The 56,423-nt window shown below is 56.0% G+C and carries 56 protein-coding genes (2 of these 56 running past the window's edge); 38 read left to right on the top strand and 18 right to left on the bottom strand.

The genetic code is table 11. From position 1 onward, the window contains the following. Both AAER43_RS04640 and AAER43_RS04645 read left to right on the top strand, forming a co-directional pair. Positions 1–1,548, top strand: partial view of an autotransporter outer membrane beta-barrel domain-containing protein gene (locus tag AAER43_RS04640; RefSeq protein WP_231069996.1) — the 3' portion only. It extends 1,227 nt beyond the left edge of the window; the window shows 1,548 of its 2,775 coding nt (coding positions 1,228–2,775); its start codon lies off the left edge, out of view; its stop codon occupies positions 1,546–1,548. A 92-nt stretch (positions 1,549–1,640) separates the two neighbouring features. Next, positions 1,641–2,264, top strand: a complete 624-nt coding sequence (locus AAER43_RS04645; protein WP_023332210.1) for a helix-turn-helix domain-containing protein — start codon at positions 1,641–1,643, stop codon at positions 2,262–2,264. 2 nt (positions 2,265–2,266) lie between these two features. On the opposite strand, the gene ampH is transcribed toward AAER43_RS04645, so the two are convergent. Then, positions 2,267–3,427, bottom strand: coding sequence for a D-alanyl-D-alanine-carboxypeptidase/endopeptidase AmpH (gene ampH, locus AAER43_RS04650; RefSeq protein WP_050862465.1), 1,161 nt, complete (start codon positions 3,425–3,427; stop codon positions 2,267–2,269). A 204-nt stretch (positions 3,428–3,631) separates the two neighbouring features. On the opposite strand from ampH, the gene AAER43_RS04655 reads away from it, so the two are divergent. The 3 genes from AAER43_RS04655 to AAER43_RS04665 all read left to right on the top strand — a co-directional run bounded on the left by AAER43_RS04655 (position 3,632) and on the right by AAER43_RS04665 (position 6,613). Further along, a complete protein-coding gene (locus AAER43_RS04655) occupies positions 3,632–4,165 on the top strand; it encodes an isochorismatase family protein (protein ID WP_014882722.1) in 534 nt (177 codons plus the stop codon). A 115-nt stretch (positions 4,166–4,280) separates the two neighbouring features. After that, complete coding sequence (gene sbmA / locus AAER43_RS04660; RefSeq protein WP_014882723.1) at positions 4,281–5,501, top strand: peptide antibiotic transporter SbmA; 1,221 nt, start codon at positions 4,281–4,283, stop codon at positions 5,499–5,501. A gap of 14 nt (positions 5,502–5,515) precedes the next feature. Further along, complete coding sequence (locus AAER43_RS04665) at positions 5,516–6,613, top strand: DUF1615 domain-containing protein (protein WP_023332214.1); 1,098 nt, start codon at positions 5,516–5,518, stop codon at positions 6,611–6,613. On the opposite strand, the gene AAER43_RS04670 is transcribed toward AAER43_RS04665, so the two are convergent. Further along, positions 6,610–6,909: a DUF2755 family protein gene (locus tag AAER43_RS04670; protein ID WP_014882725.1), complete on the bottom strand. Its 300-nt coding sequence runs from the start codon at positions 6,907–6,909 to the stop codon at positions 6,610–6,612. The two genes, AAER43_RS04665 and AAER43_RS04670, sit on opposite strands and share 4 nt — an antisense overlap. 249 nt (positions 6,910–7,158) lie before the next feature. Here AAER43_RS04670 and AAER43_RS04675 point away from each other — a divergent pair, with 249 nt between their 5' ends. Continuing rightward, positions 7,159–7,389, top strand: coding sequence for a DUF2754 family protein (locus tag AAER43_RS04675; protein ID WP_014882726.1), 231 nt, complete (start codon positions 7,159–7,161; stop codon positions 7,387–7,389). Here AAER43_RS04675 and ddlA read toward each other — a convergent pair. Continuing rightward, complete coding sequence (gene ddlA, locus AAER43_RS04680; RefSeq protein WP_014882727.1) at positions 7,386–8,486, bottom strand: D-alanine--D-alanine ligase; 1,101 nt, start codon at positions 8,484–8,486, stop codon at positions 7,386–7,388. The genes AAER43_RS04675 and ddlA overlap by 4 nt on opposite strands. Positions 8,487–8,589: 103 nt before the next feature. On the opposite strand from ddlA, the gene AAER43_RS04685 reads away from it, so the two are divergent. The 5 genes from AAER43_RS04685 to adrA all read left to right on the top strand — a co-directional run bounded on the left by AAER43_RS04685 (position 8,590) and on the right by adrA (position 12,929). After that, positions 8,590–9,273, top strand: a complete 684-nt coding sequence (locus AAER43_RS04685) for an extensin family protein (protein WP_014882728.1) — start codon at positions 8,590–8,592, stop codon at positions 9,271–9,273. A gap of 168 nt (positions 9,274–9,441) precedes the next feature. Then, complete coding sequence (locus tag AAER43_RS04690; protein ID WP_023332216.1) at positions 9,442–10,656, top strand: multidrug efflux MFS transporter; 1,215 nt, start codon at positions 9,442–9,444, stop codon at positions 10,654–10,656. Positions 10,657–10,866: 210 nt separating this feature from the next. Beyond that, entirely contained in the window at positions 10,867–11,127 is a 261-nt protein-coding gene (gene iraP / locus AAER43_RS04695; RefSeq protein WP_014882730.1) for an anti-adapter protein IraP, read from the top strand. A gap of 275 nt (positions 11,128–11,402) precedes the next feature. Next, positions 11,403–11,723, top strand: a complete 321-nt coding sequence (psiF, locus tag AAER43_RS04700) for a phosphate starvation-inducible protein PsiF (protein ID WP_045269301.1) — start codon at positions 11,403–11,405, stop codon at positions 11,721–11,723. A 102-nt stretch (positions 11,724–11,825) separates the two neighbouring features. Then, entirely contained in the window at positions 11,826–12,929 is a 1,104-nt protein-coding gene (gene adrA, locus AAER43_RS04705) for a diguanylate cyclase AdrA (RefSeq protein ID WP_045269302.1), read from the top strand. A gap of 14 nt (positions 12,930–12,943) precedes the next feature. Here the strand turns inward: adrA and proC are convergent, their stop codons facing one another. Next, positions 12,944–13,753 (bottom strand): pyrroline-5-carboxylate reductase, encoded by an 810-nt coding sequence (proC, locus tag AAER43_RS04710; protein ID WP_014882733.1) that lies wholly within the window; start codon positions 13,751–13,753, stop codon positions 12,944–12,946. Between the two features lie 97 nt (positions 13,754–13,850). Here proC and AAER43_RS04715 point away from each other — a divergent pair, with 97 nt between their 5' ends. The 5 genes from AAER43_RS04715 (at position 13,851) to ppnP (ending at position 16,489) form a co-directional block, all read left to right on the top strand. Next, complete coding sequence (locus AAER43_RS04715; RefSeq protein ID WP_045269303.1) at positions 13,851–14,309, top strand: YaiI/YqxD family protein; 459 nt, start codon at positions 13,851–13,853, stop codon at positions 14,307–14,309. A 144-nt stretch (positions 14,310–14,453) separates the two neighbouring features. Continuing rightward, positions 14,454–14,978, top strand: coding sequence for a shikimate kinase AroL (gene aroL, locus AAER43_RS04720; RefSeq protein WP_014882735.1), 525 nt, complete (start codon positions 14,454–14,456; stop codon positions 14,976–14,978). Between the two features lie 44 nt (positions 14,979–15,022). Further along, entirely contained in the window at positions 15,023–15,214 is a 192-nt protein-coding gene (yaiA, locus tag AAER43_RS04725) for a protein YaiA (RefSeq protein WP_014882736.1), read from the top strand. 238 nt (positions 15,215–15,452) lie between these two features. After that, on the top strand, positions 15,453–16,130 hold the full coding sequence (locus AAER43_RS04730; RefSeq protein WP_032637368.1) for an AroM family protein: 678 nt from the start codon (positions 15,453–15,455) through the stop codon (positions 16,128–16,130). A gap of 71 nt (positions 16,131–16,201) precedes the next feature. Continuing rightward, the gene (ppnP, locus tag AAER43_RS04735; RefSeq protein ID WP_014882738.1) at positions 16,202–16,489 is read left to right on the top strand and encodes a pyrimidine/purine nucleoside phosphorylase; all 288 of its coding nucleotides are present in this window, start codon (positions 16,202–16,204) and stop codon (positions 16,487–16,489) included. Between the two features lie 47 nt (positions 16,490–16,536). On the opposite strand, the gene rdgC is transcribed toward ppnP, so the two are convergent. Continuing rightward, positions 16,537–17,451: a recombination-associated protein RdgC gene (gene rdgC, locus AAER43_RS04740; protein ID WP_045269304.1), complete on the bottom strand. Its 915-nt coding sequence runs from the start codon at positions 17,449–17,451 to the stop codon at positions 16,537–16,539. Between the two features lie 123 nt (positions 17,452–17,574). Here rdgC and mak point away from each other — a divergent pair, with 123 nt between their 5' ends. Beyond that, positions 17,575–18,480, top strand: a complete 906-nt coding sequence (gene mak, locus AAER43_RS04745) for a fructokinase (RefSeq protein ID WP_014882740.1) — start codon at positions 17,575–17,577, stop codon at positions 18,478–18,480. A gap of 98 nt (positions 18,481–18,578) precedes the next feature. On the opposite strand, the gene sbcC is transcribed toward mak, so the two are convergent. Next, on the bottom strand, positions 18,579–21,710 hold the full coding sequence (sbcC, locus tag AAER43_RS04750) for an exonuclease subunit SbcC (RefSeq protein WP_050862464.1): 3,132 nt from the start codon (positions 21,708–21,710) through the stop codon (positions 18,579–18,581). Next, positions 21,707–22,912, bottom strand: a complete 1,206-nt coding sequence (gene sbcD, locus AAER43_RS04755; protein WP_014882742.1) for an exonuclease subunit SbcD — start codon at positions 22,910–22,912, stop codon at positions 21,707–21,709. The genes sbcC and sbcD overlap by 4 nt, the downstream gene beginning before the upstream one ends. 186 nt (positions 22,913–23,098) lie before the next feature. On the opposite strand from sbcD, the gene phoB reads away from it, so the two are divergent. The 7 genes from phoB to AAER43_RS04790 all read left to right on the top strand — a co-directional run bounded on the left by phoB (position 23,099) and on the right by AAER43_RS04790 (position 34,361). Further along, positions 23,099–23,788 carry a phosphate response regulator transcription factor PhoB gene (gene phoB, locus AAER43_RS04760; protein WP_008503265.1) on the top strand — a complete coding sequence of 230 codons (690 nt, stop codon included), beginning with the start codon at positions 23,099–23,101 and terminating at the stop codon, positions 23,786–23,788. 21 nt (positions 23,789–23,809) lie between these two features. Then, positions 23,810–25,105 (top strand): phosphate regulon sensor histidine kinase PhoR, encoded by a 1,296-nt coding sequence (phoR, locus tag AAER43_RS04765; protein ID WP_014882743.1) that lies wholly within the window; start codon positions 23,810–23,812, stop codon positions 25,103–25,105. A 409-nt stretch (positions 25,106–25,514) separates the two neighbouring features. After that, positions 25,515–26,834, top strand: a complete 1,320-nt coding sequence (brnQ, locus tag AAER43_RS04770) for a branched-chain amino acid transporter carrier protein BrnQ (RefSeq protein ID WP_014882744.1) — start codon at positions 25,515–25,517, stop codon at positions 26,832–26,834. A gap of 80 nt (positions 26,835–26,914) precedes the next feature. After that, positions 26,915–28,288, top strand: coding sequence for a proline-specific permease ProY (proY, locus tag AAER43_RS04775; RefSeq protein ID WP_050862463.1), 1,374 nt, complete (start codon positions 26,915–26,917; stop codon positions 28,286–28,288). 162 nt (positions 28,289–28,450) lie between these two features. Further along, positions 28,451–30,268 (top strand): maltodextrin glucosidase, encoded by a 1,818-nt coding sequence (gene malZ / locus AAER43_RS04780; protein ID WP_050862462.1) that lies wholly within the window; start codon positions 28,451–28,453, stop codon positions 30,266–30,268. Between the two features lie 89 nt (positions 30,269–30,357). Next, the gene (locus tag AAER43_RS04785) at positions 30,358–32,979 is read left to right on the top strand and encodes a DUF2339 domain-containing protein (RefSeq protein ID WP_057057619.1); all 2,622 of its coding nucleotides are present in this window, start codon (positions 30,358–30,360) and stop codon (positions 32,977–32,979) included. Continuing rightward, positions 32,976–34,361, top strand: coding sequence for a DUF3999 family protein (locus tag AAER43_RS04790; protein ID WP_050862460.1), 1,386 nt, complete (start codon positions 32,976–32,978; stop codon positions 34,359–34,361). Before AAER43_RS04785 ends, AAER43_RS04790 begins: the two co-directional genes overlap by 4 nt. A 43-nt stretch (positions 34,362–34,404) precedes the next feature. On the opposite strand, the gene AAER43_RS04795 is transcribed toward AAER43_RS04790, so the two are convergent. Both AAER43_RS04795 and acpH read right to left on the bottom strand, forming a co-directional pair. Next, entirely contained in the window at positions 34,405–35,007 is a 603-nt protein-coding gene (locus AAER43_RS04795) for a peroxiredoxin (protein WP_008503347.1), read from the bottom strand. 126 nt (positions 35,008–35,133) lie between these two features. After that, on the bottom strand, positions 35,134–35,715 hold the full coding sequence (acpH, locus tag AAER43_RS04800; protein ID WP_032637355.1) for an ACP phosphodiesterase: 582 nt from the start codon (positions 35,713–35,715) through the stop codon (positions 35,134–35,136). 92 nt (positions 35,716–35,807) lie between these two features. Between acpH and queA the strand changes: the two genes are divergently transcribed. From queA to AAER43_RS04835, 7 genes are all read left to right on the top strand, one after another. Beyond that, positions 35,808–36,878: a tRNA preQ1(34) S-adenosylmethionine ribosyltransferase-isomerase QueA gene (gene queA, locus AAER43_RS04805; protein WP_014882750.1), complete on the top strand. Its 1,071-nt coding sequence runs from the start codon at positions 35,808–35,810 to the stop codon at positions 36,876–36,878. Between the two features lie 53 nt (positions 36,879–36,931). Next, positions 36,932–38,059: a tRNA guanosine(34) transglycosylase Tgt gene (gene tgt, locus AAER43_RS04810; protein ID WP_003859110.1), complete on the top strand. Its 1,128-nt coding sequence runs from the start codon at positions 36,932–36,934 to the stop codon at positions 38,057–38,059. A 22-nt stretch (positions 38,060–38,081) separates the two neighbouring features. Continuing rightward, positions 38,082–38,414 (top strand): preprotein translocase subunit YajC, encoded by a 333-nt coding sequence (yajC, locus tag AAER43_RS04815; RefSeq protein WP_000007630.1) that lies wholly within the window; start codon positions 38,082–38,084, stop codon positions 38,412–38,414. Between the two features lie 27 nt (positions 38,415–38,441). Continuing rightward, the gene (secD, locus tag AAER43_RS04820) at positions 38,442–40,289 is read left to right on the top strand and encodes a protein translocase subunit SecD (protein WP_071890803.1); all 1,848 of its coding nucleotides are present in this window, start codon (positions 38,442–38,444) and stop codon (positions 40,287–40,289) included. Positions 40,290–40,299: 10 nt separating this feature from the next. Next, positions 40,300–41,271, top strand: coding sequence for a protein translocase subunit SecF (gene secF / locus AAER43_RS04825; protein ID WP_014882752.1), 972 nt, complete (start codon positions 40,300–40,302; stop codon positions 41,269–41,271). A 142-nt stretch (positions 41,272–41,413) separates the two neighbouring features. Further along, complete coding sequence (locus AAER43_RS04830; protein WP_014882753.1) at positions 41,414–41,779, top strand: VOC family protein; 366 nt, start codon at positions 41,414–41,416, stop codon at positions 41,777–41,779. A gap of 14 nt (positions 41,780–41,793) precedes the next feature. Further along, positions 41,794–42,474, top strand: coding sequence for a YafY family protein (locus AAER43_RS04835; RefSeq protein ID WP_014882754.1), 681 nt, complete (start codon positions 41,794–41,796; stop codon positions 42,472–42,474). A gap of 144 nt (positions 42,475–42,618) precedes the next feature. Here AAER43_RS04835 and AAER43_RS04840 read toward each other — a convergent pair whose 3' ends face one another. Both AAER43_RS04840 and AAER43_RS04845 read right to left on the bottom strand, forming a co-directional pair. After that, entirely contained in the window at positions 42,619–43,503 is an 885-nt protein-coding gene (locus AAER43_RS04840; RefSeq protein WP_014882755.1) for a nucleoside-specific channel-forming protein Tsx, read from the bottom strand. 270 nt (positions 43,504–43,773) lie between these two features. Continuing rightward, the gene (locus AAER43_RS04845; RefSeq protein WP_014882756.1) at positions 43,774–44,313 is read right to left on the bottom strand and encodes a DUF3251 domain-containing protein; all 540 of its coding nucleotides are present in this window, start codon (positions 44,311–44,313) and stop codon (positions 43,774–43,776) included. Between the two features lie 152 nt (positions 44,314–44,465). Here AAER43_RS04845 and nrdR point away from each other — a divergent pair, with 152 nt between their 5' ends. The 5 genes from nrdR to thiL all read left to right on the top strand — a co-directional run bounded on the left by nrdR (position 44,466) and on the right by thiL (position 48,071). Beyond that, on the top strand, positions 44,466–44,915 hold the full coding sequence (gene nrdR, locus AAER43_RS04850; protein WP_008503337.1) for a transcriptional regulator NrdR: 450 nt from the start codon (positions 44,466–44,468) through the stop codon (positions 44,913–44,915). 4 nt (positions 44,916–44,919) lie between these two features. Continuing rightward, entirely contained in the window at positions 44,920–46,023 is a 1,104-nt protein-coding gene (ribD, locus tag AAER43_RS04855; RefSeq protein WP_050862459.1) for a bifunctional diaminohydroxyphosphoribosylaminopyrimidine deaminase/5-amino-6-(5-phosphoribosylamino)uracil reductase RibD, read from the top strand. A gap of 87 nt (positions 46,024–46,110) precedes the next feature. After that, positions 46,111–46,581 (top strand): 6,7-dimethyl-8-ribityllumazine synthase, encoded by a 471-nt coding sequence (gene ribE, locus AAER43_RS04860; protein ID WP_014882758.1) that lies wholly within the window; start codon positions 46,111–46,113, stop codon positions 46,579–46,581. A gap of 21 nt (positions 46,582–46,602) precedes the next feature. Then, positions 46,603–47,022, top strand: a complete 420-nt coding sequence (gene nusB, locus AAER43_RS04865; protein WP_014882759.1) for a transcription antitermination factor NusB — start codon at positions 46,603–46,605, stop codon at positions 47,020–47,022. 77 nt (positions 47,023–47,099) lie between these two features. Next, positions 47,100–48,071: a thiamine-phosphate kinase gene (gene thiL / locus AAER43_RS04870; RefSeq protein ID WP_014882760.1), complete on the top strand. Its 972-nt coding sequence runs from the start codon at positions 47,100–47,102 to the stop codon at positions 48,069–48,071. A 62-nt stretch (positions 48,072–48,133) separates the two neighbouring features. Here thiL and AAER43_RS04875 read toward each other — a convergent pair whose 3' ends face one another. The 4 genes from AAER43_RS04875 to xseB form a co-directional block, all read right to left on the bottom strand. Continuing rightward, entirely contained in the window at positions 48,134–49,108 is a 975-nt protein-coding gene (locus AAER43_RS04875; protein WP_050862458.1) for an aldo/keto reductase, read from the bottom strand. Positions 49,109–49,170: 62 nt separating this feature from the next. Then, on the bottom strand, positions 49,171–51,033 hold the full coding sequence (dxs, locus tag AAER43_RS04880; RefSeq protein ID WP_050862457.1) for a 1-deoxy-D-xylulose-5-phosphate synthase: 1,863 nt from the start codon (positions 51,031–51,033) through the stop codon (positions 49,171–49,173). A 24-nt stretch (positions 51,034–51,057) separates the two neighbouring features. Next, complete coding sequence (gene ispA, locus AAER43_RS04885; RefSeq protein WP_050862456.1) at positions 51,058–51,957, bottom strand: (2E,6E)-farnesyl diphosphate synthase; 900 nt, start codon at positions 51,955–51,957, stop codon at positions 51,058–51,060. Continuing rightward, positions 51,958–52,200 (bottom strand): exodeoxyribonuclease VII small subunit, encoded by a 243-nt coding sequence (xseB, locus tag AAER43_RS04890; protein ID WP_008503331.1) that lies wholly within the window; start codon positions 52,198–52,200, stop codon positions 51,958–51,960. It abuts the gene before it with no gap. 191 nt (positions 52,201–52,391) lie between these two features. Here xseB and thiI point away from each other — a divergent pair, with 191 nt between their 5' ends. Continuing rightward, positions 52,392–53,840 (top strand): tRNA uracil 4-sulfurtransferase ThiI, encoded by a 1,449-nt coding sequence (gene thiI / locus AAER43_RS04895; protein WP_014882764.1) that lies wholly within the window; start codon positions 52,392–52,394, stop codon positions 53,838–53,840. A 131-nt stretch (positions 53,841–53,971) separates the two neighbouring features. Here the strand turns inward: thiI and yajL are convergent, their stop codons facing one another. After that, complete coding sequence (gene yajL / locus AAER43_RS04900) at positions 53,972–54,565, bottom strand: protein deglycase YajL (protein ID WP_050862455.1); 594 nt, start codon at positions 54,563–54,565, stop codon at positions 53,972–53,974. Then, positions 54,528–55,439, bottom strand: a complete 912-nt coding sequence (gene panE / locus AAER43_RS04905) for a 2-dehydropantoate 2-reductase (RefSeq protein ID WP_014882766.1) — start codon at positions 55,437–55,439, stop codon at positions 54,528–54,530. The genes yajL and panE overlap by 38 nt, the downstream gene beginning before the upstream one ends. Positions 55,440–55,560: 121 nt before the next feature. Between panE and AAER43_RS04910 the strand changes: the two genes are divergently transcribed. Next, positions 55,561–56,052, top strand: coding sequence for a YajQ family cyclic di-GMP-binding protein (locus tag AAER43_RS04910; RefSeq protein WP_008503327.1), 492 nt, complete (start codon positions 55,561–55,563; stop codon positions 56,050–56,052). Positions 56,053–56,083: 31 nt separating this feature from the next. On the opposite strand, the gene AAER43_RS04915 is transcribed toward AAER43_RS04910, so the two are convergent. Then, a protein-coding gene (locus AAER43_RS04915) for an MFS transporter (RefSeq protein WP_023332232.1) crosses the window boundary here: on the bottom strand, positions 56,084–56,423 show its 3' end. The gene runs 1,022 nt beyond the window's last position; only the last 340 of its 1,362 coding nucleotides appear in the window; the start codon falls outside the window, past its right edge; its stop codon occupies positions 56,084–56,086.

Here is a 56,423-nt window from a genome sequence, read left to right on the forward strand (position 1 = left end):
CGTAAGATCTCTAACATCGACGCGCTGGCGGTGAATAACCGCTCTCAGGTCAACGTTGAAAACGCTGGCCTGCTGGCGGACTCCATTACCTTAACCAATGCTTCATCGCTGAATATTGGCGACAGCGGCGGCGTAGCGACCGACAGCCTCTATCTGGACAGCGATAGCCGTGCAGCTCTGACCGAAGAGACGGCCGCGCTGTATGCGAATACGATCACCGTCGATAACGGTGCCGAGCTGGCGCTGGGTCTGGGTCAGGTCGACACGCACAATATGGTGCTGACCGATGGCGGCGTACTGGACGTAGCCAGCCGTGATTACGTGCTGAACAGCGATCTGAATAACGCGCGTTATATCACTAACGATCGTTACCACGCGGACTACGACTATGGTGTCGTCGCACTGAACTCAGACGGCCATCTGGCGGTGAACGGTGACGTTGCCGGTAACTATAAAGTGCGCATTGATGATGCGACCGGCGGAGGCTCCGTCGCTGATTACAAAAACAAAGAGATCGTCCGTGTTTATGATAACAATCCGGATACCGCAGCCCACTTTACTGCCGCAAACAAAGCGGATTTAGGGGCTTACACCTATCAGGCACAGCAGCAGGGTGATACCGTTGTCCTTGAGCAGAAAGCGCTGACCGACTACGCCAACATGGCGCTGAGCATTCCTTCTGCCAATACCAATATCTGGAATCTGCAGCAGGATACCGTCGGTTCGCGTCTGACCAACAGCCGTCATGGCCTGGCGGATAATGGCGGAGCCTGGGTGAGCTACTTCGGTGGCAACTACGACGGTGACAATGGCGTTATCAGCTACGATCAGGACGTGAGCGGCATTATGGTCGGTCTGGACACCCAGATTGACGGTAACAATGCGAAGTGGATCGTCGGCGGTGCAGCAGGCTTCGCGAAGGGGGATATCAGCGATCGTACCGGTCAGGTCGATCAGGACAGCCAGACGGCAATGATCTATGCCTCTGCGAAGTTTGCGAACGATATGTTCCTCGACAGCTCCCTGAGCTACACCCGCTTTAACAACGACCTTTCAGCTACCATGAGCAACGGTCAATACGTTGACGGTGACACGACCACCGATGCGGTTGGCTTTGGCATGAAGCTGGGCTATGACTGGAAACCAAACCTGTCTGGCTACGTAACCCCTTACGCGGCGGTATCCGGTCTGTTCCAGTCCGGGGATGATTATCGCCTGAGTAATGACATGCGCGTTGATGGGCAATCTTACGATAGCCTGCGCTATGAACTCGGCCTGGATGCGGGTTATACCTTCAACTACGGTGGCGAGCAGGCGCTGACGCCTTACTTCAAGCTGGCCTATGTCTATGATGATGCTGATAACACTGCGGATATCAACGACGACAGTATCGACAACGGCGTTAAAGGCTCTGCGGTGCGTGTAGGGCTGGGTACGCAGTTCAGCTTCACGAAGAACTTCAGCGCGTACACGGATGCCACGTATCTTGGCGGCGGTGACGTTGACCAGAACTGGGGCGCCAATTTGGGTGTGAAATATACCTGGTAATACCTGAAAGCGGGGGAGAATATCCCCCGCTTTTTTACGATAAAAACAAAAAACAATATTGAACCGACCAATACGGATGTCTTGAGGTCTGCATGAACGTTAATGCGAAACCGCTTTCTGAATTAAGCCGGCTCGAACAGTGTCTGATAGCAGCCAGTAGTACGTTTCAATGTGCTCCACAACAAATCATTACTTCTCACGAGTGCAATGAGTCACGCACGGTCGTATTACAGACCGGTATAATCGAAATCTATCGTTATCCAGATGAATTGCTGTTGGGGATCGCGAAAGCGCCATTTATTTTTGGGCTATCCACCGTGATGATTAAACACTGTCACGAATACAAAGTTATCGCCAAAACACCCTGTACGGGTTTTTATTTGTCCACGGAAACCACCCGTCAGCTCATACAACAGAATGCGCTCTGGAAAGAGGCCTTCACCTGGTTATCATGGATAAATTACATTCTTGCGAAACGCGATATGCAGCTGGTGGGAAATAATTCTTATCACCAGATCCGCGCCATGTTGCTGAATATGGCGGAGTGGGATGAAACGTTGCGCTCGAAAATTGGTGTGATGAATCATATTCAACAAAGCACCCGTATTTCGCGCTCGGTTGTTGCAGAGGTTCTCGCTGCGCTGCGGCAGGGAAACTACATTAATATGAGCCGGGGCAAGCTGGTCAGCATCAACCGCTTGCCCACGGAATATTAAGATCAGTTAGACGCGGTCAGCACCTGGGCTTTATTGGCGCTCAGTTCAGCCACCAGGTTATTAATGCCATCACTCATATTAACGAAACGCGTATGCGGGGAGCGGGTGACCACCACAAATGCGCCCACGTTGGACTGCGGGATCATCGCCATATAGGTAATGAACCCGCCGCCGCCGCCGGTTTTCTGAATAATACCCGGACGGCCATTTTTTGGTGCCATATAGACCCAGCCCAGGCCGAGCGCATCGGCTTTACCCGGTACGTCCATTCCGACCACACGGTGCAGCTGAGTTCGCTGATAAATCAGGGTCTGCATACGGTCGGCCTGGCTGCTGCGCGAGTAGAAATCCGATGAGAGGAACTGCTGCATCCAGCGCATCATGTCGCCTGGGGTGGAATAGACCCCGCCGCTCCCCACTGCCGCCAGCGTGTTGTTACACGGGCTTGCACCTTTCTCTGCCACCATCAGGCGACGGCACTGGTCCGGAGAAGGGGTAAAGGTGGTGTCTTTCATCCCCAGCGGACGGGTTATCTGCTCTTCAAACAGCTGCGTGTAGGGTTTGCCTGCGGCCGCTGAGAGGGCATCCGCCAGCAGGTCGAACGCCAGATTGGAGTAAGAGGCCTGTGAACCCGGGGCCGCCTTTAGCGTGGCGGTGCTCAGGTAGTTCCAGCGCTGCTCGAGGGTGGGCCAGACAAACACGTCGCGGTGCGCCGCTCCGCCAGGCTGCTCACGCGGTAGCGCGCTGGTGTGCGTCGCGAGGTTCACAAGGCGAATGGGCGTTCCCTGATACGTCGGCACTCGTGCACCCGGTGGGGCGTATTTGCTAAGCGGATCGTCGAGCTTTACCACGCCCTGGTCGAGCAGTTTCACCAGCATTTCGCTGGTCATCAGCTTGGTTAAGGACGCGATGCGAACGACGGAATCCAGCTGCGGGTGAACGTTATTGCCTGGGCGCGTTTCACCGAAGCTGCGGAATACGCGCTGGTTGCCATCAATAACCACCATTGCCATCCCGGTTGCGCCGCTGCCGTAATAGATCAGGTTCGCGTAGCGATCGGCAATGTCTGAAGCCAAAACGGGCGCCGTCAGCGGTTGGGCCGCCTGGGCGGTGGAGAAGCTCACCGCACACAGCGCGGCAAAAGAGAGCAGACAACGTTTCAACGAAAAGCATCCATGAAGTGAATGAAGAAAGTAATGGGTATTTATACTACTAATCTCTACCGTGCAATGCCCGGAATAGCATAACGATAGCCAGAAAAACGTAACCATGGGTAAATATGAATAATTTACTTGCGAGCGCTCTCCCATTTTCTGGCATCGGGCTTATGATAGGCACCAGTATTACTCAATCTTACGGAGAACGGTATGTCTGAAAAGCGTGTGGTCATGGTGGTTGATATGCAGAACGGGGTGTTTGAAACCCCTCGTCATCAGCGCGAAAAGTGTGTCTCTCTGATCAACCAGCTTACGCAGGCGGCCGACACCGTCATTTTTATTCAGCATACCGAGGCCGGGGGGCTGGAAGAAGGAAGTGAAGGGTTTGCGCTGCTGCCTGAACTCCATCAACCGGCTGATGCGCTTTACGTTACCAAGACCGCCTGTGATTCTTTTTACAACACATCGCTTGAAGCGCTGTTACGTGAACACGGAATTCGTGAGTTTGTCATCTGCGGCTGCGCCACGGATTACTGCGTGGACGCGACAATTAAAAACGGCGTCAGTCGGGGCTACCACATTACCGTGGCTGAGGATGCCCATACCACCGCGAATCGCCCGGCGGCTGAAGCACAGATTCTGATAAACCACCATAATGACGTCTGGCGTAACTTCATTGCGCCGATGAACCCTCCCGCGGTGAAACGCACCGAAACAATTCTCGAAAACTGGAAAGCGAACTAATAATCAACCCTCGGGTCTGACCTTTTTGCCCGAGCCGGTCTTCCGGCCCGGGCAGGGTATTCGTTTGGTCATGTGTTGAGCACAGCAACAACCATAACAACAAGAAGGAAGCATCATGTTTAAGTCTTTTTTCCCAAAGCCGGGGCCATTTTTCCTGTCGGCATTTATTTGGGCACTGATCGCGGTCGTTTTCTGGCAGGCGGGCGGCGGTGCATGGCTGGCACGCATAGTTGGGGCGACAGGCGACGTGCCGATTAGCGCAGCGCGTTTTTGGTCACTTAGCTATCTGCTGTTTTACGCCTACTACATGCTGTGCGTAGGGCTGTTTGCGCTGTTCTGGTTTGTCTATTCTCCGCACCGCTGGCAGTACTGGTCGATTCTCGGTACCTCGCTGATCATCTTTGTGACGTGGTTCCTGGTGGAAGTGGGGGTGGCGGTAAACGCCTGGTATGCACCGTTCTACGATCTTATTCAGACCGCGCTGAGTTCGCCGCACAAGGTCACCATTAACCAGTTCTACCATGAAGTCGGCGTCTTCCTCGGTATCGCGCTTATTGCGGTGATCATTGGTGTTATGAACAATTTCTTCGTCAGCCACTATGTTTTCCGCTGGCGTACCGCGATGAACGAACATTACATGGCGCACTGGCAGCATCTGCGTCATATCGAAGGTGCCGCGCAGCGTGTGCAGGAAGACACCATGCGTTTTGCCTCCACCCTTGAAGATATGGGCGTCAGTTTCATCAACGCCATCATGACGCTGATTGCTTTCCTGCCGGTACTGGTGACGCTCTCTGCGCATGTGCCGGATCTGCCTATTGTCGGCCATCTGCCGTATGGTCTGGTGATTGCCGCGATTGTCTGGTCGCTGATGGGCACGGGCCTGCTGGCGGTGGTGGGGATCAAGCTGCCGGGTCTGGAGTTTAAAAATCAGCGCGTCGAAGCGGCGTATCGTAAAGAGCTGGTTTACGGGGAAGATGATGCCAGCCGCGCGTCGCCGCCGACCGTCCGTGAGCTGTTTGGTGCCGTGCGTCGTAACTACTTCCGCCTTTACTTCCACTATATGTATTTCAACATTGCGCGCATTTTGTATCTGCAGGTGGATAACGTTTTCGGCTTGTTCCTGCTGTTTCCGTCGATTGTTGCGGGTACGATTACGCTCGGTCTGATGACGCAGATCACCAATGTTTTCGGTCAGGTGCGCGGGTCGTTCCAGTATCTGATCAGCTCCTGGACCACGCTGGTGGAGTTGATGTCTATCTACAAACGTCTGCGCAGCTTTGAGCGTGAGCTGGACGATCGTGACCTGCAGGAAGTGACCAATACCTTTAGCTAATACAGGGAGTTGCTATGTCTTTTGCCGTACCGCGCGCGTTATCGCTGTCCTTACTGGCCGCTCTGGTGCTGGCGGGCTGTGCCGAAAAAGGGGCAGCCCCGCTCAAAAAGGGTGAAAAGCCCGTGGATGTGGCAAGCGTTGTGCGGCAAAAAATGCCCGCCAGCGTGAAGGATCGCAATGCGTGGGCAGATGCGCTGGCTAAAACCTTTGAAAGCCAGAAGATTGCCCCGACCGAGGAAAATATCTGCTCGGTGCTGGCGGTGGCGCAGCAGGAGTCCATGTACCAGTCAGACCCGGTGGTGCCGGGTCTGAATAAAATTGCCTGGAAAGAGATCGACCGCCGCGCGGAATCGATGCATATCCCGGTGTTCCTCGTGCATACCGCACTGAAAATCACCTCGCCGAACGGTAAAAGCTACAGCGACCGGCTGGACACGGTGAAAACCGAAAAACAGCTCAGCGCCATTTTTGATGATTTCATCAACATGGTGCCAATGGGGCAGAAACTGTTTGGCTCGCTCAACCCGGTTCACACCGGCGGACCAATGCAGGTGAGCATCGCGTTTGCCGAGAAGCATACCGACGGCTATCCATGGAAAATTGACGGTACGGTGCGCCAGGAGGTCTTCTCACTGCGCGGCGGACTGTGGTTCGGCACGTATCATCTGCTGAACTATCCGGCGAATTACAACGCGCCGCTGTACCGCTTCGCAGACTTTAATGCGGGCTGGTATGCCAGCCGTAACGCGGCGTTTCAAAGTGCGCTTAGCCGCGCAAGCGGCGTCAAGCTGGCGCTGGACGGCGATCTCATCGCCTACGGCAGCAGCGAGGCGGGAGGCACCGAAAGCGCGGTACGGACATTATCGACAGCTCTTGATATGAGCAACAGCGATATCCGCCGTCAGCTTGAAAAAGGCGATAGCCTGGCATTCGAGAAAACGGATCTCTACAAGAAGGTGTTTGCCCTTGCGGAGCAGAAGAGTGGGAAAACGTTACCGAGGGCTATCCTGCCGGGTATTCAGTTGGAAAGCCCGAAGATCACACGTAACCTGACCACCGCCTGGTTTGCGAAGCGCGTGGACGATCGCCGGGCTCGCTGTATGGGGCTTTAATGGCGACGACGAAAGCGCAGGACTAACGCGACTACGCCTAAAATCATACACCCCGCGAGGAAAGGAACGAGACCGAACAGCGTGCTCACGCCAAATCCAATCTCCACTCGCGGACGTCCGTTATCCTGCACCTGCATCAGGTGTTCATAAACACCTGGCGCATGGACCAGCATATTGAGCAACTGGGAGCCTGCCCAGAAGCAGAAAAGGACAAACAAGGCATACGCGATATTACCCGCCGTAGAGGTTTTTGGTTTGCCGCCAAAAATCGGTTTCGACAATGTAAAGTCAGCCATGTTGTCCTCCCGAGGTATAACTCTGTTTTAATACGCGTCTTACGGGGTGAGTTTGACAGGTGATTGCATTTGTCAATATCAGAATCGTGGTAATTTACGCTCAGGAATTCTCCTGGATTATTGATTTCTGCAGCGCGTCACAATTTTTAAACTTAAGTGAAATTGCGTCGCGTTTCAGAATTTCCGCATCTGCCACAGACCTCGTGCTTAAACTGTGAGAGGATGTCTTTTTTTCCTGCCGGAGTTGTTATGAAGCTCACGTCCAAACTTCGCCGTGACTGGCACTACTATGCCTTTGCTATTGGGCTGATTTTTATTCTTAACGGCGTCGTGGGGCTGTTAGGATTTGAAGCAAAAGGGTGGCAAACCTATGCCGTCGGGCTGGTGACCTGGGTGATCAGTTTCTGGCTGGCGGGGTTGATTATCCGCCGTCGCCCGGAAGAGACGACGACGGAAGAGACGGCGAAGGGTGCCGATTAACCGTTAACGGAACTTTTCAGCGCGCTGTCGGCGGCGTGACGCTCCAGCGCCAGTTCGATCAGGCGGGTGATCAGCTCAGAGTAGCCAAGCCCGCTGGCCTGCCACAGTTTTGGATACATGCTGATGTTGGTGAAACCCGGCAGCGTGTTGATCTCATTGATTACCACGTCGTTCTCCGGCGTCAGGAAGACATCCACGCGCGCCATGCCGCTGCAGCCGAGAGTCTGGTAGGCGCTGATGGCGATCGCCCGGATCTTGTCGTTGATCGCCGGATCGATATCCGCAGGTACAACGACCTGTGCGCCTTTATCATCAATGTATTTGGTGTCGTAGGAGTAGAAGTCGCTGTTTAAGACCACTTCACCGCAGGTGCTCGCCTGTGGAAAATCGTTGCCCAGCACGGCGCACTCAATTTCGCGACCTTTGATCCCTTGCTCAATAACCACTTTATGGTCAAATTCAAACGCCAGACGGACGGCTTGCGTGAACTCTGCTTCGCTGGCGACTTTGCTAACGCCCACGGATGACCCCTGGTTGGCAGGCTTCACAAACAGCGGCAGCCCCAGTTGACCGCTAACCTGCGCGAAGCTGTACTTGTCGCGGTTGGCGCGGGTGAGCGTGACGAATGGCGCGATATTCAGTCCGGCATCGCGCAGCAGGCGTTTGGTGACGTCTTTGTCCATGCACGCGGCGGATCCCAGTACGTCTGATCCAACAAACGGCAGGTTGGCCATGCGCAACATCCCCTGCAGGGAACCATCTTCCCCGAGCGTGCCGTGTACGATAGGGAAGACCACGTCGATCTGAGTGAGAGCCTGCGCATTGCCGGCGTCGATGAGCTGTCCCTTCATGACGCCAGGAACGGTCGCGACGCTGATGTCCGAAGGATTGAGGGCGATGTGCGCCGGATCGTGGGCATTCAGCAAATACTGGCTGGCGTCGTTAACATGCCACTGGCCCTGTTTATCAATGCCCAGCAGGACCACGTCAAACCGGCTTTTATCGATCGCATCAACGATATTTTTGGCCGATTGCAATGACACCTCGTGTTCCGCTGATTTTCCCCCAAAGACAATACCTACGCGCTGCTTTGCCATCTCACTCTCTTCCAGTCTGACGAAAAGCCAATAACATACCACGATGCCCTGCGGGTTTCGCGGCCTTCTGCCATAATGTTTTGGGGAAGAGTGAGGGGGGAACGTGAAAGGAAAAACTCTGCTGACCGTTTTCATCCTGGGGGCAGTTGCAACGGCGGGTTATCGCTGGTTGCCGTCTTACTACAATCCATTTAAACCGCTGGCCCTGGACGATCCCCCTGGCCGTATTACCCAGTATAAACTGCGACGTTTAACCCCCGAAGCCTGCGCGAGCCTGTTAACGCAGGCCAATCAACGAAACCTTATCCGCACCCAACCGGTCGCTGACGGCGGCGGGACATGTCCGCTGCGCAACGTCGTGCGCGTGCGTGACTTCGGCCCGGTGAGTCTGAACGGCAGTTTTCTTGCCAGCTGTCCGCTGGCGCTCAGCTCTGCACTGTTTGTCAGCCAGCAGGCCCGGCCACTGACGCAGCGCTTCACGGGACATGAGCTGACGCGCATTGAGCACCTTGGCAGCTTTGCCTGTCGCAATATCTACCACCGGCCCGATGCGCGGCGCAGTGAGCATGCCACCGCAGACGCGCTGGATATCGCCGCTTTTCGGCTGGCGAACGGGGAGCGCGTCACGGTGCTGAACGGCTGGAAATCGGCAAAAACGCAGCCATGGCTGAAGGCCCTGCTGGCGGCCAGCTGCGGCTACTACGGTAACGGTTTGGGGCCGGAGTATAACGCGGCGCATGCCAACCATTTTCATCTGGGGATGCGCGGTTTCGGACTCTGTCGCTGAAGCATAATCTTCCGCCAGAAAGTGGATGATTTGTGACTTATTTCACAAATATGATGACTGGGAAGATAAAACACCAAAGTCAGCAAAGCCGCATCTCTGGTGCGACGCCGGCGTGCGTAACTTGCTAATCTGACGGCGAATTCGCCTAAAAATGAAGACTATTTCTTTATGGAATCCTGGAAAGTTAATCTCATCTCGGTCTGGTTCGGCTGCTTTTTTACCGGGCTGGCCATTAGCCAGATCCTGCCGTTCCTGCCGCTGTACGTGTCGCAGTTGGGGGTTACCTCCCACGAAGCGCTCTCCATGTGGTCCGGTCTGACGTTCAGCGTCACGTTTCTGGTCTCCGCCATTGTGTCTCCGATGTGGGGCAGCCTGGCGGATCGGAAAGGCCGTAAGCTGATGCTGCTGCGCGCCTCGCTCGGGATGGCGATTGCGATTCTGCTCCAGGCCTTCGCCACGAACGTCTGGCAGCTGTTTTTCCTGCGGGCGGTGATGGGGCTGACGTCCGGGTACATTCCGAATGCCATGGCGCTGGTGGCCTCTCAGGTGCCACGCGAACGAAGCGGCTGGGCGCTGAGCACCCTCTCAACGGCGCAGATAAGCGGCGTCATCGGTGGCCCGCTGCTGGGCGGCTTTCTGGCAGACCACGTTGGGCTGCGCGCGGTATTTATCATCACTGCGATCCTGCTGGTGGTTAGCTTTCTGGTCACGCTCTTTCTGATCAAAGAGGGAGGGCGCCCCGTTGTCAGCAAGTCTGAACGCCTGAGCGGTAAGGCCGTCTTCGCCTCGCTGCCTTACCCAGGGTTGATGATCAGCCTGTTTGTCACCACCATGGTGATCCAGCTCTGTAACGGCTCGGTGGGGCCCATTCTGGCGCTGTTTATTAAATCAATGGAGCCAGACAGCAATAATATTGCTTTTCTCAGCGGGATGATTGCCGCCGTGCCGGGCGTTTCCGCGCTGATCTCTGCGCCACGTCTGGGGAAGCTGGGGGACAGGATCGGCACGGCGCGTATCCTGATGGCGACGCTGATTTTTGCGGTGGTGCTCTTTTTCGCGATGTCGTTTGTTACCTCTCCGCTTCAGCTGGGCGTGCTGCGATTTTTACTCGGTTTCGCCGATGGGGCTATGTTGCCTGCCGTACAGACCTTGCTGGTCAAATATTCCAGCGACCAGGTCACCGGACGTATTTTTGGTTATAACCAGTCGTTTATGTATTTAGGCAACGTTGCCGGTCCGCTTATTGGCGCATCCGTTTCTGCGATGGCAGGTTTTCGTTGGGTATTTGCTGCTACGGCAATTGTCGTTTTAATCAATATTATCCAGCTGGCGATTGCCCTGCGCCGTCGAACACGAATGGCGGAGGCGAAATCAGCGAAATAGTCCTTTCGCGGGTGTATTATATATTCTTATGGTAGCCGTATTTTTATATAACTAAATGCGGCGTTTTTTTATAGAAAAACGTTTCGCTAATAAGGGTGGCACCCTAATTTGGCGGTAATGTCACTTTTACATAAGATAATACTTTTCTCCGCTTTGCATATTTCATTCCTGGTGTTAATTTCAGAGGAAACCCCATAAGGAAATAGCACGATGAAGAATCTCATTGCTGAGTTGCTGGTTAAGCTTGCACAAAAGGAAGAAGAGTCTAAAGAACTGGTTGCCCAGGTCGAAGCGCTGGAAATTGTCGTCACCGCGCTATTGCGGCGGATGGATACATCCGATCAGCAGGCGTTAATCAATAGCATCGAAGGGGCGCTGGATAAGGCGCGACCCGACACTCAGGTTCCACCAGAGGATGCCGAATTGCTGCAGCAATACGTAAAGAAGCTGTTGAGGCATCCGCGCAGTTAAGCCGTCACGAACGGTTCTGACGTTTCACAAAATTGTCATGCAGGATGCCTGGCGCTGCTCTGTATTTATTTTTTATCTGTTTGTACCGCGAGAAAATAAAAGTGAAACAGAGCACACGTGTTATCGCGTTACTTCCCCTATCCTTTATGCCGATACCGCCAATACCGGTACGTTGGGTCTGAAATGAGAAATTCCCGGCAAAATCACCGCTGCCGGGTGGTTTTTTTCCTGTTACGAACCAGACTTACAGGGAATATTCACAAAAGGATGGTGCAATGAAAACAACATTACTGGTTACTCTGCTCTCCGCCCTGTTCCTGATCTCCTCGGCGAATGCGGAAGAGAAAACGCTAACGCCTCAGCAGCAACGGATGACGACCTGTAATCAACAGGCGACGTCCCAGAGTCTGAAAGGCGATGCCCGTAAGACCTATATGAGCGACTGCCTTAAAAACGGTGCCGCGAAGCCTGGCGAAAAAAGTCTGACGCCGCAGCAGCAAAAAATGCGCGAGTGTAATGCGAAAGCGACCGAACAGTCCCTGAAGGGAGACGATCGCAGCAAGTTCATGAGTGCCTGTCTGAAGAAACAAGTGTAGTTCTAACGGGTGAGTGGCGTCGGCTGCTCACCCGAAATTTCATACTTTCCCCGCAGTCCCCCTCTCTATAATTTGGGAAAATGTTTCAGAATATTCCCAAAAATGATGAATGATGAAACGTATTACAACAAAAAGCGCATTCGGGAAGAGTGGAGTTTAACCCTTTCTCAGGATGACCCTTACCGCGCCGGCATCCAGTTTGCCCGGCGGGTTCGGCTGGCGCGCGCTGTTGGTCTGGCAGCCATGTTTTTCCCCGTGGCGGGAATGCTGGTCATCCATTTTTTACCCGGCGGCTGGTGGTTGATCCTGGTAGGGTGGGCGTTCGTCTGGCCCCATTTTGCCTGGCAGTTATCCTGCCGCGCCGCGTCACCTCACCAGCAGGAGATTTTCAACCTTAAGATGGATGCCATTATCGCCGGGCTCTGGATTGGCGTGATGGGGCTGTATGCATTACCCACGGCAGCGCTGGTAATGATGGTGGGAATGAACATGATGGGCTCCGGTGGCTGCCGCCTGTTTCTTGTGGGGATAACGTTAACCCTCCTGACCGCGCTGGTGACGCTGCCCCTCGTCGGGAAAGTAACTGTCTTCCACCCCGATCCCGTGGAGTGGGTCTTAACGCTTCCGGTGCTCATGCTTTATCCCATGCTGTTTGCCTGGCTCAGCCACCGGACGGCCATCAGGCTTGCGGAACATAAGCGGCGGCTGGAAATGATGAGTACCCGCGACGGCATGACCGGGGTCTTTAACCGACGACACTGGGAAATGCTGCTGCGTAATGAGTTTGAGCACTGCCGTCGGAGCCACTGCAACGCCACCATTTTGCTGATTGATATCGACCACTTTAAAAACATCAATGATACCTGGGGGCATGACGTGGGCGATAAGGCGATTGTTGCTCTTACCCGTCAGCTTCAGATGTCAGTCAGGTCAGGCGATGCGATAGGCCGTTTTGGCGGAGATGAGTTTGCCGTGATTATGTCGCAGACAGCGGCTGAAAGCGCCATCGCCGTCATGTCTCGGGTTCACGAGCGTCTGGAAACGTTGTCCTTACCGTGCGCACCGAAAGAGCCTCTGCGCATCAGCGTAGGCATTGCCCCCTGGGGGCCACAGTTTGGACATTATCGGGAATGGCTGAAGGCGGCAGATGTGGCGCTGTATAAGGCGAAAAATGCCGGGCGCGGCCGCACCGAAGTGGCCGCCTGACGCCCGGTCAGAAATCAGGATTTACTCAGCTTCTCTGATTTTTCCATGCATTTTGCCATCGCCTCGATGACGGCAGAGCGGAATCCACGTTCTTCCAACACTCGTACCGCTTCGATGGTCGTGCCGCCAGGCGAGCAGACCATGTCCTTCAGTTCGCCCGGATGTTTACCGGTCTCCAGCACCATTTTGGCGGAACCCATCACCGCCTGCGCGGCGAATTTATACGCCTGCGCACGCGGCATGCCGCCAAGCACGGCGGCGTCGGCCATGGCTTCTAAAAACATGAACACGTATGCAGGTGCAGAGCCGCTGACGCCGACAACAGGATGGATCATGGATTCCGCAATCACTTCCGCCTCACCGAAGCAGCGGAAAATGTTCAGCACATCAGCCACCTCTTCTGAGGTCACCAGCGCGTTAGGGGTGACGGAGGTCATACCGGCATTAACCAGTGAGGGAGTATTGGGCATCGCGCGGACGATTTTACGGTCATGACCGAGCGCGCGGGCCAGTTGATCGAGCGTCACGCCCGCGGCAATCGACACGACCAGCGTCTCTTTATTCAGACTGGAGGTGATGTCGCTCAACACTTTGATCATGATGTTCGGCTTAACGGCGCCAAAGACGATATCGGCGACCTGGGCGACTTCCTGCGCGCTTTCGGCGGCGTTGATCCCGTATTGATCGCGCAATGCGGCGACGTTGTCCGGTGACGGGGTATAGACCCAAATCTGACCGGGCAGAACCTGCCCGCTGGCGATCAGGCCGCCCAGGATGGCTTTGCCCATGTTACCGCAGCCGATAAACCCGATTTTCTTATCCATCACGATTCTCCGTCATTATGCGTTGTTTTCTCTGATTGATAGCTTAACAACGAAATGCAGGCGACAATAGTCGGCAGAGACATTATGGGGAGACAATATGGCGATTTGGGTTGATGCGGACGCGTGTCCGAATGTGATTAAAGAGATTTTATTCCGCGCCGCCGAGCGCGTTCAGATGCTACTGACGCTGGTGGCGAACCAGAATATCCGCGTTCCGCCTTCGCGCTTTATCCGTTCCTTGCGCGTCCCGGCCGGGTTCGACGTGGCGGATAATGAAATTGTTCGTCTGTGCAGCCCGGAGGATCTGGTCATTACCGCTGATATTCCACTGGCGGCGGAAGTGCTGGAGAAAGGCGCAGCGGCGCTCAACCCGCGCGGTGAACGTTATTCGCCTTCAACCATCCGGGAAAAACTCACTATGCGTGATTTTATGGATACCATGCGGGCCAGCGGCGTGCAGACCGGAGGGCCGGACAGCCTGTCCCAGCGCGATCGCCAGCAGTTTGCTGCCGAACTGGATAAATGGCTGCTGGAAGTGAAGCGTCGCACAGCGTAATGATAATTATTGTCACTTTGTGGTACAGTGTGGCTTCCGCAGGGTTGTCATCCCGTACCGCTTTGCAGTAAAGTATTCTACACATCTTCTGCAATGATTTCTTTACACTCTTCAGCCATCCGGCATCAAGGGGAACACCTGGCTATGACCCAACCCATCTTTTTAGTTGGCCCCCGCGGCTGTGGGAAAACCACCGTTGGCCTGGAACTGGCACGCGCATGTCATCGTCAGTTTGTTGATACCGACCACTGGCTGCAAACCGAGGCCGGCAGAACCATCGCGGACATTGTTGAGCAAGAGGGATGGGAGAGCTTTCGCGCACGCGAAACGGCCGCGCTGAAAGCGGTCACCACGCCGTCAGCCGTGATTGCGACAGGAGGGGGGATTGTTCTCGCCGAGTGTAACCGGCATTTTATGCGTGAAAAGGGCATTGTGATCTATCTCTGCGCGCCGGTTTCGGCTCTCGTGGGGCGCCTTGAGGCCTTTCCGGAGGAGGGACAACGTCCGGCGCTGACCTCCAGACCGCTCAGCGAAGAGGTGAGCGAAGTCCTGGCCGAGCGTGATGCCCTGTACCGTGAAGCGGCGCACCACGTTGTGGATGCTTCTGCGGCACCGGAAGAGGTGGTGATTCAGATTATTACCGCCCTGCGTTTGGCTTGTGCCAGCTAACCGCCGTCTATACTGATAGCTCAGACATAAAAAAAGGATGAGCTATGCCAACCAGACCTCCCTATCCGCGCGAAGCACGTATCGTTACCGTTGAAAAAGGCACAGGCGATCAAACCGTGACCTGGTATCAGTTGCGTGCCGATCACCCCAAACCGGACTCGCTGATCAGTGAACATGAGACTGAACAGGAAGCGCTGGACGCCAAACGGCGCTACGAAGATCCCGAAAAGTCATAGATGTTTTCCTAAACGCTCCAATACCGTGCCTGAATCACACTTTTTACTCATCGCCAATGTTAAGCAGGAGTTAATATTTAGTTATTACAGGTGACTCCGTTACCCGCAGGTGATCTTTACATTTCGCGATGCAGATCACCTGCTACGCTTGGTGCTGTTTTGTTGAAAAAACGAACTGTGCAGCGTAGTGAGCCTGTACCTGTGTAATAAGATTTTGTAGTAATGGAAGGCGAAAACGATGAAGGCAACGTTGGCGATCCTCACTATTGGTGTGGTCCCTGTAAGCGAAGTGTTACCGCTTTTAACTGAGCATGTCTCTGAACAGCAGATCACGCATCTCAGCCTGCTGGGTAAGATGAGCCGGGAAGAGGTCATGGAGGACTACGCTGTTGAGGCGGGGGAGGAGCCCCTGGCGACGTTATTAAGCGACGGTAAACTGGCGCATGTTTCACGACAGAAAATTGAGCGTTCGCTGCAGTCAGTGATAGAAGTGCTCGATAATCAAGATTATGACGTTATTTTGCTGATGAGTACCGCCCCCATTAAGGGACTGGTGGCGCGCAATGCGATTTTGCTTGAGCCAATGCGCATCATTCCGCCGCTGGTGGCCTCTATTGTTGACGGGCATCAGGTGGGGGTGATTGTGCCGATGGAAGAGCTCATGAACAACCAGGAAGCAAAATGGCACGTGCTTGAAAAAACGCCTCTGTATGCCCTGGCAAATCCCTTCTGGGACAGCGAGGCCAAACTGATCGCTGCCGGGAAGGCGCTACTGGAGAAAGGGGCGGATGTGTTGATACTGGACTGCCTCGGTTTCCATCAGCATCACCGTGATTTATTGCAAAAGGCGCTGGACGTGCCGGTGCTGTTATCAAATGTTCTGATGGCGCGCCTGGCTTCCGAACTCCTGATGTAATGATTTTGCGTGACAGGCAATGAGCATGGCCCCTATAGTGAATTTTTATCTCTGAATATAAGGGCCAGTTCATGCTTCAAAGTAACGAATACTTTTCCGGTAAAGTGAAATCCATTGGTTTTACCAGCAGCAGCACGGGCCGCGCCAGTGTGGGCGTCATGGCTGAAGGGGAATACACCTTTGGCACGGCCGAAGCGGAAGAGATGACGGTAGTCAGCGGCGCGCTGAACGTCTTACTGCCGGGTGAAACGGAATGGAAAGTTTACGCTGCCGGGGAAGCCTTCAACGTTCCTGGCCACAGCGAATTTCATTTGCAGGTTGCTGAACCGACCTCTTATCTGTGCCGCTATTTGAAATAAAAAAAAGCCGGGTGACGCTAACGCTTACCCGGCCTGTGTTTTGCCTGTTATCTCTGCGCTTCGCCGCCGAGACCTTCCACCAGATTCTGAATTAACGCCGCCAGCTCACCGGTCATCAGGATAAAGTCCGCATCAAAACGCTGGGCGTAATCTTCCCGGTCAATATCTTCGTTTTGATCGCGCAGCTCATCGCAGAACTTCAGACGCTTCACGGAGCCGTCATCACACATCACGAACTGAATGCGCTGCTGCCAGTCGAGCGCCAGTTTGGTAACGACTTTCCCGGCTTCGATGTGTACCGCGATTTCGTCACTCACCAGATCCTGCTTTTTGGCGCGGATCACGCCGCCATCTTCCAGCAGGGCTTTCAGCTCGGCTTCATCCAGAATCTGGAAACCTTGCGCCGCAGTACCACTGCGAACCCATTCTGTCAGGGTCAGCTCAATCGGCGTTTCCAGTGCCAGCGGAACGACCGGTAAAGAACCGATACTTTTACGCAGCAGGGCCAGGGTATCTTCTGCTTTTTTGGCGCTGGCGCAGTCGACCATGATCAGCCCGTTAACGGTATCGATCCACATCATCGTCTGGCTAAAGCGGCTAAAAGCGCGCGGCAGCAGAGAGTGCAGGACTTCATCTTTCAGCGAATCTTTTTCGGTTTTTTTCAGCTTGCGGCCCTGCTCGGCTTCCAGCTTGGAGATTTTTGCTTCAAGCGCCTGCTTCACCACCGGCGTGGGCAGAATTTTCTCTTCTTTGCGAGCGCAAACGATGATTTGTCCCGTGCTGCTGGCGTGGGTCAGGGCATCGCTTTGTGAACCCATTGGCGGAACCCAACCGGTTTTTGCCATATCCTGGCTACCGCAAGGGGAAAAGCTATAAGCGGCTAACTGTTTTTCCATCTCTTCTGCACGCAGCGAAACGTCGCGGCTGAGACGGTAAACCATCAAATTTTTGAACCACAGCATGATAATTTCCACGGCCTTGTCGTTAAATCAGCGGGCATGATAACGAATTGTCGCATCGCTTGCATTGCTAATCGGGAAGCGTGCTTCTACTCTGTTGATAATCAAAAGAATGAGGAGAGTCTTGTGCGTATTGGGATTGATTTGGGCGGCACCAAAACAGAAGTCATTGCACTGAGCGAGCAGGGGGAACAGCTGTTCCGCCACCGTCTGCCTACGCCGCGCGATGATTACCACCAGACCATCGAGACGATTGCCCGGCTGGTCGATATGGCCGAGCAGGCGACAGGGCAAAGCGGTACCGTCGGGATGGGTATCCCGGGGTCAATCTCCCCTTATACCGGCGTGGTTAAAAATGCTAACTCCACCTGGCTGAACGGTCAGCCGTTTGATAAAGATTTAAGCGCGCGTCTGAACCGGGAAGTGCGTCTGGCCAATGACGCCAACTGCCTGGCGGTCTCCGAAGCCGTTGATGGCGCCGCCGCAGGGGCGCAGACCGTTTTTGCGGTGATTATCGGGACCGGCTGCGGTGCGGGCGTGGCGTTTGGGGGGCGTTCGCACATCGGTGGCAACGGCACGGCGGGCGAGTGGGGGCACAATCCGCTGCCGTGGATGGATGAAGATGAACTCAAATACCGCGCCGACGTTCCGTGTTACTGCGGCAAGCAGGGCTGTATTGAGACGTTTATCTCCGGCACCGGTTTTGCGACCGATTACCACCGCCTGAGCGGTCGACCGCTCAAGGGTAATGAAATCATGCGTCTGGTTGAAGAACAGGATCCGGTGGCTGAACTGGCCCTGAGCCGTTACGAAATGCGTCTGGCAAAATCGCTGGCGCACGTCGTGAATATTCTCGATCCGGATGTGATTGTGCTGGGGGGCGGGATGAGCAACGTTGACCGCTTGTACGCCACGGTGCCAAATCTTGTGAAGCAGTGGGTTTTCGGCGGCGAGTGTGAAACCCCGATCCGCAAAGCCGTCCACGGCGACTCCAGCGGCGTGCGCGGCGCGGCGTGGCTGTGGCCGGAATAAAAGCAAAACAGCAACGCAAGTTGCTGTTTTTGATGTTTGTACCCTCTCCCTGTGGGAGAGGGCAAGGGTGAGGGCACCAGACCGCAGCGACCCTTTATTCACCCCACCGCAAACTCCCTGTCCAGCCTGCTATACCCCAGCCCATTAATCTTCTTCACCTTAATCTGCACCGGTATGCGCTCTTTCATCGCCTCGACGTGGCTAATGACGCCGATGGTTTTCCCGGTAGCGTTCAGCGCGTCGAGCGCATCCAGTGCGGTATCCAGCGTTTCACTGTCGAGGGTGCCGAATCCTTCATCCAGGAACAGCGAATCGATTCGCGTTTTGTGGCTCACCAGATCGGAAAGCGCCAGCGCCAGCGCCAGGCTGACCAGGAAGCTCTCGCCGCCAGAGAGCGTGCGTGTATCGCGTACGGCATCCGCCTGCCAGGTGTCGACTACTTCCAGCTCCAGCGCATCGCTGGCTTTGCGCTGGAGCAGATAACGCCCGTGCAGGCGATTTAGCTGCTGGTTAGCAAGCCAGACGAGATTATCCAGCGTCAGCCCCTGAGCGAACTTACGGAACTTATCGCCGGTACTGGAGCCGATCAGCGCGTTCAGATAGCCCCAGTCGTCGGCCTGACGCGCGGCCTCTTCAATTTGCTGCATCAACGTCAGCTGATGCTGACGGTTGTCGCTGTCCTGCTTGAGCTGCTGGCGGATCTCGCCCTGATGCGTGGTGTTCTCGCGAAGCTGTTGCGCCAGCTGCTGCAGCTGGATTTGCAAAGTGGATGCATCGGCCTCGAGACCTTCCGGGCGCAGCGCAACATGCGCCTGTAGCTGCTGGTTTGCCTGGCCGGATAGCGCCGTGGCCTGCTGTATCTGGTTTTCCAGCGACTGCTTCAGCTGTTCGAGGCCACGGAGGGTGTCATCATCCAGCAGAGCGGCAATGAACGCCTCCCGGTCGGCAAAACAGCTGGCAGAGAGCGCCGCGGAGAATTGGGTCTGCGACTGTTGCAGGCGCTCTTGCTCCAGCGCCTCCTGTTGCTGCTGGGCGGTAAGCTGGCTTTGCAGCGATACGCATTCATCGTGAATGGCGCGCCAGCCATCAGGAATGGCCGGTTCGGTCTCTTCGGTGTGGGTTGCCGGAAGTGTGTCGAGCAACGGCTTCAGAGCATTGCTGCGTTCCACAAGCACGCCGTGCTGCGTTTGTTTTTCCTGCCACTGCGCGAATTCTCCTTCGCGGGCGTGCAGCCAGGCGGCTTCGTTCCCCTCTTCGGGAACGCTAAGCGACAGCGTGAGCAGGGTGTGTTCCAGCGTCTGGCGTGTCGCCGTCAGCTGCTGCTGATACTGGCGCGCCTGCGCTTCCTGTTCGTTCAGCTGGTTTTGCAGGGTAAGACGCTGGCTGAGCTGATAAAGCTGGCGCTCATAGTGTTCCTGCTCGTTTATCCATGGCGCGATATCTTCCTGAATATTCAATGTGATATTCAGGGACGCGCAGATCTCAAGCCACTCTTTAGTGAGTGCTTGCTCTTCCTCAGACAGGGTCTGCACGTCGCCCGTCTCGCGCTGAATCTGCTGAGCCAGGGCATTAACCTGCCCCAGCACCAGCAGGCCTTCTTCTTTTAGCGCGGCCACCTCTTTTTCCAGCGCATCACGGCGGCGCTGGTTATCCGTCAGCTCAAGCGATTGATATTGCTCAATGGCGGGATGCTCGCAGGAACCGCACAGGGGACAAGGTTTGCCTGCCTCAAGCTGTGAACGATAGCTTTCCAGATCTTTAATTGTCGCTTCACGCTCGCACAGGGCCTTCAGATCCAGATAGTGCTGGTGTTTCTCTTTGTACTGCTGGCGGCGCAGCGTCAACGTTTCATTAAGTTTGCTCTGCTCCGCCTGGGCTTTCTGTACGCTTTCATTGCTCTGGCGCAGGCGCTTTTGCAGCGGCTGATAGCGAGCGTGTAGCGACGTCAGCCGCTGGCGCTGCGTGCGTGACCGGGACTGCTGCTCCATTGCCACGTTGACCTCATCCGCCGTCAGCGTGAGCGTATTTTCCGGCATGTCAGTCAGCTTGTTACGTAACTCAGTCATCCGCGCAGCGTGCGTGGCCAACTGGTTTTTATCGCGGTTAAGCTGTGAGAAGAGCGCGCGCCATCCGGCAATCTCCTGACCCAGCAGGCGATAACGTTCGTGCTCCGCCAGCCACTGCGCCAGCGCCGTCAGTTCAGTATCAAGCTCGGCGTGGGTACGCAGGGCAGTATTACGGATCCGCGCGCGCAGCGCGGTTTTGGCTTGTAAGCGAGTATTTACTTCAATAATACGCTGCTGGGTTTGCGTCAGACGCGCGGTTTGCTCCTGCTGGTGCGCCCAGAGCGGACGAAGCTGGGCGGCGGGCTGCGCAAGCTGGAGCTTTGCCAGCTCAGGCGCAGCGTCCGTCAGAGCCTGTTGTGCCTGCTGCTGCAATGCGGTGATGCGTTGTTGCTCGCGCACAAGCTCATCATGACGGGTAAGCCACTGAAAATGTTTCTGCTGGTTTTGCTGCTGTGCCAGCAACGTTTTCTCTTCGTCAGTAAGTGCCTGCAAACTTTGCTGTAATTGCTGCTGCTGTTCTTCATTCAGCAGTACGACGCCCGCTGCCTGCGCCTCGCACTTTTCCAGCAGGCTGCGGGCGGCTTTGTGTTTTTCAAACACCATGGCGGAAATCTGGCCGTAGATTTCGGTGCCGGTCAGCTCTTCCAGCAGCTCTGCGCGATCGCTCGGTTTGGCATTCAGGAAGGCGGCAAATTGCCCCTGTGAGAGCAACATTGAACGGGTAAAGCGGCCATAGTCCAGACCGGTGAGCGCGGCGGTTTGCTCCAGCTTGTCCGTGACTTTATCGGCGAGGATTTTGCCATCTTCGCAGCGGGCCAGCTCCACGCGCGGCGCCTGCAGGTTGCCGTCCGGCTGGTTGCGTGCCCGGTTCTGGCTCCAGAAGGCGCGGTAGGCGATGCCTTTTACCTCAAACTCCACTTCCGCCAGACACTCGGCGGTATCTCGCGTCATCAGGTCGTTTTGTGCCTGGGAAACCTTACTCAGGCGCGGCGTTTCGTGATAAAGCGCCAGACAGATGGCGTCGAGCAGGGTGGTTTTACCTGCGCCTGTGGCGCCGGTAATGGCAAACAGCCCGTTGCTGGCAAAGGGTTCAGCGGTAAAGTCAATTTTCCACTCGCCCTTGAGGGAGTTGAGATTTTTCAGACGCAGGCTCAAAATTTTCATGCGTTTTCTTCCTCGTCATTGAGGGCATGCAGGGTATGGGTGAACAGTTCGCTGAGTCTTTCGCGCTTCGCGTCGTCAATATCCTCCTGCAAGAGCCTGCGCTCAAACACCTCTTCTACCCGCAACTCGCTGAGCGTTTCCCGCTGGGCGCTTAACAGAATTTTCTCGCGCTGCTCGCGGCTGCGGCGCACCAGTAAGACCTCTACCGGCAAGTCTTCCGTCAGCGCCTGGATTTTTCGCTGCATATCATGCAGGTAGTCATCCGTAGTGATTTCGATATCCAGCCAGACGGGGGGATTAAGCGCGGTGCCGCGCCACTGTTCAAGCTGAGCGGTGATGGCCTCCAGATCGCCTTTCAGCACCGCCAGCGGCTGGGTGACCGGCACCTCCAGCGTCTCGACGGCACTGAGTTTGCCCTCGCTGAAGCTCACCAGATGCACGGATTTGGCTTTGCCGGTTTCATCGAAACTGAGCGAAATAGGGGATCCGCAGTAGCGAATATGTTCGCAGCCGCCGATAACCTGGGCGCGGTGAATATGCCCGAGCGCAATGTAGTCCGCAGGCGGGAAGTTCTGCGCCGGAAAGGCGTCCAGCGTGCCGATATAGATGTCACGCACGGCGTCACTTTTACTGGCCCCAACGGTGGTGAGATGCCCGGTCGCAATCACCGGTATCGGCTGTTCGCCACGCAGGTTGCAGGCATCCGCGTGCTGCTGGTGATAATAGTCGGTGATGGCCTGTAATAAATGTTGCTGCTTTTCCGTGCCCGACAGTCCCGCCTGACTTTGTACGATATCGCGCGGGCGTAAAAAGGGGATCGGGCACAGCACCGCCCCCGGCGTACCGTCGCGTTTTTTCAGGATCTGCGGGGCATGCCCGGCGCTGGCGACGACGGTAGTATTGAGAAACGCCAGAATGTCGCGGGATTCATTGAGCGTTGCCACGGAGTCATGGTTACCGGCGACTATCACCAGATGACAGCCGGTCTGCTGCAAATTCACCACGAAGCGGTTATACAGCTCGCGCGCATAGCTGGGGGGCGACCCCGTATCAAAGATGTCACCCGCGACAATAATCGCATCGACCTCGTGGGCCTGCGCCGTCTCCAGCAGCCAGTTCAGGAACGCTTCATGTTCAGCCGCACGGCTTTTGCTGTAAAAATTTTGACCGAGATGCCAGTCCGAGGTGTGAAGTATGCGCATAGCGATTCCGTGGCAAAAATGAGAAAGCAGGATTATAAACGTTCAGAGAAGGGAAAATAACCGCTGTAATAAAACAACGGTTTGCCCGCTACCGTGGTAATGTTTTTCATAAATCTGTCATAAATCTGACGCATAATGGCGCCGAATTACAAACGTGTAACTTAATAAGATAAGACAGGGCAAAGTATGGCGAGACGTATTCTGGTCGTAGAAGATGAAGCTCCAATTCGTGAAATGGTGTGCTTCGTGCTCGAGCAAAATGGCTTCCAGCCGGTTGAAGCGGAAGATTATGACAGCGCAGTGAACCAGCTGAATGAACCCTGGCCCGATCTGATTCTGCTGGACTGGATGTTGCCTGGCGGCTCCGGACTGCAGTTTATCAAACACCTGAAGCGTGAGGCACTGACCCGCGACATCCCGGTTGTCATGCTCACGGCGCGCGGAGAGGAAGAGGATCGCGTGCGCGGACTAGAAACCGGCGCGGACGATTACATCACTAAACCGTTCTCCCCAAAAGAGCTGGTCGCCCGCATTAAAGCCGTGATGCGCCGTATTTCACCGATGGCGGTGGAAGAGGTGATAGAGATGCAGGGACTCAGCCTTGACCCTACCTCGCACCGCGTGATGACCGGCGAAAACCCCCTCGATATGGGCCCTACCGAATTTAAACTCCTGCACTTCTTTATGACTCACCCGGAACGCGTATACAGCCGCGAGCAGTTGCTGAATAACGTCTGGGGAACTAACGTGTATGTCGAAGACCGGACGGTTGACGTACATATTCGCCGCCTGCGAAAAGCGCTGGAACTGAGCGGCCACGATCGCATGGTACAGACGGTCCGCGGCACGGGTTATCGTTTTTCGACCCGTTTCTGAACAATGACAGGAGTGTGACGCGTGCTGGAACGTCTGTCATGGAAAAGGCTCGTCTTTGAACTGATCTTATGCTGTATTCCGGCCTTCCTTCTTGGGGCCTTTCTCGGACATCTGCCGTGGTTTCTGCTGGCGTCGGTCACCGGGCTGCTGATCTGGCATTTCTGGAACCTGCTGCGCCTCTCCTGGTGGCTGTGGGTTGACCGCAGTATGACCCCACCGCCGGGCAGCGGCAGCTGGGAGCCCCTGCTGTACGGCCTGCACCAGATGCAGATGCGTAATAAAAAGCGCCGTCGCGAGCTGGGAAGCCTGATTAAGCGTTTTCGCAGCGGGGCGGAGTCGTTGCCGGATGCGGTCATCCTGACCACTGAAGAAGGCACCATCTTCTGGTGTAACGGCCTGGCGCAACAGCTGCTGGGCCTTCGCTGGCCGGACGATAACGGTCAGAACATCCTTAACCTTTTACGCTATCCCGAATTCACGCTGTATCTGAAAAAGCGTGATTTTACCCGCCCGCACAATCTGAAGCTCAATAATGGTCGCCATCTGGAAATCCGCGTGATGCCTTACAGCGATAAGCAGTGGCTGATGGTGGCGCGCGATGTCACCCAAATGCACCAGCTTGAGGGCGCGCGCCGTAATTTCTTTGCGAACGTCAGCCACGAACTGCGTACTCCGTTGACCGTGCTTCAGGGCTATCTGGAGATGATGCAGGAGCAAACGCTGGAAGGTGCGCCGCGTGAAAAAGCGCTGCATACCATGCGCGAGCAAACGCATCGCATGGAAGGGCTGGTGAAGCAGCTGCTGACGCTCTCGAAGATTGAAGCGGCGCCTACGCTTGCGCTGAATGACACGATAGATGTGCCGATGATGCTGCGGGTCGTGGAGCGTGAAGCGCAGACGTTAAGCCACAAAAAGCATCACCTGACCTTCGAGGTCGACAGCACGCTAAAGGTGCTGGGCAGTGAGGATGAGCTTCGTAGCGCCATATCTAACCTGGTTTACAACGCAGTGAACCATACGCCGGAAGGAACGGATATTATGGTGCGCTGGAACCGTACCCCTACGGGCGCCGAGTTTAGCGTGGAAGATAACGGGCCGGGGATCGCACCGGAGCATATCCCGCGTCTGACCGAACGCTTCTACCGCGTGGATAAAGCGCGGTCGCGGCAAACAGGGGGGAGCGGCCTTGGGCTGGCGATTGTGAAGCACGCGGTAAATCACCACGAAAGCCGACTTGATATTCAGAGTACGCTGGGGAAAGGAACCCGCTTCAGTTTCGTTATTCCGGAACGATTAATTGCCAAAAAGACCGCCTGAGGGCAGGTGTGTCATTTTCCCTTTCCACGGGTCAGCGTCTGCTGGCCCGTTTGCTTTGCAGTCAAGCGAAACGCGGATGAATAATATACGGCTGGGTGTTTATTGTTCGCATGATTAGCCATGAGTTTTTCCTGTAAATAGCGTATTGTGCTGGCGTGTATTTTCATGATGGCATATTGTTCTGGTTTTGAGATCCCACCTTGCCTTTAAACGTTATAAGCGTTTAAATTGCCCCCCGGATACTGTCAGACCGACTGTATTTGCGTGGTAAATCGAAAAACTATTCTTCTCCACGCCAGGACGGGAGCATTTCCCGCTGAAATTGAGCAATTTTTCGGCTGTATCGTCCCGTCAGGGAAAACGAAAATCTCAATGTTTTCAACACCACATCCACAGGCAGTAAGGTTTTATGACCCATCACTTAAAATCGCGTGACATCATCGCGCTGGGCTTTATGACATTTGCGCTGTTCGTTGGCGCAGGCAACATTATTTTCCCTCCAATGGTTGGCTTACAGGCGGGTGAACACGTCTGGACCGCTGCGTTTGGTTTCCTGATTACTGCCGTGGGTCTACCGGTACTGACCGTCGTCGCGCTGGCGAAAGTCGGTGGCGGCGTGGACAGCCTCAGCACGCCGATTGGCAAAGTCGCAGGTGTTCTGCTGGCCACTGTCTGCTATCTGGCCGTGGGCCCGCTGTTTGCCACCCCGCGCACGGCGACCGTTTCCTTTGAAGTGGGGATTGCTCCGCTGACCGGAGACGGCCCGATGCCGCTGTTTATCTACAGCCTGGTCTACTTCGCGATTGTCATTCTGGTCTCCCTCTATCCGGGCAAACTGCTGGATACCGTGGGTAACTTCCTGGCGCCGCTGAAAATCATCGCCCTGATCGTTCTCGCCGTGGCCGCTATCATCTGGCCAGCAGGCCCGATCAGCGACGCAATGGACGCCTATAAAAACGCCGCGTTCTCTAACGGTTTTGTGAACGGCTACCTGACGATGGATACGCTGGGCGCAATGGTGTTTGGTATTGTTATCGTTAACGCCGCGCGTTCCCGCGGTGTGACCGAAGCGCGTCTGCTGACCCGCTATACCATCTGGGCTGGCCTGATGGCTGGTGTGGGTCTGACGCTGCTGTATCTGGCGCTGTTCCGCCTGGGCTCTGATAGCGCCATGCTGGTTGATCAGAACGCGAACGGTGCGGCTATTCTGCACGCTTACGTCCAGCACACCTTCGGTGGTGCGGGCAGTATGCTGCTGGCGGCGCTGATTTTCCTGGCGTGTCTGGTGACCGCAGTGGGCCTGACCTGCGCCTGTGCTGAGTTCTTTGCGCAGTATCTGCCGCTCTCTTACCGCACCCTGGTGTTTATCCTCGGTATCTTCTCCATGGCGGTGTCCAACCTCGGTCTGAGCCACCTGATTCAGGTCTCTATTCCGGTGCTGACGGCCATCTATCCGCCGTGCATCGTGCTGGTGGTGCTGAGCTTCACCCGTCCGTGGTGGAATAACTCCTCACGAATTATTGCGCCAGCCATGTTTATCAGCCTGATTTTTGGTATCCTTGACGGGATTAAAGCATCAGCGTTCGCCGCGATTCTGCCCGCCTGGACACAGCGTCTGCCGCTGTCCGAGCAGGGCCTGGCCTGGCTGATGCCTACCGTTGTTGCACTGGTTCTGGCGATTATCTGGGACCGTGCTGCAGGGCGCCAGGTTGCATCTAACGCCCATTAATCAACGGCAACAAACTGTTTAACCACGGGGCTTAAGGCCCCGTGGTTTTTTGTTTTTTCGTGTTGAATGGCAAGATTTTAATGGAAAGCACTAACAAACTTAAACGTGGTCTCAGCACACGCCACATCCGCTTTATGGCGCTGGGCTCTGCGATTGGTACCGGTCTTTTTTATGGCTCGGCAGATGCCATCAAAATGGCCGGTCCAAGCGTTCTGCTGGCCTACATCATTGGCGGCGTGGCGGCGTATATCATCATGCGCGCCCTCGGAGAGATGTCGGTTCACAATCCTTCTGCCAGTTCGTTCTCGCGCTATGCGCAGGAAAACCTCGGACCGCTGGCCGGGTTTATCACTGGCTGGACCTACTGCTTTGAAATTTTGATTGTGGCCATTGCCGATGTGACGGCGTTTGGTATCTATATGGGCGTCTGGTTCCCGACGGTGCCGCACTGGATCTGGGTGCTGAGCGTGGTGCTGCTCATCTGCGCCGTCAACCTGATGAGCGTGAAGGTGTTCGGCGAACTTGAGTTCTGGTTCTCCTTCTTCAAGGTCGCCACCATTATCATCATGATTGTGGCCGGTTTTGGCATCATCCTCTGGGGGATTGGCAACGGCGGTCAGCCGACCGGGATCCATAACCTCTGGAGCAACGGTGGCTTCTTCAGCAACGGTTGGCTCGGGATGGTGATGTCGCTGCAGATGGTGATGTTCGCCTACGGCGGTATTGAAATTATTGGTATCACCGCCGGGGAAGCGAAAGACCCTGAGAAATCCATTCCACGTGCCATCAACTCCGTGCCGATGCGTATTCTGGTGTTCTACGTGGGCACGCTGTTCGTGATTATGTCCATCTACCCGTGGAACCAGGTCGGTACTAACGGTAGCCCGTTTGTGCTGACCTTCCAGCATATGGGCATTGCGTTTGCTGCCAGCATTCTGAACTTCGTGGTGCTGACCGCGTCGCTTTCCGCGATCAACAGTGACGTCTTTGGCGTGGGCCGTATGCTACACGGCATGGCGGAGCAGGGCAGTGCGCCGAAGGTGTTCGCTAAAACCTCCCGCCGCGGCACGCCGTGGGTGACGGTGGTGGTCATGACCGTTGCGCTGCTGTTCTCGGTTTACCTGAACTACATCATGCCGGAGAACGTCTTCCTGGTGATTGCGTCGCTGGCGACCTTCGCGACCGTGTGGGTGTGGATCATGATCCTGCTGTCGCAGATTGCGTTCCGCCGTCGCCTGTCGCCGGAAGAGGCGAAAGCGCTGAAGTTTAAAGTCCCGGGTGGCGTTGCAACAACCATCGTCGGGCTGATCTTCCTGGTGTTTATCATTGGCCTGATTGGCTACCATCCGGATACCCGTATTTCCCTCTACGTGGGCTGTGCGTGGATCGTCCTGCTGCTGGTTGGCTGGGTGTTTAAATGCCGCCGCGATCGCCAACTGGCAGAAGCGCAGTAATTTTTTTATTCCCTCTCCCTGTGGGAGAGGGCTAGGGTGAGGGCATCAGGCCGCACTGATCCCTCCTCCCCCGTCCTCCTCCCCCAATAAATCACCTCATGGTGAGCTATCCTTAACCACCCTGTGGCAAGGTGACGTCAATTTCATCAGAGGGGATTCGTGATGTTAAATGCCTGGCACCTTCCGGTTGCCCCATTTGTTAAGCAAAACAAAGACAACCTTGTGATTACGCTCTGGCTGGCGGGGGAAAATCAGCCTGAACGCGTGACGCTCCGCGCCGAAATTGATAATGAAGAGACCGGGCTGAAAATGCACAAGCTGCGCAGTCAGCCGCAGCCGGGGATCACCGCCTGGCGGGCGAATATCGATTTGCGTAGCGGGCAGCCGCGCCGCCGTTATAGCTTCAAGCTGCTGTGGAACCATCGTCAGCTGTGGTTTACCCCGCAGGGGTTTAGCCGGTTCCCGCCCGCACGGCTGGAACAGTTTGCCGTTGATTATCCGGATAGCGGACCGCAGTGGGTTAACGATCAGGTCTTTTACCAGATTTTCCCGGACCGCTTTGCGCGTAGCGAAAAACGCACTGCCGACCAGGATAAGGTCTATCACCACCACGCGGCGGGCCACGACATTATCCTGAAAAAATGGGATGAGCCGGTGACGGCGCAGGCGGGCGGCTCGACGTTTTACGGCGGCGATCTCGACGGCATCAGCGAAAAGCTGCCGTACCTGAAAAAACTGGGCGTGACGGCGCTGTACCTCAACCCGGTGTTTAAAGCCCCGAGCGTACATAAATACGATACACAGGATTATCGCCACGTTGACGCGCAGTTTGGCGGGGACGAGGCACTGCTGCGCCTGCGAGAGAACACCCTTAAGGAAGGCATGCGCCTGATTCTGGACGGCGTGTTTAACCACAGCGGAGATTCGCACGCCTGGTTTGACCGTCATAACCAGTCGATGGGCGGAGCATGTCATAACCCGGACTCGCCGCAGCGTGACTGGTACAGCTTTAATGAGGAGGGGCATGCCCTGGACTGGCTGGGCTACCCCAGTCTGCCGAAGCTGGATTTCCAGTCATCAACGCTGGTTAATGAGATTTACGGCGGCGAAGACAGCATCGTCCGCCACTGGCTGAACGCCCCGTGGAATATGGACGGCTGGCGTCTGGACGTCGTACATATGCTGGGTGAAGCGGGTGGGGCGCGAAATAACCTGCAGCACGTCGGCGGGATCACGCGCTCGGCAAAAGCGGCCCGGCCTGAAGCGTTCGTGTTTGGCGAACACTTTGGCGACGCGCGGCAGTGGCTGCAAAACGATGCCGAAGATGCGGCGATGAACTATCGCGGTTTTACCTTCCCGCTATGGGGATTCCTGGCGAATACCGATATCTCCTACGATCCGAACCACATTGACGCCGAAACCTGCGCAGCGTGGATGGATAACTACCGCGCCGGGCTGTCTCATCAGCAGCAGCTGAGGATGTTTAACCAGCTTGATAGTCACGATACCGCACGCTTTAAATCCCTGCTCGGCAAGGATGTGGCGCGTCTGCCGCTGGCGGTCACCTGGCTCTTCACCTGGCCGGGCGTACCGTGTATCTACTACGGAGATGAAGTGGGACTGGACGGCAACAACGATCCGTTCTGTCGCAAAACCTTCCCGTGGGCGCCGGAAAAACAGGACAAGGTGCTGTTCAGCCTCTATCAGCGGCTGGCGAAGCTGCGTACACAGAGCCTCGCCCTGCGCTACGGCGGCTGCCAGGTGGTGTACGCCCACGATAACGTGGTGGTCTTTGTCCGCGTCTATAACCAGCAGCGCGTGTTGGTGGCTATCAACCGGGGCGAGGCTTGTGAAGTGGTGCTGGATGATTCCCCGCTGTTGAAGGTGGCTACGTGGAAGAATAAAGAGGGCAAGGCGACGATTCAGGACGGCGTGCTGGCGCTGCCGGCGATATCCGCGACGATCTGGGTCGGCAGCTAACGCGACGGTAAATGTTTCCACCTTTAAGATGGCGCAAATGCAACGATTTGTGTCAATCTTAACGAATAGTTTACGGTGAAGGTGGAAACATGGACGAGCTCTACATCCTTGGCTGTTTGTTACTGGTTTTTGCGCTGGTGGTTGCGCCCGTGCTTGCGGTTATTGGCTTTAATCGGAGCACGGCGGCGCGGCAGGAGATCGCCAGGCTTCGCCAGCGCATTGAAGCGCTTGAGCAGCGTGGTGCCGCTGAGATAGCGTCGGAGACGGCGCAGACCGCCGCGCCGGTGGTTGTGACCGCGCCAGTGGTTGAGCACACTCCCGCACCTGTCGACCCCTGGCGTCCGGACGCCAGCGTGCTCAGGGCAGAACCCGCTCCCGTTTCCGCTCCTGCCCCTGCGGCAAAACAGCCATCCGTCTTTGGCGGCATACTGACGTCGCTGGTGCGCTGGTTTATGCAGGGAAATCCGCTGGCGAAGCTGGGGATCCTACTGCTTTTCCTCGGTCTCTCTTTCCTGCTGCGCTATACCGTCGAACATTCCCTGTTCCCGCTTGAGCTGCGCCTGGTGGCGACGGCGCTGTTTGCCATCATTCTGCTGGCGATTGGCTGGCGACTGCGGCATAAGCAGCCGGTTTATGCGCTTATCTTACAGGGTGGGGCGACGGGCATTCTTTACCTGACGGTCTTTGGTGCCTTCCGGCTCTGGCAAATGTTGCCGATGACGCTGGCTTTTGCGCTGCTGGTAGCGATTTGCGCCGCGAGCGTCGGGCTGGCCGTGCTGCAAAAGGCCTTGAGCCTGGCCATGCTGGCGAGCCTCGGCGGGTATCTCGCACCGCTGCTTCTGTCTACCGGAGGCGGCAACTTTGTGGCGCTGTTCTCTTTCTATCTCCTGCTTTCCATCGGTATTCTCGCCATCAGCATCTGGCAGCACTGGCGCGAGCTCAATCTGCTCGGTCTGCTTTTTACGTTTGGCGTGGGTGGCCTCTGGGGGCTGAGCGACTATCAGCCTGAACACTATTGGGTGTGCCAGCTGTTCCTGATTGCCAATACGCTGATATTCGGCGTGCTGTGCGTGGCGCTGTCGCTGCGGGCGCAAGAAAAAGGGAAACAGATTATTGACGGCGTACTGCTGTTTGCTCCGCCGCTGATTGGCTTCGGGATGCAGTACGGCATGACCCGGCACTGGGAATATGGCCCGGCGCTGAGCGCGCTCGGATATGGGGCATTTTATCTTTCCCTTGCGTTCCTCGCGCTGCGGCGCTATCCGTCCATCGGACGACCACTGGTCATGGCGGCGCTGGCCATCGGCGGCGGGTTCGCTACGCTCGCCATTCCGCTGGCACTCTCGGCGCGCTGGACGGCGATGGCCTGGGCGCTGGAGGGGCTGGGTATCCTCTGGCTGGGCATGCAGCAGAACCTGCGTCGTATGAGCTATAGCGGGACGGCGCTGCTGGTGCTGGCACTCGGCAGCGCGCTGTGGGCGCAAATGGACGGCGTGACGTCGCTGAGCCTTCTCCTTATCTTCGCCATCCTCAGCCTTTGCTGGCTGGCTGCGGCGTGGCTATGGCGCAAAAGTGTTCTGCCGGTCAGTTGGGCGTTGTTGGCAGGCGGCCTGTTGTTCTGGATCGTGGCGCTATTGGGTGCCTCGCAACGGGTGCTGAAACAAGAATTACCTGTTCTGGCAGGCGTGCTGGCGCTCTCGGCCGTCTCGGTCTGGGGCTGGCGCCAGGCTGCCGCTCGTCTGGCGTGGCGGGAGCTGGATGCCAGCAAATGGCTGCTGTGGCCACTGATGCTGGTGATGGTGGTTTACCAGCTTTTGCATCAGCAGATCGTTGCCGCTGGCTGGTCAAATCTGGCCTGGTGCATTGCACTTCCTGCCGCATTGATGCTGCTGCGACGTGACGGTGAAAGACTGCTGCCGCGCATCGCGATGGGGCTGCACCTGACGCTTTGCTGGATGATTTTACTGGCGCTGGCGGCTGAGCTTTACTGGTTTGCTCGCGCGCTACCGTGGGGCATGGCGGCGTGGGGCAGTGGACTGGCGATGGCGGCTGGGGGCGGCGTGATTCTGGCGCTTTCCGCGGCGGTGCGTCGCCGCGCGTGGCCGTTCGGGGAGTGGCCTGCGCTCTATACCTGCCTGGCGCCGATCCCTGTCGTCGTGGCGCTGCTGGTGCTGCTGGTCGTGACCAATTTCCAGGACGGCGTCGTTTACCGGCAAACCTGGCTGCCGCTGGTGAACCCGCTTGAGGAAGGCGCGGCATTCGCGCTGCTGGGGCTGGTGGTCTTTTATCGGGCAGTGGATCGCTACTATCCCGCGTTGCTTGCTCAGGCTCGCCCGTGGCCTGCCGTTGCTATCATGGCGTTTGGCTTCTGGTGGCTTAACGGGGCGCTGATGCGCGCTCTGGCCTGGTATGGGGATGTGGCCTGGAATATGGCGTCGCTGTGGGATTCGCGGCTTATCCAGACCACGTTTGCCCTGTTCTGGATGCTGATCGCGCTGGTGGTCATGGTCCATGCTACCCGCCGGGCCTCCCGCCAGGAGTGGCTCTGCGGGGCCGCCTTGCTGGGGGTCGTGATGGTTAAACTGATGCTGGTGGACAGCGCAGGCGGAGGCGGCCTGTCCCGTGCCGTGGCGTTTATCGGCGTGGCGATACTGGTCCTGATCGTGGGGTATTTCTCGCCATTACCGCCTAAAACTGGAGATGAAAAATGAAATGGATGAAAGCGGTAGTCTGTACCACGCTGCTGGCGCTATCGGGCATGGCGTTCTGCGACGAGATGCAAACAGAATCGCCGCGGGATTATGCCTTTGGTCGTTCACTGGAAACGTCGGTTCCTTCCCAGTGGTATCGGGTGTTGCTGCCGCTCGCCGTCTATGAACAGAGCACCTCCCCGAATCTGGACGATGTCCGCGTCTTTAATCAGTCGGGTGAGCCGGTTCCCTTCAGCCTGGTCACCGCGACGCGCCCGCAGGTGGTGGCGCAATCCACGGCGCTGCGTCTTTTTCCTCTGGACGCCTCACCGCTTGCCGCGGCGCCAGATGCCGGTGATAGCAATAAGATCCTGCTCCGTTCCGGAAATGGCGTTGAGATTGTGCTCGAAGGGCAGAAAGCTGCCGTGGCCGGGCAACATTATCTGCTGACCTTGCCAGAGCAGGCGACGGGTGAGATGGCTATATCCCAGCTGCAGCTGCTCTGGAATCCCCCTCAGACGTCATGGCAGGGAACGGCATCGGTCTATTACAGCGAGGATTTGAAGCGCTGGTATACCCTACGCGAGGATATGCCCTTGCTGGACGTCGTCAGTGGCCAGGATCGCCTTAAGCTCGATCGGATCGATACCGATACGGTTTTATCTCCTGATGCGAATCGCTATCTCATGGTGGTGCTGAATACGCAGAGCCAGGGCATGACCTTGACCGGCGTAAACGCGATTAGCGCCCCTGCGCAGATGGCTCCGGAAGCGATCGACCTGGAGGGGGAAGGGGAACAGCTTTCGACAAGCGAAGCGCAGTGGCACTGGGCGCACCCGCAGCCATTGAGCGCGGTCAGCTTCTTGCTGAATGGCGACGGCGTTCTGCCCGTGGAGATCGCGTGGCGAAGTACGGAAAAAGACACATGGCACCCCCTGAAAAAAGAGGTTCTTTACCGCCTGGAGGGCAAAACGTCTGCGCCGGTTTCGCTTAACGGAGAGCGGGTCCAGGCGGTAAAAATCACGACGCTGAATGCGCGTCTGCCTGAATACCTTCCGAACGTCATAGGGCATCGCGACCGCGTTGATCTGGTGTTTAACGCGCAGGGGAAAGCACCGTACGTGCTCGCCTGGGGAAACGGGGCGGCAAAACCAGCAAACCTGGAGCCAGACATGCTGATCCCCACCGACCTGCGCAAAACCTATGATATGGCGAATCTGCCGCAGGCCGATATTGTGGATTATGTCGCGTTGGGCGGCGAGGCGCGTTTGACCGCCACTTCTGCGGGCGAGCGGGAGAGCCGGATGAACGCGCTGCTGGTGTGGAGCGTGCTGATTGTGGGCGTGATCCTGCTGGCGCTCATGGCCTGGCGCATCTGGCGAGAGACGCAGCGTAAAGCATAAAAAAAGGCCCGCATGTGCGGGCCTTCTTCGTAAACCGTGCCGATTACAGGCTGGATACGTTCTCAGACAGGTATTTTGCTACGCCGTCTGGGGAAGCAGCCATACCTTCTTTACCTTTTTCCCACTGAGCCGGGCACACTTCGCCGTGCTCTTCGTGGAACTGCAGCGCGTCAACCATGCGCAGCATTTCGTCGATGTTACGACCCAGCGGCAGATCGTTCACTACCTGGTGACGAACGATGCCGTTTGCGTCGATCAGGAAAGAACCGCGCAGTGCAACGCCAGCGTCCGGATGTTCGATACCGTAAGCCTGCTGGATTTCGCGTTTGATGTCCGCAACCATTGCGTATTTCACCGCACCGATGCCGCCTTTGTCGACAGGGGTGTTACGCCATGCGTTGTGTACAAATTCAGAGTCGAAGGAGACGCCAACCACTTCCACGCCACGCTTCTGGAATTCTTCATAACGTTTGTCGAAGGCGATCAGCTCAGACGGGCAAACGAAGGTGAAGTCCATTGGCCAGAAGAACAGAACGGTCGCTTTACCGTTGGTGTGCTGTTTGAAGTTGAAGTTTTCAACGATTTCACCGTTGCCCAGAACTGCTGCAGCTGTAAAATCCGGAGCCGGACGAGTTACCAGAACCATATGATTCTCCTGTAGATACTAAGGTTATTTGGAACGCAACGCGAGCCAGTATAGAGAGTGTTCATGGATAAGACAAAGAGGTGGTGACAATCGTTCCGCCAGCTTTTACCTATCAATGTAAATCTGTCACAGCTGTTTGTTTTTCGCTTGCGCCATCATGCGCGGATAGAACTGCCAGAATTGCGTCCCCAGCGCGTCATAGTGTGCATCCAGGTCATACCAGGAGTCACGCAGCGCATCCAGACGCGGCCGGCGGCTGGCCATGCCATTCAGGACGTTCTGGATAAAATCCATCTCACCATAGCGCTCCAGCCAGCGTTCTGACCACAAATAGTTGTTCAGATTAACAAAGCGCGGCGGTGAGTCGGGCAAAATGACCGACACCTGTGCATGGGCGTAGCGCACAAACTCTGGCAACGGTAGCGACGGGGAGAGCTGTTCCCAGTGGCGAGACAGGAAATGGTCCCACATCACATCCAGCGTGATCGGCGCAACGCGGCGCGTCTCAGGGCGGAACCACGCTTTGGCTTCCGTGACCTCGGGCAGGTTATCGGTGATGACATCAATGCGGCGGTGCATAAAGATGCCGTCGACAACCTCAGGGGAATAGTCTTCTGCAGGGTTGCCGCGCACGAAATCGGCCAGCAAATTGCCGGAAAGGGAGCTGTCAGCGAGGTGAGCGAGATGCAGGTGAGCGAGAAAATTCATGCGTTTTATTTGTCCGGGGGCGGCTAATTGTTGCAGCAAAAGGGTGTGAGCACTAGACTATGCCGCCTGTTTTTAAGTCACGAGTATACGTCATGCGCGTCGCCGATTTCTCCTTTGAACTACCTGAATCCCTGATTGCTCACTATCCCATGCCTGAGCGCAGCAGCTGTCGCTTACTGTCGCTGGATGGGCCAACGGGCGAGCTGACGCACGGTACTTTCACCGATTTGCTCGACAAGCTCAACCCTGGCGATCTGCTGGTCTTTAACAACACCCGCGTGATCCCGGCGCGTCTGTTTGGCCGTAAGGCCAGCGGCGGCAAGATTGAAGTGCTGGTCGAACGTATGCTCGATGATAAACGTATTCTGGCACATATTCGCGCCTCTAAAGCGCCGAAGCCGGGCGCAGAACTGCTGCTGGGCGATGACGAGAGCATTAAAGCGACCATGACCGCGCGTCACGACGCGCTGTTTGAGGTGGAATTCCAGGACGAGCGCACGGTCCTCGATATCCTTAACGCCATCGGCCATATGCCGCTGCCGCCGTATATTGAACGCCCGGACGAAGAGGCCGACCGCGAGCTGTACCAGACCGTCTACAGCCAGAAACCTGGCGCGGTCGCGGCGCCGACGGCAGGACTGCACTTTGATGAACCGCTGCTGGAAAAACTGCGCGCGAAGGGCGTTGAGATGGCGTTCGTGACGCTGCACGTCGGCGCGGGTACGTTCCAGCCGGTGCGCGTAGACAGCATTGAAGACCACATCATGCACTCTGAGTATGCCGAAGTGCCTCAGGAGGTGGTGGACGCGGTGCTGGCGGCGAAAGCGCGCGGAAACCGCGTGGTTGCGGTAGGCACGACTTCAGTCCGTTCGCTGGAGAGCGCTGCACAGGCCGCGAAAACGGGTCTCATCGAGCCGTTCTTTGGCGATACGCAGATCTTTATCTACCCGGGCTACCAGTACAAAGTCATTGATGCGCTGGTGACCAACTTCCATCTGCCTGAATCGACGCTGATTATGCTGGTTTCCGCGTTTGCGGGTTATCAGCATACGATGAATGCTTACAAGTCTGCGGTAGAACAAAAATATCGCTTTTTTAGCTACGGGGACGCGATGTTTATCACGTACAATCCGCAGGCTTTGAATGAGCGTGTCGGGGAATAAGTCCGCGGCACCGTATGACAACGTTGGACTGTTTTTCTGACGTCGGAGAAAAAATGAAATTTGAACTCGATACCACCGATGGCCGCGCGCGTCGCGGTCGTCTGGTGTTTGATCGCGGCGTGGTGGAAACCCCCGCATTTATGCCTGTGGGTACGTACGGCACCGTAAAAGGGATGACGCCGGAAGAAGTTGAAGCCACTGGCGCACAGATTATCCTCGGTAACACCTTCCACCTGTGGCTGCGCCCGGGTCAGGAGATCATGAAGCTGCACGGTGACCTGCACGACTTCATGCAGTGGAAAGGCCCAATCCTGACCGATTCCGGCGGTTTCCAGGTCTTCAGCCTGGGGGATATCCGCAAGATCACCGAGCAGGGCGTTCACTTCCGTAACCCGATCAACGGCGATCCGATTTTCCTCGATCCAGAAAAGTCGATGGAGATTCAGTACGATCTCGGTTCTGACATCGTGATGATCTTCGACGAATGTACGCCATACCCGGCTGACTGGGACTACGCGAAACGCTCTATGGAGATGTCTCTGCGTTGGGCGAAGCGTAGCCGCGACCGTTTTGACTCCCTGCAGAACAAAAATGCGCTGTTCGGCATTATCCAGGGCAGCGTTTACGAAGATTTACGCGATATCTCCGTTAAAGGTCTGGTAGAGATAGGTTTTGATGGCTACGCTGTCGGCGGTTTGGCTGTGGGTGAGCCGAAGGAAGATATGCACCGCATTCTGGAGCATGTCTGCCCGCAAATCCCGGCGGATAAACCACGATACCTGATGGGTGTGGGTAAACCAGAAGATCTGGTGGAAGGCGTACGTCGCGGCATCGATATGTTCGACTGCGTCATGCCAACCCGTAACGCACGTAACGGTCATCTGTTCGTGACTGACGGCGTGGTGAAAATCCGTAACGCGAAGCATAAGAGTGACACCAGCCCGCTCGATTCCGAGTGCGATTGCTATACCTGTCGCAATTATTCCCGCGCGTATCTGCATCATCTCGATCGTTGCAACGAGATTTTGGGCGCGCGTCTCAATACCATTCATAATCTTCGTTATTATCAGCGCTTAATGGCTGGTTTACGTAAGGCTATCGAAGAGGGTAAATTAGAGAGCTTCGTGACCGATTTCTACCAACGTCAGGGGCGGGATGTTCCACCGTTGAACGTTGATTAATTTTAATAATGAGGGAATTTGAATGAGCTTTTTTATTTCTGATGCGGTAGCGGCAACAGGTGCTCCGGCGCAGGGCAGCCCGATGTCTCTGATCCTGATGCTGGTTGTGTTCGGTCTGATCTTCTACTTCATGATCCTCCGCCCACAGCAGAAGCGTACCAAAGAGCACAAAAAGCTGATGGACTCCATCGCGAAAGGCGATGAAGTGCTGACCAACGGTGGTCTGGTCGGTCGCGTAACCAAAGTGGCTGAAAGTGGCTACATTGCAATCGCCCTGAACGACACCACTGAAGTGGTTATCAAACGTGACTTCGTAGCTGCCGTTCTGCCGAAAGGCACCATGAAGGCGCTGTAATCCCAACTTTTCCCAAAGGGAACTGCCGTGTTAAACCGTTATCCTTTGTGGAAGTACATCATGCTGGTCGTCGTGATTCTCGTCGGCCTGCTGTACGCGCTTCCCAACCTGTATGGTGAGGATCCGGCCGTTCAAATCACTGGCGCGCGCGGTGTCGCCGCCAGTGAGCAAACGCTGATCCAGGTCCAGAAAACGTTACAAGAAGAAAAAATTACCGCTAAGTCTGTGGCTCTGGAAGAGGGTGCAATTCTTGCTCGCTTCGACACCACCGACACGCAGCTCCGCGCTCGCGAAGCGCTGATGGGCGTGCTGGGTGACAAATATGTCGTGGCGCTTAACCTTGCTCCTGCAACCCCGCGTTGGCTGGCTGCGCTGAACGCAGAGCCGATGAAACTGGGTCTTGACCTGCGTGGTGGTGTTCACTTCCTGATGGAAGTGGATATGGATACCGCGCTCGGCAAGCTGCAGGAACAGAATATCGACAGCCTGCGCAGCGATCTGCGCGACAAAGGCATCCCGTACACTACCGTGCGTAAAGAAGATAACTACGGCATGAGCATCACGTTCCGAGACAGTGCGGCGCGCGATCAGGCTGTAGATTACCTGACCCAACGTCACCGTGACCTGGTGATCACCTCTCAGGGCAGCAACCAGCTGCGCGCGGTGATGACCGATGCGCGTCTGAAAGAAGCGCGTGAATATGCCGTTCAGCAGAACATCAACATTCTGCGTAACCGTGTAAACCAACTGGGCGTGGCTGAGCCGCTGGTACAGCGTCAGGGTGCTGACCGTATCGTGGTTGAACTGCCGGGTATTCAGGACACTGCGCGTGCGAAAGAGATTCTGGGTGCGACCGCAACGCTGGAATTCCGTCTGGTTAACTCTAACGTCGATCAGTCCGCTGCTGCCGCAGGCCGTATTCCGGGTGACTCCGAAGTGAAACAGACCCGCGAAGGTCAGCCTGTTGTGCTGTACAAACGCGTCATTCTGACCGGTGACCATATTACCGACTCCACTTCCAGCCAGGACGAATACAACCAGCCGCAGGTTAACATCTCGCTGGATAGCGCGGGTGGTAACATCATGTCTAACTTCACCAAGGATAACATCGGTAAACCGATGGCCACCTTGTTCGTGGAGTACAAAGACAGCGGTAAGAAAGATGCCAACGGTCGTGCAGTGCTGGTGAAAGAGGAAGAGGTGATTAACATCGCCAATATCCAGTCTCGTCTGGGTAACAGCTTCCGTATTACCGGTATTAGCAACCCGAACGAAGCGCGTCAGCTCTCTCTGCTGCTGCGTGCCGGTGCGCTGATTGCGCCAATTCAGATTGTTGAAGAACGTACCATTGGTCCAACGCTGGGGATGCAGAACATCCAACAGGGTCTGGAAGCGTGTCTGGCCGGTCTGGTGGTCTCTATCCTCTTCATGATCTTCTTCTATAAGAAGTTTGGTCTGATTGCGACCAGTGCGCTGGTCGCCAACCTGGTGCTGATCATCGGCATTATGTCCCTGCTGCCAGGGGCGACGCTGACCATGCCGGGGATTGCGGGTATCGTTCTGACCCTTGCGGTGGCGGTCGACGCCAACGTACTGATTAACGAACGTATCAAAGAAGAGTTGAGCAACGGTCGCTCTGTTCAGCAGGCGATTGACGAAGGTTATAAAGGCGCGTTCAGCTCTATTTTCGATGCGAACGTAACAACACTGATCAAGGTTCTTATCCTGTATGCAGTGGGTACTGGCGCGATCAAAGGCTTTGCGATTACTACCGGTATCGGTGTCGCAACGTCAATGTTTACCGCTATTGTCGGCACCCGTGCCATCGTGAACCTGCTGTACGGCGGCAAGCGCGTCAAAAAGCTGTCTATCTGAGGAGTGCGTTGTGGCACAGGAATATACTGTTGAACAATTGAACCATGGCCGTAAAGTCTGGGACTTTATGCGCTGGGACTACTGGGCCTTCGGCATTTCAGGTTTACTGCTGATTCTGTCCATCGTCGTTATGGGCGTGAAAGGCTTTAACTGGGGTCTGGATTTCACCGGTGGTACGGTTATCGAGATCTCCCTGGAAAAACCGGTCGATATGGACCAGATGCGTCTGTCTCTGCAGAAAGCGGGCTTTGAAGAGCCGCTGCTGCAGAACTTCGGCAGCAGCCGTGACATCATGGTGCGTATGCCGCCGGTACACGATGCTAACGGCAGCCAGGAGCTGGGCAGTAAGGTTGTTAACGTGATTAACGAAACAACCAGCCAGAACGCGGCGGTCAAGCGTATTGAGTTTGTCGGCCCGAGCGTGGGTGCGGACCTGGCTCAGACCGGTGCAATGGCGCTGCTGGTGGCGCTGATCTCCATCCTGGTGTACGTCGGTTTCCGCTTCGAGTGGCGACTGGCGGCCGGGGTGGTTATCGCCCTGGCGCACGACGTGGTGATCACCATGGGGGTTCTGTCGCTGTTCCACATTGAGGTTGACCTGACCATCGTGGCATCTCTGATGTCCGTTATCGGTTACTCACTGAACGACAGTATCGTGGTATCTGACCGTATCCGTGAAAACTTCCGTAAGATCCGTCGCGGTACGCCGTACGAAATCTTTAACGTGTCGTTGACCCAGACGCTGCACCGTACCCTGATCACCTCCGGTACCACTTTGATGGTGATCCTGATGCTGTTCCTGTTCGGTGGCCCGGTACTGGAAGGCTTCTCGCTGACCATGCTGATTGGTGTCTCCATCGGTACGGCGTCGTCTATCTACGTCGCATCCGCACTGGCACTGAAACTCGGCATGAAGCGCGAGCACCTGCTCCAGCAGAAGGTTGAGAAAGAAGGGGCGGATCAGCCGTCCATTCTGCCGTAAGGCGTCGAATAGCGTGTTATCGAAATCCCGGTCGGTTGACCGGGATTTTTTTTATCTGCTCCTGACAAACACTCCTGACAGTATGCTGTCAGGAGCCCTGTCGTAGACTCTTTTCGAACCCAAACAACAGTCAGGAGGATGTATGAAAAGTGTGATTAACTGGTTTGAAATTCCCGTGGTAGATATGGATCGCGCCATCAAATTTTATGAGCCAGTCATGCAGGTCCAGCTGAGACGTGAGAAAATGGACATGGCAGAGCTCGCGGTATTCCCGCATGACGATCCGGCCACCGGCGGCGCGCTGGCAAAATTTGAGGGCGTTTCGCCGTCGCAGCAGGGCGCTATTATCTATCTGCATACGGATAACCTGACGGCTACGCTCGATCGCATTGCCTCCGCGGGCGGCGAGTGTGTGTTTGGCCCGCTGGAACTGCCGGATGGTATTGGCACCATTGCTTTGTTTATCGACAGCGAAGGTAACCGCGTCGGCCTCCATCAACCTGCCTGAGAGCGTAATAAGATATGACCCGACGTGCTGACCGTTTGTTTCAGATTGTGCAGATCCTGCGGGGCAGGCGTCTGACGACGGCAGCGCATCTGGCGGACAGGCTTGGCGTCTCCGAGCGCACGGTCTACCGCGATATCCGCGATCTGTCGCTCTCCGGCGTGCCGGTGGAAGGCGAAGCGGGAAGCGGATACCGGCTGATGTCGGGTTTTGATCTGCCGCCTCTGATGCTGACAAATAAGGAGTCTGAGGCGCTGATCGTCGCAATTCGCCTGCTCAAGACCTGGGGAGGAGAATCGCTGTCGCGCGAGCTGGAGTCGGCCCAGGAGAAAGTGCTGGCGATCCTGCCTGAGGAGAGTCGTCGAAAGGCGGAGCAGACGCGGATTTATGCCCCGGATTTCTGCATGCAAAGCCACTCCCGCAGCGATTTTGACATGATTCATCAGGCAATTTCCGCCCAGCACGTGCTGGCGTTGCATTACCGTGATGAAGCCGGGCAGCTTTCAAAGCGTGAGGTTCAGCCGCTGGGCTTGTTCTTCTGGGGAGAGCGCTGGCTGCTGGCGGCGTGGTGTGAACGGCGCGATGACTATCGCTGTTTCCGGCTCGACAGATGTCTCAATATCGTGCAGACGGAGAGACGGTTTAGCGAAAGTGCGGACAGGTCTCTGGCGGATTTTTTGCGCAAGGTTAAGCAATAAAAAGCCAGCTCTTGAGCTGGCTTTTTTGCCCGGCGGCGAGGTAAAAGCAAAACGGCAACGTATGTTGCCGTTTTTAGTATTTGTTCCCTCTCCCTGTGGGAGAGGGGCAGGGTGAGGGCATCAGCCCGCACAGTCCCGCACGGGTTAGAAGTTGTAACCCACGACCAGGTAACCACCCCAACCGGTAGAACGAACGCTGAAATCGCCGTTGCCGAAGTTCAGGCTGGCATCGTCGTTCCACTGACCACCGTTGTGCCAGTAACGCGCAACCACGGAATAGTGCCAGTGATCGTAGTTCAGCGCCAGGATGTGGCTGGACGCGATAGAATCATTGGTACGTGCTTTCTTACCGTTCAGATCGCGGAAGTCGTTATCGCCCAGGTCTGAGCCCCAGTCAAAGTTGGTGAAGCCGATATAGCTCAGGTTGCCGCCCCACAGCTGAGTGATTGGCACAAAGTATTTCACTTTGAAACGGTAGCCGTCCCACTCGTTTTCGTTTGCCGCACCGTAGTTCTGCCACTGGTACTTAGCATATACGTTCAGGGACAGGCTCATTGGCAGGCCAGTATCGATGTCCGTACCCAGACCCATGTACCAGGTGCTCTGACGACCGGACTTGTTGCGGCCCATATCGTAGATGTAGTTGTTTGCGAAGTACCACTCTTTGAACGGACCAAAGCTCAGATCGGTACCGGTCAGCTTATCGATGGAGAAGCGTGGTTCGATTTCCATAAACAGCGGAGAACCGTGGTTCCAGATACCTTTTGCATCGGTGTTACCGCCGAAGAAGACCGGAGCATCCATGTAGCCGTAGAAATCAAACCAGTCTTTCTTGGCAAATGCTTCGTATTCCAGGTAGGTATCGTTGCGGATCTGTGGTCCGAAACGGGTGTGATAGCTACCAACCACGTTAACGCTCTGGTGCCACCAGTCGGAGAGATATTGTGGTTTGTCGTTTTCCGCTGCGTTAACAGTGAAAGAGGAGGACAGTGCCAGCACGGCGCCAGCTGCGAGTAATGTTTTTTTCATAATCATGCCACTGATTGAAATTCCCTTCCGGGAGTGAAAAATGCGCGAATTGCGTTTCTAAATATTTCGTGTTTCTGCGGAGCCTATTATAGGAATCCTTGCTCACAAAAATATGTGTTGTTTCACATATCTCTCACACGCGTAATCGATTGCGTTCACGTTTGCGTACTTTAAACGGCCGGGATTGTAGCGGCAATCATTTATGTTGCCAATCCATACGAAATGTAAATGTTAGCGGAGTGACATTTCACTCCGCTCAGAAGGAAGGGTTTACTGCGCGGCGGGTTGGATGTCGTGAATGCGGATAAAGCCTAACTGTTCTGGCGTAAGGCCGCTTAACTGCAGCGGAATATCCACATCACTGGGCGCTAAAACGCTGGCCGGGGCGGTGAAGAGCTGGTTCTTCACGTTCACTTCCTGGTAATTCTCCGTCGTGCCCTGGATCTGTCCCCACTCAACGGTGCCGCTAAAAGCGGGCAGCGGATCGTTGGATTCTCCCTGAATGCGCAATGTTGCGCGCGTACCATCTGCATTCGCTGCCACATTGACCAGCGACATTTTCAGCGTGCCAATCTGGCTATTCAGCCGCGCAGGTGTGTTCGCGCCAGGCAGCAGGTATACCCCGCTGCTGGATTTGGCGTTCAGCGCGTTTTGCTGGGTGATCTTCACCGTTTCTTTGTTCAGTTTGTCCATCGCCGTATTAAGTGTATTCACACTCTGTTTCATCTGACGGACTTCGGTTTGCTGTGCACAGGCACTGAGGGTGAAGAGGCTCCCCACCAGTAAAATTCTCAGGTAACGTCTTGTCATAGCGTTTATTTCCTTGAAATAACGGATCTCCCTAATGGTAGCCAGCAACGTGCCGTCAGACATAGATCCTTTGTCTCAAAAAGCTCTTCCTTTGTTGTCAGGCCAGATCAGGGTAAAATGAAACTCAGTTAACCGGATAACAGGGATACCGTATGCATTGCCCATTCTGCTCCGCTGTGGATACCAAAGTCATCGACTCGCGTCTTGTAGGCGAAGGGTCATCCGTACGCCGTCGTCGGCAGTGTCTGGTGTGCAACGAGCGTTTTACGACCTTTGAGGTTGCTGAGCTGGTAATGCCGCGCGTGGTAAAAAGTAACGATGTGCGCGAGCCGTTTAACGAAGAGAAGCTGCGTAGCGGGATGCTGAAGGCCCTGGAAAAACGTCCCGTCAGCGCGGATGACGTCGAAATGGCGTTAAACCACATAAAATCTTATCTTCGTGGTCTGGGCGAGCGCGAGGTGCCAAGCAAGATGATCGGTAACCTGGTGATGGAGCAGCTGAAAAAGCTCGATAAGGTCGCCTATATCCGCTTCGCCTCTGTCTACCGCAGTTTCGAAGATATCAAAGAGTTTGGCGAAGAGATCGCCCGCTTACAGGATTAAGCTCATGCAGGATGAGATTTACATGGCGCGAGCCATGAAGCTGGCGCAGCGCGGGCGTTTTACTACCCATCCCAATCCGAACGTCGGGTGCGTGATCGTTAAAGATGGCGAGATCGTGGGGGAGGGGTTCCACTATCGTGCCGGCGAGCCGCACGCCGAGGTCCATGCGTTGCGGATGGCAGGCGAGAAGGCACGCGGTGCCACCGCCTACGTGACGCTGGAGCCCTGCAGCCACCACGGGCGTACCCCACCGTGCTGCGACGCGCTGATTGCTGCGGGGGTTTCCCGCGTGGTGGCATCGATGCAGGATCCGAATCCGCAGGTTGCCGGACGCGGTCTGTATCGCCTGCAGCAGGAAGGCATTGACGTCAGTCATGGGCTGATGATGCAGGACGCCGAAGCGATCAACAAAGGCTTTCTGAAGCGCATGCGCACCGGGTTCCCGTATATCCAGCTTAAGCTGGGCGCTTCGCTGGACGGTCGTACGGCGATGGCAAACGGTGAAAGCCAGTGGATCACCTCGCCCCAGGCAAGGCGCGATGTGCAACGTCTTCGCGCGCAAAGCCATGCTATCCTCACCAGCAGTGAAACCGTTCTGGCTGACGATCCGGCTATGACCGTGCGCTGGGACGAACTGAATGCCGATACTCAGGCGCTTTACCCGCAGGAGAACCTGCGTCAGCCGCTGCGTATTGTCATTGATAGCCAGAACCGCATAACGGCGGAACATCGCATCGTGCAGCAGCCGGGTGAAACCTGGATTGCCCGTACCAAAGAAGATACGCGCGAATGGCCAGAGGGCGTGCGTAGCATTATGGTACCTGAGCACAACGGTCGCCTCGACTTAGTGGTGCTGATGATGCTGCTCGGCAAGCAGCAGGTGAACAGCATCTGGGTAGAGGCGGGACCCACGCTCGCGGGTGCGCTGTTGCAGGCCGGGCTGGTGGATGAACTGATTGTATACGTTGCGCCTAAACTGTTAGGCCACGACGCGCGCGGCCTGTTTGTGCTACCTGGCCTTGAAAAAATGGCCGACGCACCGCTACTCACATTCAGCGAGATTCGTCCTGTAGGCCCGGATGTCTGCCTCCATTTAACGACAGCGTAATTGCTCCTGAAATAGGGAAGCAGTGCGCAAAGTATTATGATAAAATCCGCCCCCCTGCGGGGCCAAATGAACCCGTAAAGGAAGAGTATGAACATTATTGAAGCTGCTGTAGCTACCCCGGACGCTCGCGTCGCCATCACCATTGCGCGTTTCAACAACTTCATCAACGACAGCCTGCTGGAAGGTGCGATTGACGCCCTGAAACGTATCGGTCAGGTGAAAGATGAGAACATTACCGTTGTTTGGGTTCCAGGCGCTTACGAGCTGCCACTGGCAGCGGGCGCGCTGGCGAAAACCGGTAAATACGACGCGGTGATCGCGCTGGGTACTGTTATTCGTGGCGGCACTGCGCACTTCGAATACGTTGCGGGCGGTGCAAGCAATGGTCTGGCACACGTTGCGCAGGATGCTGAAATTCCTGTCGCGTTCGGCGTGCTGACCACCGAAAGTATTGAACAAGCCATCGAACGTGCTGGCACCAAAGCCGGTAACAAAGGTGCAGAAGCTGCACTGACCGCGCTTGAAATGATCAATGTATTGAAAGCCATCAAGGCCTGATTTTTTTGTAAGGGGAATTCCGTGAAACCTGCTGCTCGTCGCCGCGCCCGTGAATGTGCCGTTCAGGCACTTTACTCCTGGCAGTTGTCCCACAACGACATCGCCGATGTTGAGTACCAGTTCCTGTCAGAACAGGACGTGAAAGACGTCGATGTTCTGTACTTCCGTGAACTGCTGTCGGGAGTGGCGACTAATAGCGCGTATCTCGATGGTCTGATGAAGCCATACCTGTCCCGTCTGCTCGAAGAGCTGGGTCAGGTGGAAAAAGCAGTGTTGCGTATCGCGCTGTTTGAGCTGTCTAAACGTGATGATGTGCCGTACAAAGTGGCCATCAACGAAGCGATCGAACTGGCAAAAACCTTCGGCGCTGAAGACAGCCACAAATTTGTTAACGGCGTTCTTGATAAAGCTGCACCTGCGATCCGTCCCCACAAAAAGTGATCCGCAAACCGGAGTCCTGCATTGCCTGACGGGCAGTGCGGCTCCGGTTTTTTCTTTTATTTGCTGAGGCATAACGTATGGCATGCGGCGAATTCTCCCTGATTGCCCGTTATTTCGACCGTGTCAGAACCTCTCGTCTTGATGTTGAAACCGGCATTGGCGATGACTGTGCACTTCTCAATATTCCCGAAAAACAGACGCTGGCAATCAGCACCGACACCTTAGTGTGCGGACGTCATTTTTTACCCGATATCGATCCTGCCGATCTGGCGTATAAAGCGCTGGCGGTCAACGTCAGCGATCTGGCCGCGATGGGTGCCGATCCGGCATGGCTAACGCTGGCCCTGACGCTGCCCGAGGTCGATGAAACCTGGCTTGAAGCCTTTAGCGATGCGCTGTTTGAACAGCTGAACTACTACGATATGCAGCTGATTGGCGGTGATACTACTGCCGGGCCGCTGTCGATGACGCTGGCGATCCATGGCTATGTGCCCCTCGGTCGGGCGCTCAAACGCTCGGGCGCAAAACCAGGTGACTGGATCTACGTGACCGGTACACCGGGAGACAGCGCTGCGGGGCTGGCTATTCTTCAGGATCGCTTGACCGTGAAGGATGCTGACGACGCGGCGTATCTGGTGAAACGCCATCTGCGACCCACCCCGCGTATTCTGCATGGGCAGGCGCTACGGGAACGGGCAAGCTCGGCTATCGATCTCTCCGACGGGCTGATCTCCGATCTTGGCCATATTCTGAAGGCCAGCGGCGTGGGCGCGCGCATCGACCTGGATCTGTTCCCGCTATCAGAGCAACTGCTTCGCCACGTGGAGCCTGAGCAGGCCCTGCGCTGGGCGCTTTCCGGTGGTGAGGATTACGAACTGTGCTTCACGGTACCTGAGCTGAACCGTGGCACGCTGGATGTGGCGTTAGCGCATCTCGGCGCGAAATTTACCTGCATCGGGCAGATCATGCCGGAGAGCGAAGGGCTGAAGTTTGTGCAGGACGGTGCCCCGGTCACGCTCGACTGGAAAGGGTACGATCACTTCGGTTAATTTTGTGCGCTCTGTATTGCCGGGTGGCGGCTCCGCCTTACCCGGCCTACAAAAGAGGGTGCTTATTTAAACCCCACCACCGGATGCTGCTGATACGGCGTTTCGAGCTCGGCAATCTGCTCCGGCGTCAGGGATAAATCCACTGCACTCAGCAGTTCATCCAGCTGTTCTTCCCTGGACGTCCCAATAATTGGTGCCGCGACCCCGCGCTTACTCAGCAGCCACGCCAGCGCCACCTGTGCGCGGGTGGCTCCCGTATCGTCGGCAATCCCGGCTAAGCGTTCGGCAATTAACGCATCGCTGGCTTCTGTACCGTCATAGAGATTTTTTCCGACTTCATCTGAGACCAGACGAGCCGTGGTTTCTCCCCATGGACGGGTTAAACGTCCGCGCGCCAGCGGGCTCCACGGGATCACCGCCACGCCCTCCTGATAGCACAGTGGCAGCATTTCGCGCTCTTCTTCACGGTAGATCAGGTTGTAGTGATCCTGCATGGTGACAAAACGCGCCCAGCCGTGCTGTGCCTGAAGATCCAGCGCCTGTGCAAACTGCGACGCATGCATAGACGACGCGCCGATATAGCGCGCTTTACCGGCTTTCACCACCGCGTTGAGCGCTTCAAGCGTCTCCTCGATCGGCGTGTTGTAATCCCAGCGGTGAATTTGCAGCAGGTCGACGTAATCCATGTTCAGGCGTCTAAGGCTGTCATCAATAGAGCGCAGGATCTGCGCGCGAGAAAGGCCCTGAGTCAGGTCACCTGACGGGTAGTACACCTTGGTGGCGACCACAATGTCATCCCGACGCGCAAAGTCACGCAGGGCACGACCGACAATCTCCTCGCTGCTGCCGTCGGAGTAGCTGTTGGCGGTGTCGAAGAAATTAATGCCGCCCTCGATAGCGCGTTTAATAATCGGACGGCTACTCTCTTCCGGCAACGTCCAGGCGTGGTTCCCTCGTTCGGGCTCGCCAAAAGTCATACAGCCCAGGCAAAGCCGGGAAACCTTAAGGTCGGTTTTTCCTAATGTGGTGTATTGCATGGTTCCGCTCCTGCTGTTTAAACAATACGTTTAAGCATAGCAGGAGCGAAAAAGGGGAGGGATTAGTCCAGCCAGGCGCGGATTTTGGCTTCAATACCGACGGCGTCCAGGCCAATAGCCGCCCGGGCTTCATCCTGGGTACCCTGAGGAATGAAATGATCCGGCAGGCCGAGGTTCAACACCGGCACGACTTTGCGGTTTGCCATCAGCACCTCGTTCACGCCGCTTCCCGCACCGCCCATGATGGCGTTTTCTTCCAGAGTGACCAGCACGTCATGCGTCTCGGCCAAATTCAAAATCAGAGATTCGTCGAGCGGCTTCACGAAGCGCATATCCACCAGGGTAGCGTTCAGCGTTTCAGCGACCTTCGCAGCTTCTGGCATCAGCGTACCGAAGTTCAGGATCGCCACTTTCTCACCGCGACGTTTCACCAGACCTTTACCGATCGCCAGTTTTTCCAGGGGTTGCAGCTCAACGCCCACCGCATTGCCGCGTGGGTAGCGCACCGCACTAGGGCCATCCTGATAGTGATAGCCGGTAAACAGCATCTGACGACATTCGTTTTCGTCGCTTGGCGTCATGATGACCATATCCGGAATACAGCGCAGGAACGACAGATCGAATGCGCCCTGGTGCGTCTGACCGTCAGCGCCGACGATGCCCGCACGGTCTATCGCAAACAGTACCGGCAGCTTCTGGATGGCCACGTCATGGATCACCTGATCGTAGGCGCGCTGCAAGAAGGTAGAATAGATAGCGACCACCGGCTTGTAGCCGCCAATGGCCAGGCCCGCTGCGAACGTCACCGCATGCTGCTCGGCAATCGCCACGTCAAAATACTGGTCAGGGTATTTTCTGGAGAACTCCACCATGCCGGAGCCTTCACGCATGGCCGGGGTGATCGCCATCAGCTTGTTGTCTTTCGCGGCGGTTTCACACAGCCAGTCGCCGAAGATTTTGGAATAGCTCGGCATACCGCCGCTGCTTTTTGGCAGACAGCCGCTGGACGGGTCGAATTTTGGTACCGCGTGGAAGGTGATCGGATCTTTTTCCGCCGGTTCGTAGCCACGCCCTTTTTTGGTCATGATATGCAGGAACTGCGGGCCTTTCAGGTCACGCATGTTCTTGAGGGTGGTGACCAGGCCCAGCACGTCATGGCCGTCAACCGGGCCAATATAGTTAAAGCCCAGCTCTTCAAACAGCGTACCCGGCACGACCATGCCTTTGATGTGTTCTTCGGTGCGCTTGAGCAGCTCTTTAATCGGCGGTACGCCGGAAAAGACTTTTTTACCGCCTTCACGCAGCGAGGAGTAAAGCTTGCCGGAAAGCAGCTGCGCCAGATGGTTGTTCAGTGCACCGACGTTCTCGGAAATCGACATTTCGTTATCGTTGAGGATAACCAGCATGTCCGGTTTGATATCACCCGCATGGTTCATGGCCTCAAAGGCCATCCCGGCGGTGATAGCACCGTCACCAATCACGCAGACGGTGCGGCGCTGTTTATTCTCTTTTTCGGCGGCAACGGCAATACCGATGCCCGCAGAAATGGAGGTGGAGGAGTGGCCGACGCTCAGCACGTCATATTCGCTCTCACCGCGCCACGGGAACGGATGCAGGCCACCTTTCTGACGAATGGTGCCAATTTTATCGCGACGTCCGGTCAGAATTTTGTGCGGATAGGCCTGGTGGCCCACGTCCCAGATAAGCTGATCGAACGGCGTGTTATAGACATAGTGCAGCGCCACGGTCAGTTCTACCGTGCCAAGCCCGGAGGCGAAATGGCCGCTTGAGCGGCTTACGCTGTCGAGCAGGTAGCGACGCAGCTCGTCGCACAGCTTCGGCAGGCTCTCTTTCGGCAACAGACGCAACTCCTGGGTGGAGTCAACTAACGCCAGTGTCGGGTATTTGGCAATATCAAAACTCATCAAAGGCTCATCGAGATATATAGTTTATTTATCACGCTGGATTATATAGTCCGCTAGCGCTTCCAGTGCCGAGGTATCCAGCGATTGTGCGGCCAGTACATTTAGCGACTGGCGGGCATCGTCAATCAGATCCCGGGCTTTACGTTGGGCTTGCTCAAGACCCAGCAGGGCGGGGTAGGTACTTTTGCCAAGCTGCTGGTCCGCACCCTGACGTTTACCCAATGTTGCAGTATCGCCCACCACATCCAGAATGTCATCCTGAACCTGGAATGCCAGACCGATACTTTCTGCGTATCTGTCCAGCGTCGGCAAGGCTTTGCGCCCTTGTTCACCCGCGCTCAGCGCGCCCAGGCGAACGGCAGAACGAATCAATGCCCCGGTTTTGTGGCGATGAATACGCTCCAGCTGTTCCAGATTAACCTGACGTCCTTCCGCTTCAAGATCCAGCGCTTGTCCGCCGCACATGCCGGCCACGCCGCTGGCCATCGCCAGTTCAGAAATCATTGCCAGGCGGTCACGGTCAGCCACTTCCGCCATCGGCGCATCGCTCAAAATAGAGAACGCCAGCGTTTGCAGGGCATCGCCCGCCAGAATGGCATTCGCTTCGCCAAACTTGATATGGCAGGTAGGTTGACCGCGACGCAGGTCGTCGTCGTCCATCGCCGGTAAATCATCGTGGATCAGCGAATAGGCATGGATGCACTCAACGGCGGCAGCTGGGGCGTCCAGCGTGTTATCGCTGATACCAAACATATTGCCTGTGGCGTACACCAGGAACGGGCGCAGGCGCTTTCCACCCAAGAGTGCGCCATAGTGCATGGCCTCAACCAGAGGAGTGTTCTGAAAAGGCTGTGGTGCAATAAAACGGCGCAGGGCGTCGTTGGCGCGAATTACACGCGCCTGAAGCTCGTTGGCAAAATCCATTTACTCGGCGTCCGGTGTGAAAGGCGTAGTTTTCGCGTCTTCGCTGTCGGAAAGCAGGATCTGCACGCGCTGCTCGGCCTGCTGCAGTTTGACCTGCCCCTGTCGCGCCAGCTGCACGCCACGTTCGAATTCGTTAAGCGCCTCTTCCAGCGGGAGATCGCCGCTCTCAAGACGGGTAACGATTTGCTCCAGTTCACTCAGCGCAGTTTCGAAACTGGCCGGTGCGTCGTTCTTCTTCGGCATAGTGAATTGACTCTTATATTCTTCGCCCCGACATGGTAACGGACTCGGGCGGATAAGCAAATAACGCGCAATGTGCACAGGAGCGGCGCGATGGTGGTATACTTGCGCGCCTGGATGCAGCCACGGGTGTGGGCTGCTGTACTCTTTTCCATTACAAGCCTTAATACGCTTGCCTAAGAAACATTGCCGCCATGAAGTTTATCATTAAATTGTTCCCTGAAATCACCATCAAAAGCCAATCTGTGCGTTTGCGCTTTATTAAAATTCTCACCGGGAACATTCGTAACGTATTAAAGCACTACGACGAAACCCTCGCCGTGGTGCGCCACTGGGACCACGTTGAAGTCCGTGCGAAAGACGAAAACAAACGTCAGGATATTCGCGACGCGCTGACCCGTATTCCGGGGATCCACCATATTCTGGAAGTGGAAGACGTCCCGTTCAGCGATATGCACGATATCTTCGAGAAAGCGCTGGTTCAGTACCGCGATCAGATCGAAGGCAAAACCTTCTGCGTACGCGTGAAACGTCGCGGCAAGCACGAATTCAGCTCCATTGAAGTGGAACGTTACGTTGGTGGCGGTTTGAACCAGCACGTCGAGTCTGCGCGCGTGCGTCTGACGCACCCGGACGTGACGGTTAACCTGGAGATCGAAAACGATCGCCTGCTGCTGGTGAAAGGTCGTTATGAAGGTATCGGCGGTTTCCCGATCGGCACCCAGGAAGATGTCTTGTCTCTGATCTCCGGCGGCTTCGACTCCGGCGTTTCCAGCTATATGCTGATGCGCCGCGGCTGTCGCGTCCATTACTGCTTCTTTAACCTGGGCGGTGCGGCGCATGAAATCGGCGTTCGCCAGGTCGCGCATTACCTGTGGAACCGCTTCGGCAGCTCCCACCGCGTGCGTTTTGTGGCGATCAACTTCGAGCCGGTAGTGGGCGAAATTCTAGAGAAAGTGGACGACGGCCAGATGGGCGTTATCCTGAAGCGCATGATGGTGCGTGCGGCATCCAAAGTGGCTGAGCGCTACGGCGTGCAGGCGCTGGTCACCGGCGAAGCGCTGGGGCAGGTCTCCAGCCAGACGCTGACCAACCTGCGTCTGATCGACAACGTCTCTGATACGCTGATCCTGCGTCCGCTGATCTCCCACGATAAAGAGCACATCATCGATCTGGCACGTGAAATCGGCACCGAAGATTTTGCCCGCACCATGCCGGAATACTGCGGTGTGATCTCAAAAAGCCCGACCGTCAAAGCGGTGAAGGCGAAGATCGAAGCCGAAGAAGAGCACTTCGATTTCAGCATCCTGGATAAAGTGGTGGCGGAAGCGTCCAATATTGATATCCGCGAAATCGCCCAGCAGACCGAGCAGGACGTCGTCGAAGTGGAAACCGTAAGCGGTTTCGGCGCTAACGATGCGATTCTGGATATCCGCTCTATTGATGAGCAGGACGACAAGCCGCTGCAGGTGGAAGGCGTTGAAGTGGTGTCGCTACCGTTCTACAAGCTGAGCACCAAATTTGGCGATCTCGACCAGAGCAAAACGTATCTGCTGTGGTGTGAGCGTGGGGTGATGAGCCGCCTGCAGGCACTGTATCTGCGCGAGCAGGGCTTTGCGAATGTGAAGGTGTATCGCCCGTAGTTTTTGCCCGGGAATGCGGCCTGATGCCCTCACCCCGGCCCTCTCCCACGGGGAGAGGGAGAAAACATAAAAAACGGCAACCTTTGGTTGCCGTTTTGCTTTAACCTGGCGCCACCCGGCTTTTTTACGCACTACTCTTCATAGTAGTTATAAATTCCCGCCGGCATCACCAGCGATGATGCCACCTCGTACGCTTTTTCGCGCCCGACCAGCAGGTCAATAATCTTCAAACCAAAATCAATCGCGGTGCCGGGGCCCTGGCTGGTCAGCAGGTTGACGCGTGGATCCCACACGACGCGTTTGTCCACCCACTGGTCTTCCGGGATGGTCTGCTTCAGACCGGGGTAGCCGGTCATATTGCCGATAGGGAAAATATCGTGCGGAACCAGCACTGTTCCGGCGGCGGCACAGATGGCGGCGACGATACGACCCGATAAGTGGAACTGACGCACGGTCTCGACCAGCAGCGGGCTGTCGCGAAAACATTCCGCACCCTTCAGGCCACCGGGCAGGACGATGATGTCGTAATCCCCGTCGGCCACCTGCACAAGCGGCGCATCCGCAAGCAGTTTCACGCCGCGCGAGCAGGTCACCGCCAGACTGCCATCGCTGGCAACGCTGGCGACCGTCACCTCAATACCGCCGCGCACCATCAAATCAATCGTGGTGACCGCTTCTATCTCTTCGCTACCAGGGGCGAGGCAGATCAGTGCCGACGCGCTCATATTCACTCTCCTTACGTTTAACCAGGTCATACAAACGGGCGTTTTCCGGCACGGCGATGCCATGTGCACGGGCACGTTTTAGCAGATAGCCGGTAATGTAGTCGATTTCTGTGTGGCGCAATGCCCGGACGTCCTGCAACATTGAGGAGATATTTTCTGCCGTACTCTCAATAACCTGCTCGACATAACCGCGCAAATCCTCTGCCGAGGTATGCAAGCCTTCCCGCTCAATGACCGACGCGACTTCAGCACACAGTGATGCAACCTCCTGCGGATGGTTTTTCAGCTCCCCATTCGGGCAGTTCCACAGTGCCGTCAGCGGATTGATCACGCAGTTCACGGCCAGCTTGCGCCAGAGTTGAGGGCGAATAGTGTTATGCCAGGCGACGTCCGGCAATACCTTCTGCAGCACATCGGCAAGATAACTGTAGTCGCCATCCTGTGTTCTGGCCGGTCCCATATGGGTCACGCCGCTGGCGACGTGCACGATGATGTTGCCGTCGCGACGGGCTGCGTGCGTGGTTGTCGCCATCAGCAGGGGCTGAGGGATGCCTTTCAGCTCATCAATGGTTCCCATGCCGTTATGCAGCAGCAGTATAGGGGAAGTGGAGGGGAGTTGCGCAGCCAGCGTCTTCACCGCGTCTGAGACCTGCCACGCTTTAAGCGTCACCAGTAACAGGTCACTTTGCGCCAGGAAATCGGGATCGTTCGCGGTGAGGGATTCGTTAAAGATGCTTCCGTCTTCACCAATCAGGTTTACACTGCAATAGGGCTGGGGCACGCGCAGCCAGCCCTGAACCTCATGTCCGTGCTTGCACAGCGCGGTCAGCCATAGCTGACCAAGCGCTCCGCATCCGAGCACTGTAATTTTCATTGTTCCTCCTCACCTGCAACTGCGCCAGGTGTTACAGCTTAATTATACAGCTAAGCTTCTGTTGAGTTATGCCTCGTAGCGGGTATTATGCAACGCAACAAAAGTGAAGGGAGAAGAAAAGATGCCATCTTTCGATATTGTTTCCGAAGTTGATATCCAGGAAGTTCGCAACGGCGTTGAGAACGCAACCCGCGAAGTTGAGTCACGTTTCGATTTTCGTGGCGTTGAGGCGTCGTTTGAGCTGAACGACGCAAATAAGACCATTAAGGTGCTGAGCGAGTCTGATTTCCAGGTGAATCAGCTGCTCGACATTTTGCGCGCCAAGCTGTTAAAACGCGGCATTGAAGGGACCTCTCTGGATGTGCCGGAAGAGTTTGTGCACAGTGGTAAAACCTGGTTCGTTGAAGCTAAACTGAAGCAGGGCATTGAGAGCGCGGTGCAGAAGAAGATCGTGAAGCTCATTAAAGACAGCAAGCTGAAGGTGCAGGCGCAGATCCAGGGTGAAGAGATTCGCGTCACCGGCAAGTCCCGCGATGACCTGCAGTCCGTGATGGCGCTGGTGCGTGGCGGCGATCTGGGACAACCGTTCCAGTTTAAAAACTTCCGCGATTAATACCCAAAAGCCCGGTTCAACCGGGCTTTTTTCATGCTTTCAGGGCCTGCTCCACTTCGAAGCGGTTGGTCATTTTGCTGTCTATCTTGACGTAAGCGCTGCGCTCTTCCGGGACAATCAGGACCTCCGTCACACCCTCTTTTGCTTCCAGACGCTGTTTCAGCGCGTCGCTAATCTGAACATCATCCGGGATTTCTACCCGCAGGCTGCTCACGTAGCGCGGCTCTTTCATGGTACTGGCGACCAGCAGCCAGACTGTCGCCAGCAGTGCGCCCGCGAGAAACACCGTTTGAGAGTCAAACAGACCGTCCACCCAGCCGCCAAGCGAGCCGCCAATGGCCACGCCGAGGAACTGGCTGGTGGAGTAGATG

It is taken from the genome of Enterobacter sp. FUJ80071 (genome assembly GCF_038739915.1).
In the GTDB taxonomy this organism is placed as follows: domain Bacteria; phylum Pseudomonadota; class Gammaproteobacteria; order Enterobacterales; family Enterobacteriaceae; genus Enterobacter; species Enterobacter kobei.

What these genes read in the sequence shown, in the direction of transcription:
- AAER43_RS04645 (WP_023332210.1), top strand. Translation starts at nt 1,641, where the DNA reads ATGAACGTTAATGCGAAACCGCTTTCTGAATTAAGCCGGCTCGAACAG.
- AAER43_RS04655 (WP_014882722.1), top strand. Translation starts at nt 3,632, where the DNA reads ATGTCTGAAAAGCGTGTGGTCATGGTGGTTGATATGCAGAACGGGGTG.
- sbmA (WP_014882723.1), top strand. Translation starts at nt 4,281, where the DNA reads ATGTTTAAGTCTTTTTTCCCAAAGCCGGGGCCATTTTTCCTGTCGGCA.
- AAER43_RS04665 (WP_023332214.1), top strand. Translation starts at nt 5,516, where the DNA reads ATGTCTTTTGCCGTACCGCGCGCGTTATCGCTGTCCTTACTGGCCGCT.
- AAER43_RS04670 (WP_014882725.1), bottom strand. Translation starts at nt 6,909, where the DNA reads ATGGCTGACTTTACATTGTCGAAACCGATTTTTGGCGGCAAACCAAAA.
- AAER43_RS04675 (WP_014882726.1), top strand. Translation starts at nt 7,159, where the DNA reads ATGAAGCTCACGTCCAAACTTCGCCGTGACTGGCACTACTATGCCTTT.
- ddlA (WP_014882727.1), bottom strand. Translation starts at nt 8,486, where the DNA reads ATGGCAAAGCAGCGCGTAGGTATTGTCTTTGGGGGAAAATCAGCGGAA.
- AAER43_RS04690 (WP_023332216.1), top strand. Translation starts at nt 9,442, where the DNA reads ATGGAATCCTGGAAAGTTAATCTCATCTCGGTCTGGTTCGGCTGCTTT.
- iraP (WP_014882730.1), top strand. Translation starts at nt 10,867, where the DNA reads ATGAAGAATCTCATTGCTGAGTTGCTGGTTAAGCTTGCACAAAAGGAA.
- psiF (WP_045269301.1), top strand. Translation starts at nt 11,403, where the DNA reads ATGAAAACAACATTACTGGTTACTCTGCTCTCCGCCCTGTTCCTGATC.
- adrA (WP_045269302.1), top strand. Translation starts at nt 11,826, where the DNA reads ATGATGAATGATGAAACGTATTACAACAAAAAGCGCATTCGGGAAGAG.
- proC (WP_014882733.1), bottom strand. Translation starts at nt 13,753, where the DNA reads ATGGATAAGAAAATCGGGTTTATCGGCTGCGGTAACATGGGCAAAGCC.
- AAER43_RS04715 (WP_045269303.1), top strand. Translation starts at nt 13,851, where the DNA reads ATGGCGATTTGGGTTGATGCGGACGCGTGTCCGAATGTGATTAAAGAG.
- aroL (WP_014882735.1), top strand. Translation starts at nt 14,454, where the DNA reads ATGACCCAACCCATCTTTTTAGTTGGCCCCCGCGGCTGTGGGAAAACC.
- yaiA (WP_014882736.1), top strand. Translation starts at nt 15,023, where the DNA reads ATGCCAACCAGACCTCCCTATCCGCGCGAAGCACGTATCGTTACCGTT.
- AAER43_RS04730 (WP_032637368.1), top strand. Translation starts at nt 15,453, where the DNA reads ATGAAGGCAACGTTGGCGATCCTCACTATTGGTGTGGTCCCTGTAAGC.
- ppnP (WP_014882738.1), top strand. Translation starts at nt 16,202, where the DNA reads ATGCTTCAAAGTAACGAATACTTTTCCGGTAAAGTGAAATCCATTGGT.
- rdgC (WP_045269304.1), bottom strand. Translation starts at nt 17,451, where the DNA reads ATGCTGTGGTTCAAAAATTTGATGGTTTACCGTCTCAGCCGCGACGTT.
- sbcC (WP_050862464.1), bottom strand. Translation starts at nt 21,710, where the DNA reads ATGAAAATTTTGAGCCTGCGTCTGAAAAATCTCAACTCCCTCAAGGGC.
- sbcD (WP_014882742.1), bottom strand. Translation starts at nt 22,912, where the DNA reads ATGCGCATACTTCACACCTCGGACTGGCATCTCGGTCAAAATTTTTAC.
- phoB (WP_008503265.1), top strand. Translation starts at nt 23,099, where the DNA reads ATGGCGAGACGTATTCTGGTCGTAGAAGATGAAGCTCCAATTCGTGAA.
- brnQ (WP_014882744.1), top strand. Translation starts at nt 25,515, where the DNA reads ATGACCCATCACTTAAAATCGCGTGACATCATCGCGCTGGGCTTTATG.
- proY (WP_050862463.1), top strand. Translation starts at nt 26,915, where the DNA reads ATGGAAAGCACTAACAAACTTAAACGTGGTCTCAGCACACGCCACATC.
- malZ (WP_050862462.1), top strand. Translation starts at nt 28,451, where the DNA reads ATGTTAAATGCCTGGCACCTTCCGGTTGCCCCATTTGTTAAGCAAAAC.
- AAER43_RS04785 (WP_057057619.1), top strand. Translation starts at nt 30,358, where the DNA reads ATGGACGAGCTCTACATCCTTGGCTGTTTGTTACTGGTTTTTGCGCTG.
- AAER43_RS04790 (WP_050862460.1), top strand. Translation starts at nt 32,976, where the DNA reads ATGAAATGGATGAAAGCGGTAGTCTGTACCACGCTGCTGGCGCTATCG.
- AAER43_RS04795 (WP_008503347.1), bottom strand. Translation starts at nt 35,007, where the DNA reads ATGGTTCTGGTAACTCGTCCGGCTCCGGATTTTACAGCTGCAGCAGTT.
- acpH (WP_032637355.1), bottom strand. Translation starts at nt 35,715, where the DNA reads ATGAATTTTCTCGCTCACCTGCATCTCGCTCACCTCGCTGACAGCTCC.
- queA (WP_014882750.1), top strand. Translation starts at nt 35,808, where the DNA reads ATGCGCGTCGCCGATTTCTCCTTTGAACTACCTGAATCCCTGATTGCT.
- tgt (WP_003859110.1), top strand. Translation starts at nt 36,932, where the DNA reads ATGAAATTTGAACTCGATACCACCGATGGCCGCGCGCGTCGCGGTCGT.
- yajC (WP_000007630.1), top strand. Translation starts at nt 38,082, where the DNA reads ATGAGCTTTTTTATTTCTGATGCGGTAGCGGCAACAGGTGCTCCGGCG.
- AAER43_RS04830 (WP_014882753.1), top strand. Translation starts at nt 41,414, where the DNA reads ATGAAAAGTGTGATTAACTGGTTTGAAATTCCCGTGGTAGATATGGAT.
- AAER43_RS04835 (WP_014882754.1), top strand. Translation starts at nt 41,794, where the DNA reads ATGACCCGACGTGCTGACCGTTTGTTTCAGATTGTGCAGATCCTGCGG.
- AAER43_RS04840 (WP_014882755.1), bottom strand. Translation starts at nt 43,503, where the DNA reads ATGAAAAAAACATTACTCGCAGCTGGCGCCGTGCTGGCACTGTCCTCC.
- AAER43_RS04845 (WP_014882756.1), bottom strand. Translation starts at nt 44,313, where the DNA reads ATGACAAGACGTTACCTGAGAATTTTACTGGTGGGGAGCCTCTTCACC.
- nrdR (WP_008503337.1), top strand. Translation starts at nt 44,466, where the DNA reads ATGCATTGCCCATTCTGCTCCGCTGTGGATACCAAAGTCATCGACTCG.
- ribD (WP_050862459.1), top strand. Translation starts at nt 44,920, where the DNA reads ATGCAGGATGAGATTTACATGGCGCGAGCCATGAAGCTGGCGCAGCGC.
- ribE (WP_014882758.1), top strand. Translation starts at nt 46,111, where the DNA reads ATGAACATTATTGAAGCTGCTGTAGCTACCCCGGACGCTCGCGTCGCC.
- thiL (WP_014882760.1), top strand. Translation starts at nt 47,100, where the DNA reads ATGGCATGCGGCGAATTCTCCCTGATTGCCCGTTATTTCGACCGTGTC.
- AAER43_RS04875 (WP_050862458.1), bottom strand. Translation starts at nt 49,108, where the DNA reads ATGCAATACACCACATTAGGAAAAACCGACCTTAAGGTTTCCCGGCTT.
- dxs (WP_050862457.1), bottom strand. Translation starts at nt 51,033, where the DNA reads ATGAGTTTTGATATTGCCAAATACCCGACACTGGCGTTAGTTGACTCC.
- ispA (WP_050862456.1), bottom strand. Translation starts at nt 51,957, where the DNA reads ATGGATTTTGCCAACGAGCTTCAGGCGCGTGTAATTCGCGCCAACGAC.
- xseB (WP_008503331.1), bottom strand. Translation starts at nt 52,200, where the DNA reads ATGCCGAAGAAGAACGACGCACCGGCCAGTTTCGAAACTGCGCTGAGT.
- thiI (WP_014882764.1), top strand. Translation starts at nt 52,392, where the DNA reads ATGAAGTTTATCATTAAATTGTTCCCTGAAATCACCATCAAAAGCCAA.
- yajL (WP_050862455.1), bottom strand. Translation starts at nt 54,565, where the DNA reads ATGAGCGCGTCGGCACTGATCTGCCTCGCCCCTGGTAGCGAAGAGATA.
- panE (WP_014882766.1), bottom strand. Translation starts at nt 55,439, where the DNA reads ATGAAAATTACAGTGCTCGGATGCGGAGCGCTTGGTCAGCTATGGCTG.
- AAER43_RS04910 (WP_008503327.1), top strand. Translation starts at nt 55,561, where the DNA reads ATGCCATCTTTCGATATTGTTTCCGAAGTTGATATCCAGGAAGTTCGC.